Genomic DNA, 54,599 nt, shown 5'->3' with positions numbered 1-54,599 from the left:
GGTGGTCAGCGTCAGGGGGGAGTTCCACGGCGTGATGGCACCCACCACGCCCAGCGGTTCCCGGAGCGTGTAGTTCAGGATGGCCGGCGTAGACGCGGGGATGGTGTCGCCCTGGATCTTGTCGGCCAGCCCGGCATAGTAGTAGTAATACTCGGGCATGGACGCAAGCTGCGCCCGCATCTCCCGGAGGAGCTTGCCGTTGTCCTGGCTTTCCATTCGGGCGAGCTCATCGGCATGCTCACCAACGAGGTCACCGAGACGGCGGAGCAGGTGCCCGCGCTTGGTCTGGCTGAGGTTCCGCCAGCTGGGATTTTCGAAGGCTGCGGACGCCGCCGAGACGGCACGTTCGACGTCGGCTGCGTTACCCCGCGCGGCCTGGTACAGCACGTCCAGGGTCGCGGGGTTGGTGCTGTCGAAGTATTCACCGGATGACGGCGGAACAAATTCTCCGTTGATGAAGTGCTCGTAGCGGCGATCAGTGGACATGTGAGTGCTCCTTGATGAAAGCGGTAAGCGTGTTTGCGAGCTCTTGGGGACGTTCCACCGGCATCATGTGGCGGGTGCCGCCGATGACGGACTTGGTGCAGCCGGGGATCGCCGCGGCCAGCCGGGCGCTCATCTCAGGCGTCGATCCCGGGTCCAGCTCGCCGGTCACGGCATGGGAAGGAACGGTGATCAGGGGGAGTTCGGCAGCGATTTCCGCGTCTGCGGTGGCGAACACGCGGTAGCAGGCCAGGAAGGACTTCGGATCATTACCCAGCAGGATTTCCCGCGTCGCTTCGACCAGCTCCGCCGGGACGGCGGACCCTTCCGGATACCAGCGGCGGATTGACGCCTCCACTGTTGCCGGAAAATCAGATTCCGCCGAGGCCAACCGGACCATGACAGCGGCGTGCTCCTCGGAGGTGCGTGCGCACACCGAGGCGACCGACACCAGGCTGGCAACCAGGTCAGGCCTGAACCTGGCCAGGTGCTGGGCCACGAGGGCACCAAGCGAGAACCCCACCAGGTGCGTATTCGGCTCGAGTTGTTCGGCGACGTCCGCCGCGAGCTGGGCAAGCGTCAGTCCTTCGGGAGCCTGCGGCCGGCGTCCGTGCCCCAGGAGTTCAAGGATCTGGACGTCGTATTCCGGCTCAAGGAACTCGCGAAGGGGCCCCCACATCGACCCGTCAAGGCCGACGCCGTGGATGAGAGCTATACGTTCGCGGCTCACGGCGGCTGGCACCTACTTCGTTTCGGTGGCGAACGCTGCCAGGCGCTGCTGCGGCCGTCCCTGGGCAGCCGCGGCGAGGGCGATCACGATTTCGTCGGCGTGCGGTGCGTCGTTGATCCTCACCTCGATGCTCTGGTGGTGGGAGCGGATGGTGGCGTCGGTGATGTGCTTGAGCGGGATGTCGAAGACAACACCGGCCGGGCCGCGCTTTTCCACTGCCGGCAAGAGCGTGGTGGCGTTGGCGGCGTCGCGGAAGTGGTTTCCGAAGGCCAGGGTGTGGATGAGCCCGGAACCGTGCTCAATTTCGCCGTTCAGCCCCACGATGGCGGCCTTGCCGTATGCCTCTGCCGGGGACCCGAGGGCTTCGAGTACGCGGGGGGCCAGCAGCGCGCCGATGTCGGAGGCGTTGCCGTCGATGCCGGTGGAGAGGTCCTCTACGAAGCCCTGGCCTGCCCACGGATTCTTGACGATGGCTGCGACGACGGCGACCCGTGCGGCCGGGCTGACCTCCCGGCCTCCTTCGATGAGGACGTCTTCGGTCAGGGTGACGATCTTACGGATGCTCATGAAACAAGTTCTCCTAGTGTGTCTGCTTTGACGATGGGGTCGGTGAGTCGGTCACCGATGCGGGAGTGCGGGCGTGGTCCGGTGGATGCACCGAGGACGACGACGATCTCACCCGGGCGGGGTGCGTCACCGATGCGTGTGGTGATGGTTTGGTAGTGGGTCCGTGTTGCTGCCGCGCTCTTGTGCCAGAGGGGCACGACGAGCGAGGCGCCGGCGTCGGCCCGGTCATCGGCGAAGCAGATGATGGACTCACCCTCGAAGTACTCGCGGACGAGGTTGCCGAAGAACGGTGTGTGGATGAGCGCAGCGCCGTGCTCGATTTCACCGTCGGTGCCCACAATCGCAGCCTTGCCGAAGGCCTGGATTGCGTCCACTCCGCCGAGGTTGGCCGCAAGCACGTCGGTGAGTTTGCGCGCCAGCACCGGGGCCAGCTGGACCACTTCGTCGTTGAGGTCATCGGTCGCGTTGCCACCCAGCCAGGGGTTGGTGACCACGGCCGCGGCCGTTGCGCGGATTGCCGGAACGGCGGGGGAGGTGTCGTTTTCGAGCAGGATCTCCTCGGCGTAGTACACGATCTTGCGGATGCCGAACCCTTGGTCGCTCATCATTGGGGTCCTTCAATCATGGAGAAGCGCATGGCTTCCTTTCGTGGTGGTCGGTTCAGCTCCGGCGGTCCTGCGCCGGATCGGTCAGAGCCTCTCGCGATGAGGCGTGAACGTGGTTCCTCATGGCGGATTCGGCCCCGAAGGGGTCTTTATGCTCGATCATGTCCAGGACGGCGCGGTGTTCCCGGGTGGAGGCTTCGAGCCTGCCCGGATGCTCAACCGTGCGCAGGACCAGCCGCTGGTAGGCGAGCTGGTTCATGAGCCGCTCGTAGTGCTCAACAAGCTTGTGGTTATCCGAGCCTCGAACGATCGTCCAGTGGAACTCGTGCACGAGCCGGGCATAGGCATCGGTGTCGTGGGTGAGCGCAGCCATTTCGGACTCCTCGAGGTTCCGCCGCAGGACGGACAGCTCCTTCACCTCCCCGCGGCGGGCCAGCAGGGACGCCGCGAGACCCTCGAGGGACTCCTTGAGTTGGAACAGCTCGATGATCTCCCTGCGGGTGGGCTCCCGCACGAAGGTGCCAACCTTCGGGCGGATCTCCACCAGTCCTTCGTGCTGGAGCTGCTTAAGTGCTTCACGGATCGGGGTCCGGCTCACGTCGAACTCCTGGGCGAGGAACGCCTCCGGGACCACTGCGCCCGGGGGGAAGTCGCCTCCCAGGACGAGGCGGCGGATCCGATCCAGGAGCCCGTCCCGGTCAGCTGCTTCCCTGACTACTTCCAGATCATCTTGCATACATGAAAGCCTATGTTGCATGCATCAGAAGCGTCAACAGTTTGCGTGCTCTTTTCTAAAAGTCTTGATTTTTAGGGTATTTCGGCGGATCTCTATATTCCTCTTGACCTGACGTTGTGAGCTGGATTACCGTCATTGGTATGCAACAGACCTTGGAACCGCTCATCACATCGGCTTGGCTCGCGGCCTGGGACAAGGGAGACCTTGATGCCCTGGATGGCCTCGTGGCCGCCGGCTACACGCGTACCAGCAAGGCGACGGGTGCAACTGTCGACCTCGCTGGCCTCAAGTCAGAGATCGCCGCGGTACGGGAAGCTTTCCCCGACCTGCGCACCACGGTCGATGACGTCGTCGAAGGGGACGGCACCGTCGCCGTCTTCTGGACCTCCACCGGCACGCACACCCATGAATACCTTGGGGTTCCGGCAACCGGACTCACCGTTCAGACCCGGGGTTCGAACATCCTGGTCCTCGAAGACGGCAGGATCGTCAGGGAATCAGTGACCTGGGACGGCAGCGAACTGCTCGCCGGCCTCGGGATCCGGCCCCTGCGCGGCATCGCCGCACCCGCCGTTTCCGACGGCGACGACTTCCCGGAACTGAACCCGGACCTGATGAAGGCCTTCAACCGGCAGTTCATCACCGGAGTTACCGTCGTGACCACCAAGGAAGGCGAAACCCCCAAGGGGCTGGCAGCCAACTCCTACTGTTCGGTCTCGCTCGAACCGCCGCTGGTGCTGGTGTGCGTCCAGAAGACCTCCAGCACCTACCCTGCGCTCTTCTCCTCGAGCCACCTCGGCATCAACATCCTGGGGACCGAGCAGCTGGACACGGTGAAGGTTTTCGCCTCGAAGGCCGCGGACAAGTTCGCCGAACTCGATTGGCATGAAGGGCCCAAGGGAAGCCCGCTCCTTGACGGCTCTGCCGCGTCCCTCGAAGCCGAAATCCAGGAACGTTTCCAGGCCAAGACCCACACGGTCTTCATCTGCCGGGTCCGCCACGCGGAAACCAGCAGCACGGCACCGATGGTCTACAAGTCCGGTCAGTTCTTCGACGGCGCCGAACTCGCCCAACTGTAAAGTTCCGGCGCGGCTGACCACCCTCCGACAGGAAACCAGCCGCGCCGACCCAATCTGCTCTCAAGCAGCGCACCTAGGTGCGCATCCCACATTAGGACAAAAATGAGCCCAGACACCATGAGCGCCGCCGAAAACAGCGTCGCCGAAGACCGCGGCTACCGCGACAGCCTCACCAAAATCGAGCCCTACGGCATCGAGCACATCCCCGACGTCGAACGCCACGGAAAGCCCCGCTCCCAGTTCTTCCTCTGGTTCGCCGCGGGAATGAACTTCCCCATCGTCGTCCTCGGCTTTAGCGCCACCTACTTCGGCCTTCCCTTCTGGGCTGCGGTCCTGGCGATCGTCCTCGCCGGCGTGACCTCCTCGGCGGGAATGGGATACCTGTCGGCCATGGGAGTCCGGCTGGGCGTACCCCAGCAGATGCAGGGCCGGGGACCGCTAGGTTTCATCGGCAATCTGTTCCCGGTGGCCTACGTTAACGTGTTCGCCGGCATCGGCTGGGCCGCCGTGACCGTCATCCTCGGCGGCCAGGCCATCGCACTGCTCACCGATATTCCGTTCTGGGTCTCATCCCTGATCCTCATGGTCATCCAGCTCGGCGTGGCCGTCATCGGCTACAACCTGATCCACTTCCTGCAGCGCATCCTGTCGTTCGTTTTGGTTGTCGGCTTCGTCTTCATCACCATCGTGGCAGCGGCCAACGGCAAAGTCGTCAACACCCCCAATGAGTCCGCCCCGGGCTTTGATGGCATCGGCGGATGGATCATCTTCTTCGGTTGGTTCTTCTCCTTCATCGTGGCCTGGATGCCGTTCGCGTCCGACTACTCCCGTTACCTGCCCAACACCCCCGGCAACCGCCGGGGCGCCGGCTGGGCCACCATGTCCGGGAACTTCGTCACCCTCGTCTGGATGGGAATCCTGGGCACCCTCCTCGGATCGACCACCACCGCGTCCGACAGCATCGGTGCGCTCAAGGAGCTCATGGGCCCCTGGGCCGCCGTCGGCCTCGGCGTCGTCGCCCTGTCCTCCTTCACGCAGAACTTCCTGAACGTCTACGGCGGTGCCATCTCCATCCAGACCATGGGCGTCCCCGTTAAGCGCCACACTGCTGTCGTGTTCATCTGCGTGGCCTCCTACTTCGTGGCTTTGTGGGGCCAGACCGGGTTCAACAGCGGCTTCACCGCCTTCCTCAACCTGACTGCCTACTGCATCGCCCCGTACGTGGCCGTCCTCGTGTGCGACTACCTCTTCGGAGGCAGGCGCACCGAGCGGGGCCTGCGCGAACTGTTCGACAAGGGCCGGAAGTTCGAATGGGGCTTCGTGGCCTGGGCTGCCGGCGTCGCACTCTCCTCCCCGTTCTGGATGTCCTCGATCTACACCGGCCCCATCGCCGCGGCCTTCCCGCAGATCGGTGACCTCTCCTACTACGTGGGTGCCGCCGTTGCAGCGGGCGTCTACTTCGCCACCCACCGGCGCCAGCGTCTCTCCGGACAGGAAATGCTCGACCGCAGCCCCGCTGCCCAGACCCTGTGAAGCAGGCAGGCCCCGGCTCCCGGCCGGACGGCGCCACGCTGGTGGTGATCGACATGCAGCGCGCGTTCCGCGACGAGGGCCAGTGGCAGGTGCCCCGCTACCGCGAGATCGTGCCGGTGATCAGCCAGCTGCAGCAGGCTCTCGGCTCCGGTAGCGTGTTCACCCGGTTCATCCGGGACGAAGCGGAAACGGGAGCCTGGGCCGCCTACTACCGGCGCTGGGATGGGATGCGGTTCCCGTCCGGCTCCGAGGCCTGGGACATCACTCTGGATGTCCCAGGCGAGGCGATCGTGCTCGATGCCCCGACATTCTCGAAGTGGGGACCGGATCTCGCGGCGCTGGTGCCGGAAGGCGCGGAAATGGTGCTCGTCGGGGTAGCGACGGACTGCTGTGTCCTGTCCACTGCCCTCGGCGCCGTCGACGCCGGCCGCTTCGTTACCGTCGTTTCCGATGCCTGCGCCGCGGTGAGCGACGAAGCCCAGCAGCAGACCCTGGCCCTCCTAAAACTGCTCTCGCCCATGTGCGAAGTGGTCACCAGCGAGGAACTCCTCGCCCGGTGAGCACCGCAACACTGCAAGGGCCGAGGGCTGACTGCATCACGGCCCGCCCGCCCCGCCCCGTGGTGGCCGTAGTGGTTGAGTGGCGCGGACGGATTGCACTCTTCAAACGGAGCCAGTCCGTCGGACACGAGGGTGGCCTCTGGCACTGCATCACCGGGTACCTCGAGCCGGGCGTCTCTCCCCGGCAGCAGGCATTGGTTGAGCTTGAAGATGAGGCGGGACTGACGCTCCAGGACCTGGCCGGCTTTGAGTCCAGGGATCCGCTGTTGATTTCCGACGACGGCGGCAACCCCTGGGTGGTGCACACGTTCACCGCGGTCAGCAAACGGCGCCGGCTGGTGATCAACGACGAGCACGACACATACCGCTGGACCGTTCCCTCCAAGATCAGCCGCTTCTCCAACCGGGTTCCGTGGCTGGACAACGTCCTCCAGGGAACATTGCCGGACGCATCCCGGGAAACCGAACATGACCTATGCATAGTAAGGAGCCCGATGTGGCTGAAGGATACATTGTGACCACCGAACACGAGACCGGACTGCTGGCGTCAGTGCCTACCGGGCTGCTGATCAATGGCGAATGGCGTGACGCTTCCGGCGGAGGCACGTTCGACGTCGAGGACCCGGCCACCGGCAAGGTCCTGGCAACGCTGGCCTCGGCCACCAGCGAGGACGCTCTCGCCGCGCTTGACGCAGCGGACGCCGTCCAGGCGTCCTGGGCGCGGACCGCTCCGCGTGAAAGAGCCGAGACCCTGCGCCGTGCCTTCGAACTGGTGACCCAACGCGCCGAGGACTTCGCCCTGCTGATGACCCTCGAGATGGGCAAACCGCTGGCCGAGGCGCGGGGCGAGGTTGCGTACGCGGCCGAGTTCCTGCGCTGGTTTTCGGAAGAGGCGGTGCGTGATTACGGCCGCTACCTGACCACCCCAGAGGGCAAGAACAAGATCCTGGTGCAGCACAAGCCGGTGGGGCCGTGCCTGCTGATCACGCCGTGGAACTTCCCGCTGGCGATGGCCACCCGCAAGGTTGCACCCGCAGTGGCGGCCGGATGCACCATGGTGCTTAAAGCGGCAAAGCTCACGCCGCTGACGTCACAGCTTTTCGCGCAGGTGATGATGGAAGCGGGCCTGCCGGCCGGTGTGCTGAACGTCGTCTCGTCGTCGTCGGCTTCGTCCATCTCCGGGCCGCTGCTGAAGGATGCCCGGCTGCGGAAGATTTCCTTTACGGGCTCGACGCCGGTGGGCAAGCAGTTGATCGCCGAGGCGTCCCAGAACGTGCTGCGCACGTCCATGGAGCTCGGCGGCAACGCGCCCTTCATCGTGTTCGAGGACGCCAATCTGGACAAGGCAGTGCAAGGGGCGATGGCGGCGAAGATGCGGAACATGGGCGAGGCCTGCACCGCCGCCAACCGGTTCCTCGTGCACGAGTCGGTGGCGGAGGAGTTCACGGCCAAGTTCGCCGAGGCGATGAAAGCACTTCGCCCCGGCCGTGGCACCGAGGATGGAGTCACAGTGGGCCCGCTGATCGATGGCGGCGCGCGCAAGGACGTGCACGCCCTGGTGGAGGATGCCGTGACCGCCGGTGCAACGGTGGTCACCGGCGGCGCGCCTGTGGATGGCCCCGGCTACTTCTACCAGCCCACCGTCCTGGCCGGCGTTTCCAACACCGCGGAGATCCTTCGGACCGAGATCTTCGGTCCGGTCGCCCCGATCACCACTTTCAGCACCGAGGAACAGGCCATCGCCATGGCCAATTCCACCGAGTACGGCCTGGCCGCCTACCTCTACTCGTCTGACTTCAACCGTCTCGTGCGTGTGTCCGAGCAGATTGAGTTCGGCATGGTCGGCTTCAACGCTGGCGTCATTTCCAATGCCGCGGCGCCCTTCGGCGGGGTGAAACAATCCGGCTTGGGGCGTGAAGGCGGGTCCGAAGGCATCGCCGAATACACCACCACGCAGTACCTCGGCATCGCTGACCCCTACGCCTAGATCTGAGCGGGCCCTAGGAAGTGCCTCCTACACCAGCGGCCACGGGTATCGCATGCCGGTATGGTCCACCGGCAGCACCGGCTCTAGCAGCAGGCGCCGGACGCGGCGCTGCAGTGCGGTGACCTCCGAGCCGTCGAGGAGTTCCGCCACCTCCACGGGCACGGCCTCGGCAAGCGGAGCGATGTCCTCGAGCAGGGCCTCGGGGACGGGGTCGCCCGCGAAGTCCCAGATTACTGTGCGCAGTTTGAAGATTGCCGAGAAGCACAGCCCGTGGTCGATGCCCCACACCCGCCCGTCGTCGCCACGCAGCACGTGACCGCTTTTGCGGTCCGTGTTGTTGGCGACGTAATCGAACAGTGCGATCCGCGCCAGGTCGCTGTGCGTCTCCGGGGCATCGGCGTACAGGGTGAAGTAATGCTCGCTGAAGTCGCAGTCGATGAACCACTGCAGCGACCCGATCCCCAACGGCGCTTCATCCCGGATCACCGTCGTCGGCACGATGCCCCAGCCAAGGGACTCGCTGAGCAGGTACGCCGCGCGTTCCCGGCGATACAGTCCGGGCTCGAAATCTGACAGCGGCCGCTCGCCGGCTTCCGGCTTGTAGACCGCAAAGCCGGAGTCGTCCCCGCCGGAAATCTCTACGAGGAACGTCTCGTTGCTGCTGCGCGGGATGCGTCCGATCAGCTCGACCTGCCCTTCTGCGAGAAGTGTCAGCTCGCGTCCGCACGCAGCCATGTCACGCCCTCAGCCCGCTCAGCGGCTCCGAATTCGAATTCACCATGTGCACGGCAGGCGCCTGACCGTCCGCGTATGAGATGGCAGAGACCGACCCCGGGCTGATGACAATCCGCTGGAAATGGTCAAGATCCGTGCCCAGGGCGTGGGCCACTGCCGCCTTGATCGGGTCGGCGTGCGAAAAACAGACGACGACGCCCCCGGCGTGCGCTGTCCCCAGTCCCTCGAGCGCGCTGACGATCCGCGCCTGCATCTCCGTGAAGCTCTCACCGCTGGGAAAGCGGAAGGCCGAGGGGTTGTGCTGCACCGTCTGCCATTCCGGCAGGCCGGACAGCTCGGCGAGGGCGACGCCGGTCCACTCGCCGAAGTCGCATTCGATCAGGCCGGGCTCCCGGCGCACCGCCAGTCCAACAGCGACGGCCGTGGGCTCCGCCGTCTCGCAGGTGCGCTCCAGCGGCGAGGAGTAGACGGCGTCGACTTTGAGGCCCGCGAGCCGCTCCGCCACCCGCTCGGCCTGGGCCCGGCCACGGTCGGAAAGATGCAGTCCCGGCGCCCGGCCCGGCAGCACCATGCCCGTGGTGGGCGTCTCCCCGTGGCGCACCAGAAGCAGCAGGGTGCTTTCCGGTTTCGACGGCGGTGATGGCGCCGACGGTGTTTCTGCAATCACAGCAATAAGCGTAGCGGGGGAGCCGCGGAGCGGGAATTGGAGGGAATCTCTCGATTCCCCGCACAGTCGAGGACTACGGTAGAGGGGTGAGTGATCGTCCAGATATCTTCACCGTTGGCGAACTGCGTGCATCCGGCCACGTCCACAAGGACCTGCGCCACGAAATCCGCGACAATCTGATCGCGGCGCTCGCGGCGGGCCGTGATCCGTGGCCCGGGCTGTACGGGTTCAGCCGGACCGTCCTGCCCCAGCTTGAGCGTGCCCTGATCGCCGGCCACGACGTCGTCCTGCTCGGCGAACGCGGGCAGGGCAAGACCCGGCTGCTCCGCACCCTGGCCGGGCTGCTGGACGAGTGGTCGCCGGTGATCGAGGACTCGGAACTCAACGAGCACCCGTACGAACCGATCACCGAGCAGTCCCGCGCCCGTGCCCTCACCGAGGGGGACCGGATGCGGGTGGCCTGGCGCCACCGCTCAGAGCGGTACGTCGAAAAGCTCGCGACGCCGGACACTTCCGTGGCCGACCTCATCGGCGACGTCGACCCGATGCGGGTTGCCGAGGGCCGCCGGCTCGGGGACCCGGAAACCATCCACTACGGCCTGGTCCCGCGCTCCAACCGCGGGATCATAGCCATCAACGAGCTGCCCGACCTCGCCGAGCGCATCCAGGTCTCGATGCTCAACGTGATGGAGGAGCGCGACATCCAGATCCGTGGGTACGTGCTGCGGCTGCCGCTGGACGTACTCGTCGTCGCGTCCGCCAACCCCGAGGACTACACCAACCGCGGCCGGATCATCACGCCCCTGAAGGACCGCTTCGGCGCGGAGATCCGCACGCACTACCCGATCGAGCTGGACGACGAAGTTTCCGTCATCCGGCAGGAGGGGAAGCTGGTGGCCGACGTCCCGCCCGTCATCCTCGAGATCCTGGCCCGCTATACCCGGGCGCTCCGGCAGTCCCGGGCCATCAACCAGACCTCCGGCGTTTCCGCCCGCTTCGGCATCGCGGGCGCCGAAACCGTCGCGGCAGCGGCCCTGCGCCGGGCCAGCGTGCGCGGTGAGGACGAGGCCGTCGCGCGGATCATCGACCTGGAGACCGCCGTGGAAGTCCTCACCGGCAAGATCGAGTTTGAGTCGGGCGAGGAGGGGCGTGAACAGGGCATCCTCGACCACCTGCTGCGCACAGCCACGGCTGAAGCCGTGCGGGCGCATTTCAAGGGGATCGAGATGGGCCCGCTCGTGGCCGCCCTCGACGGCCACACCACAGTGACCACCGGGGACCAGGTCACGGCGCGGGAGTTCCTGCAGAACCTCCCGTCCCTCAACGGATCCGGAAACGGATCAAGTCTCTACGACAAAATCAGTGAGCGCCTGGGCGCGAAAAATGACGGTCAGCGCGCCGCCGCCGTCGAACTTGCGCTGGAAGGCCTGTACCTCGCCCGGCGGATCTCCAAGGAGTCCGACGACGAGGCAACGGTTTACGGCTAAGTACAGTTTCTGCTCGGTACAGGAGGCATCATGACCCTGCACAACCGGTCCAGGTACGGCCGGTACGCCGGAGGTCCGGATCCGCTGGCCCCGCCGGTGGACCTGGCGGAGGCGCTGGAGGCCATCGCCGAGGACGTCATGGAAGGCTACTCGCCCCGGCATGCCCTGCAGGAGTTCCTCCGGCGCGGCGGCCGGAACCGCGACGGGCTCGACAACCTGGCCCGCCGCGTCCAGCAACGGCGGAGTGAACTGCTGGGCCGCCATAAGCTGGACGGCACCCTCAGCGAGGTCAGGAAGTTGCTGGACACCGCGGTGCTGGAGGAGCGCAAGCAGCTGGCCCGCGACGCCATGATGGACAACAACGACCGCGCCTTCCGCGAGATGCAGCTGCAGAACCTGCCCCAGTCCACGGCAGCAGCGGTCAACGAGCTCGCGTCCTACGACTGGCAGTCGAGCAGCGCCCGGGAAGCCTTCGAAAGGATCAAGGACCTGCTCGGCCGTGAAGTCCTAGACCAGCGGTTTGCCGGCATGAAGCAGGCGCTCGAGAACGCCACCGACGAGGACCGCGAAGCCGTGAGCGAGATGCTGCGCGACCTCAACGGGCTGCTCGGCAAGCACCGCCACGGCGAGGACACCGACGCCGATTTCCGGGAGTTCATGGCCAAGCACGGCCACTACTTTCCGGAGAATCCGCAGTCCGTTGAGGAGCTGGTGGACGCCCTCGCCAAGCGTGCCGCCGCGGCCCAGCGGATGCTGCAATCGATGTCCCCGGAGCAGCGCGAGGAGCTGATGCGGCTGTCCGCCCAGGCCTTCGGCTCGGCCGACCTCATGGCACAGCTCAACCAGCTCGACGACAGCCTGCGCTCCCTGCGGCCCGGTGAGGACTGGAGCGGCTCCGAACGGTTCGGCGGCCAGGAGGGACTTGGGCTGGGTGACGGCACCGGTGTGCTGCAGGACATCGCCGAACTCGATGAGCTGTCCGAACAGCTCTCCCAGCACTACAACGGATCCACCCTCGACGACCTGGACCTGGACGCCCTGGCCCGCCAGCTCGGGCAGAACGCCGCCGTGACGGCGCGCACCCTTGCTGACATCGAGCGCGCGATGCAGGACGGCGGATACCTGCGGCGCGGGGCCGACGGCGACCTCCGGCTGTCGCCCCAGGCCATGCGGCGGCTTGGGAAGTCGCTGCTGCGGGACACCGCCAAGCAGCTGTCGGGCCGGCAGGGGCGCCGGGACACGCGCGTCGCCGGGGCTGCCGGCGAGCAGACCGGCTCCAGCCGGCAGTGGGAGTTCGGCGACGCCGAGCCGTGGGACGTCACCAGCACCATAACCAATGCCATCCGGCGCACCACGGCCGGCGGCGGTGATCCGGGCGGCGGACTGCGCCTGGCGGTGGGGGACATCGAGGTGTCGGAAACGGAGGCCCGCACCCAGGCCGCCGTCGTCCTGCTCGCGGACGTGTCGTTCTCGATGGCGGCCGAGGGGCGGTGGGTGCCCATGAAGCGCACGGCGCTTGCCCTGCACCACCTCGTATCCACCCGGTTCCGCGGGGACCGGCTGCAGCTGATCACGTTCGGCCGCTACGCGCAGTCGATGGACATCGGCGAGCTCACGGCCCTGCCGGCGTTTCGCGAGCAGGGCACCAACCTGCACCACGGCCTGCTGCTGGCTGGCCGGTTCTTCCGGCAGCACCCGTCCATGCAGCCCGTCCTGCTCGTGGTGACCGACGGCGAGCCCACAGCCCATTTGCTGGGCGACGGTGAGTCGTGGTTCTGCTGGCCGCCGGATCCGGAGACCATCCGCGTCACGGTCGCCGAGCTGGACCGGCTTGGGCGTGCGGGCACGCAGGCCACGTTCTTCCGGCTCGGCGACGACCCGGGCCTTGAACGGTTCGTCCGGCGGCTGGCCCGGCGGGTCGACGGCCGGGTGGTGGCCCCGGATACCGGCGATCTCGGCGCCGCAGTTGTGGGGGAGTACCTCCGTGCCCACTTCCGCGGCCGTGCTTACGACGACGACTGGGCCGCCGGGATTTAGCCCCCGCTTTGGGATTTAGCTCAGGCGGCTGCCAGCACAGGGGCGGCGACCGGGAGGGTTACCAGTTTCGGCGCTGCGATCTTCGGCGCCAGGATGCTGAACCGGTAGTTGCGCTGCAGCGGATCAACCTGCACCGGAAGGTGGTGGGAGCGGGCGCAGCCGCGGAGTTCCTCCATGGCCTGGGGTTCCACCTCGGCCAGGGTCATATCCAGTTCCAGTGCCAGCCCCGGGACCAGCGCGTCGGCGCGCTTCATCACGTCGTACAGGCCCTGGATGCTTTGGACAGTCACGTGACCCTGGGTCTTGACCTGGGCCTTGGCGCCGTCGAGGTCAACGCTGACCAGCACCCGCAGCTTCTCGTTCACTAATTTTCTCCCCAATTTAGAAAGGGCCACCACGCTGTGGCCCCGGACAACCATAGACGAATGTGACGTGGCTAACAAGTCAGGGGTGGAGTTGCTACGTCACCGCCGTGGCGTTGGCCGGCGACCCCGTCGCTCCGGTGATGTTCAGCGGTTTGACGGTGACGAGCGCGTCCCAGGTGCCGCTGGCCTTCATGTGCCGGCTGAGCGGGCCGAGCTGCCAGAGTTCGCCGAGCGGCAGGCCGAGTTTGGCAAGCAACTGCTGGTGCATCATGCCGTGGTCGTTGGATGCCGTGTCCTTGAAGGGACTGGAGGGGACGGGCGGCAGACATTCGACGGCGAAATTGTCCGCGGCGAGCACTGCGAGCTGGTTGGCCCACGCCCAGGCGACGAACTCGGCCGATTGCTCGACGCCGCTGGCCCGTCGGCTGTCGCGCTGGCGGAGCTTGTCCCCGGCGGGGAGCGCGAGGAACCATTCGCACCACCCCGTGTGCAGCATGAGGATGTCGCCGGGCCGGAGGGCAAGGGACTGCGCCTCGACGGCCGCCTGAACCAAGTTGAGGCCAAGAGGTTGCCCGGCCGCATGGTCGATGGGCGTGCCCTGTTCCCGGCAGTATCCATCGAGATCCACCAGCACACCCCGGCCGACGATGGGCTGCTCCGCCCACACCTGGACGCCGAGAGCAGCGGTTCCTTCCCGGATTTCGTCATCGGGCGTGCCGTTGTAGAAGCCGACGTCGTCAGCCCTGCGGTGCCGGAGGCCGTCGATCTGGCTGGAGCCCTGCAGGTAGTACCCGTCGAGGAAGTCGTCCCTGTGGGCGGGGTGCGCCGAGTAGATCGTGTGCCGGGGAGCCCGCCGTTTCAGGGACATCCCGGGGTCGAAGGCGTCGGCGGGGTAGTCGAGGCCGAAGACCGTTCCGGTCCTGACGCAGCCGGCGGCATCCCGGACGGAACCGGGCTGGATGAAGGACGGGGTGCCGCGCCCGGCGTCGGGAAACAGGCCCCAGGAGGTGCCCGAAAGCTGCCCTTCCCGTTCCAGGAGTGCCTCGTAGGAGGGGTAGGCTGTGCCGGAGTCCGTGGACGTCATGGTGTGCGGGCTTCCTGCTGCGGGTTGTTCTGCTGCGCGGGGGTCTTGTAGCTGAGCAGGAATCCGGCGATGGCACAGACGGATGCGGCGATGCACGCCGGGCCCTTGACGGCCTCGTTGAGGACCGCCAGCCAGTCACCCTGCCCGGTGATCAGGGCGAGGGCCTGCCCGGCCACGAAAACGATTCCGGCGATGAGGAGTACCGCGAGGCTGATCACGAAGATGGCGTTGATGGTGTTACGTAACTTGTGCATTTCCACGCTTCCTTAGATCGGCAGGACGCCGACGGCGATCAGCACGCCGATGGCCAGCAGCGGCAGGGCGTAGAGGACGAACAGGCGGGCAAACGTTTTGTACGGATCAACATCGGCGATGCCGCACGCGACGTAAAGCGGAGCGCCGCCGGGCGGCACGGCCGCCTCGCAGGAGGAGAAGACCAGCACAGCGACGGCCGCCGTGGTGGCCGGAACGCCGGCGGCCACCAGCGTGGCCACGCCCACGGTTCCGACGGCGGCCATGGTCGCCGTGGCGGACAGAGGTGCGGCCACGGCGATGACAATGAGTCCGATCAGGATGGCCAGCAGCCACAGCGGCAGGTTGAACTGGTTCAGCAGCGCCGTCATCTGCTTCGGCAGTCCGGTGGCGGCCAGGGCGTTGGCACCGGCAAACGCGAAGACCACGGTGACGCCGACGACGCCGAAGCGCGGCGCGGACTGCTGCAGGAAGTCCCAGTAGGCCTTCCTGCCCCGCGGCAGCCGCTTCCGTCCCAGCATGAGGCCCGTGATGATCAGCACCACGGGGATCCAGACGATGACGCTGACGGACTTGGCCACGTCCGAGCCCGTCCAGTCGGAAAGGGCTTTGGCGATTGCACCAGAGGTGAGGATCAGCGGGACGGCCACCACGGCGAACAGGATCATGGTGGCCCAGCCCTGGGCGAACGCCCGGCGGACGGGCGTCCGGTGCGCCGCATCGAGGGGCGCCATGTCGCTCCTGCGGATCAGCACGTAGGTGACGATCAGGCGGTGCAGGAAGCACCAGAGTCCGCCGAGCAGCAGGGGAAGGACGAGGTCGTTGACCTTTAGCAGCGGGCCGACGGTGGAGGATCCCACGAGGACGAACATCGAGGCGCTGAACGGGAAGGTGATGCCCATGCCTGCGTTGCCTGCCACGAGCGTTGCCGCAGACGGCTTGTCGAGGCGGGACTTTTCCATCCACGGGATGGTCACCGATCCCACGGTCGCGGCGATCGCGGCCTGGTTGTGGACCACGCCGCCCAGGCCGGCCGACGCGACCGTGGAGACCCACGCCGGGCCGCCTTTGACCCCGCCGATCAGGGAGTTCAGCAGGTCGATCAGCCGGTCCAGCACGCCGGTCCGCTCCAGCAGGTAACCCATGAAGACGAACGCCATGGTGGCATAGACGATCTCATCGCTAATGGCGCCGTAGAACGCGTCCCAGCCGACCTGGGCGGCGGCCCCGGTGAACGGAAGGACAACGAGGAACCCGAGGAGCATCGCTTCGCCGACGCTGCGTTTGATGACCGTTGTCCAGAGCAGGATGACAGCCAGATAGGCTCCCAGTGCCCAGATGCCGATCATCGGGCTGCTCCTTCGGGGTGTTCGATTGCTTCCGGGTTCATCGTTGATTCCCTGTTCATTGATTCTGCCTCATGCGCGGTCAGCGCAGGGCCGCCTCCGGTGCCGGTGCTGCCGCGATCCGCGTCAGGGCGGCCGCCGACGCTTCCGTCATTTCTGCGGGGACGCCGAGCTCGGCAAGGTAATTGGCGGTGTCCTGCATTTCCCGGGACCGGCGCACGGCGTGCTTGGACGTTCCCGCGAGAAACCGGTCGATGACGGCCTGGCCGTCGCCTGCGAGCTGCCGGGCGATCTGCTCCCGGATCCAGCTTTCCAGTCCGGCTGCCTGGCCGGCGGTGACCGCTTCCACCACCACCGATGCCATGCCCTTCATCAGGACGCTTCGCAGCAGCTTGTGGGACATGGCCGCCCCCGGCCCGCCGTCGGCGATTTCGACGTCGACACCCAGGGGCGCCAGCAGCTGCGCCACCGCAGCAGATCCGGGACCGCTGACCATGAGCGGCGTTTTGGCGCCTAGGGCGGCGACGGGTCCAAGGATCGCGACGTCGGCAAAGCTCGCCTGGGTGGGCAGCTGGCCGAGCTCCTGCATCACGGCCGGGGATGACGACGTGAAGTCCGCATAGGTGCTGCCTGCCGGGAGCACCGGCAGGCACTCTGTGGCGACGCTGCGGGCAGCGGCCGCGCCGGTGAGCACTAGGACGATTTCTGCGCCCTCACAGGCTTCAGCGGCGGTGGCTGCCCGTGTTGTTCCGGCCGGGGTGTTCGGGGCCACGGGGTCAAAGCCGGTGACCTGGTGGCCGGCCGCCGCGAGTGCTTCCGCGTAGGCCGCACCTGCTTCGCCCAGGCCGATGATGGTGCACTTTGTCATGGGAGGTGTTTCCTTACTTACTGGCCGCGGGCGGCGACGATCGACGCCCGGCGGTTGGTTTCGTCGGCGAAGACCGCTTCGGCGGCCTCCGCCACGGCCTCGGCCTGCTCCCGGGGGATGATCACGACGCCGTCGGAGTCGCCGATGATGATGTCGCCGGGCAGGACAGGAACGCCGCCGAAGGCGACGGGGCCGCCGAGCCGGTGCGGCCCGTTCTTGTAAGGGCCCGCCGGCGTGACTGCCCGGGCGAAGACCGGCATGCCGATCTCGCCGAGGGCCTCGGCATCGCGTGCCGCACCGTCAAGGGCGAAGCCGGCGATGCCGAGGTTGATGGCGCGCTCGCCAATCAGCTCACCGAGGAGGGCGCGGGACTCGTCACCGCCACCCGCAACAACGATGACGTCCCCGGGCTGCGCCAGTTTCAGCGCTTCGTGGATGCCCTGGTTGTCCCCCGGGCGGGTCCACACGGTGAAGGCGGGTCCGGCGATTTTCGCGCCTGGCCAGACTGCCTGGATCGCGGAATCTGCCACACCAAGACGGTCCACCGCGTCTCCGATGTTCGCGGCGGGCAGCTTGGCCAGCCGGTTGATGAGTTCCTGGTCCGGGCGGGTGAAGGAGGTGTCTTGAAGGGCGGGGGTGGTCATGGCGGTGTCTTCCCTGGTGGTGTTGGTGTGAGCTGGAACGGGCGGTGTGTGTGGACTAGTCCTTCTTCTGGACCTTTGGCAGGACCTTCTTGAAGTCGGCTTCCTGTCCGGCCCAGAACGTCTCGTAGTCCTTGCCGGAGAGGTAGCTGGTCTGCAGGCCGAGGTCGTTCATCTTCTTGACGACCTCGGGGTCCTCGATGGCCTTCTGGAGGGCAGCTTCGAGCTTCTTGGCGACGGCGTCCGGCAGGCCGGCGGGGGCGGAGTAGCCGCGGGCAGTGCCGGCTTCGACGTTGTAACCGCTTTCCTTGAACGTGGGAACGTCCGGCAGCGACGGGGAGCGCTCGGCGGTCATGATGCCCAGGACGCGGGCTTTGTTCTGCTTGGTCAGGTCGGTGACGTCACTGACGTTGGCCACCAGAATGTCGACGTGCTTGCCGAGGAATGCCGTGGTGGCCTGGGAGGCACCTTCGGAGAAATGGACCGGTGCGAATTCGGCGCCGGTGGTTTCCTGAATCTGGGCCAGCGCGAAGTGTTCGCCGGTCTGCAGCCCCGTGGTGCTGGCGGTCATGGATTTGGGCTTGGCCTTGGCCGCGTCCAGAAGTTCTTTCAGCGTCTTAAAGGGGCTGTCGGGCTGAACGGCGATGACGGCTGGGTCAATGACCTGGCGGCCCAGCGGCTGGAAGCTGCTGCGCGTGTATTTCGCGCCGCGGGCCGGGTCCAGCGGAGATACGACGACGGACGGGGAACCGGTGGCGCCTATGGTGTAGCCGTCGGGCTTGGCGCTGGTCAGCTGGGTGTAGCCGATCTGGCCGCCGGCGCCGGGCTTGTTGATGACCTCGACGTTGGTGCCGAGTTCTTTCTCCAGGACGGGCTGGACCAGGCGGGCTGCGGTGTCCACGGCTCCACCCGAGGAGAAAGCGACGACGAGGTCGATGGACTTGCCCTTCTTGGGGAAGTCCTCCCCGGTTGCGGAGGTTGCGCCGGCGTTGGCACCGCATCCGGTGAGGGCGAGCAGGGCAGCTGCAGCAATGGCTGCGGTTACTTTCTTGCGAGACATGTGTCTTCTCCTTCGAAGAGGTTGTTTGTCGGTTGAGGGGCAGTGCGGGTTGGGGTCTAGGTTTCGGGGTCGTCCGTCAGGGCCTTGGGCTTGCGGAGCTTCAGCAGCGGGCTGCAGATGATCAGGAGCCCCAGTGCAATGAGCACGGCCGAGATGGGGCGGTTGAGGAAGATGCTGAAGTCGCCCTGGGAGATTTCCAGTGATTCGCGCAGCGACCGTTCCATCAGCGGGCCCAGGACCAGGGTGAGGACCATGGGGGCAAGCGGGATCTCCAGGTGCCGAAGGGCCAGGCCCAGCAGGCCGAAGCCGATCATCACGAAGACGTCGAAGACGCTGAAGTTGATGGTGTACGCGCCGATGACCATGAACAGCAGGATCAGCGCGGTCAGAATCGGAGCCGGGACCCGCAGGATCGAGGTCCAGAGACCCACCAGGGGGACGTTGAGCAGTACCAGCAGGAGGTTGCCGATGAAGAGGCTGGCGATGATCGCCCAGGCGATCTCAGAGTGCTCGGTGAACAGCGTGGGTCCCGGCGTCAGTCCCTGCTGGAGGAAGGCGCCCATGAGGACGGCGATGGTCGGCGATGCCGGGATGCCAAGGGTGAACAGGGGGATGAGCGCGGCGTTGGCGTGGGCATTGTTGGCCGTCTCCGGCCCGGCAACACCTTCGACGGCACCCTTGCCCAGTTCGTTGCGGTACTTGGAGAACTTCTTCTCGGCGCCGTAGGAGAGCAAGGACGCGACCGATCCGGTCATGCCGGGGATCAGGCCGAGGCCGAAGCCGATGCCGGTTCCGCGGGCCATGGAAGGTGCGCTCCGGCGCCATTCCTTCCCGGTGGGTAGGAGGGACCTGAATCCGGGGGCGTGCACCACGGTCGACTCGCCCTTGCGGTAGGACAGGATCTCGGACAGGCCGAAGACGCCGACGATGACCGCCACGAAGCTCACGCCGTCCAGGAGCCGGTCCATGCCGAAGGTGAAGCGGGGTGCACCGGCGACAGGGTCGATGCCGACCATGGAGATTAGGAGGCCCAGGGCTCCGGAGATCAGGGCCTTGACCATCGATTTGCCGGCCAGTGCCACGAGCAGGGAGATGCCGACGACCATGAGGGCGAAGAACTCCGGGGGACCGACGAGCAGGCCGAGTTCGCCCAGGGGCTTGGCGGCGGCGACGAGGCCAAGGGTGGCGATGGTGCCGCCGACGAAGGAGCCGATGGCGGCGATGGTCAGGGCAGCGCCGGCCTTGCCCATCTTTGTCATCGCGTGGCCGTCGATGGTGGTGATGGCCGATGCTGCTTCACCCGGGGTGTTCAGCAGCACGCTGGTGATGGTTCCCCCGTAGGCCGTGCCGTAGAAGATGGCACAGAGCATGATGATCGAGCCGGTGGGGTCCATGTTCAGCGTGAGCGGGATGAGCAGGGCGACGCCGGCCACCGGGCCGATGCCCGGCAGGACGCCGATCACGGTGCCCAGCAGGCAGCCCAGGAACGCGAAGATGAGGTTCTGCCAGGTCAGGGCGGCCGCGAAGCCGTTCAGCAGTTCGTTGAGGGTGTCCATGTCTAGAGTCCGATCAGGTTCAGGACGGGAATGGAGGAGACAGGCAGGGCCACGTTCAGTCCGTAGTTGAAGGCGTAGAAGGCTCCGACGCTTCCGGCCAGGGCGGTGAGCAGGGCGGACAGCCAGCTCCGCTTCCCCCGGATCTTCAGGTGGTACATCAGGAAGAGGAACATGCTCAGCTGGAAGCCGAGCAGGTCCAGCAGCGCTGCCAGCAGCAGAAGGCTGACGACGACGGCGAGCACGAGTCCGCCGTCGGCCTTCTCACCTGCCGCGCTGGGGCGCTTGAGCTCCTGAAGCAGCCACAGGACTGACATCAAGGCGAGCACCGCGCCCATGGCGAATGGGAAAAGCCCGGGGCCGGGACCCAGCGAGGTCCAGAGACCGAGGCCCACCGAGCTGACAAGTACGTAGCCACCCAGTGCCCCGAAGGCGGCGATCCCGGCCAGAACGCTGCGCGCTGGCCTCGCCCGGGCGGGGGACTGGGTCATGGTCGACTCCGTTGTCATCAAAATGCCTTCCGATTGCTTTCATAGAATGAAAGTGTCTTACGTCAGAAGAAATAGTGACACGGCCCACAGGGACTGTCAAGCGGGCCGATGGGGACCAGAACTTACATAGAATGAAAGAATGACGGTCACCAATGCGCAGCCCGGCACTGCAGCGGACGACGGCGGCAAGCCCTCCAACATGCGCTCGCTGTCGCGGGCGCTGGAGGTGTTTGCGGAACTGCAGCGGGCGGACCGCCCCCAGCGGCTCAGCGATCTGGCGCGGAACTGCGGCATGAGCCTGCCCACCACGCTGCGTATCCTGCGCGTGCTGCAGGATTTCGGCATGGTCAGCCAGACCGACAAGACCTACCGGATCGGCCCGGCCGTGCTGCCGGCGGCGCGCAGCTACATCGAGAACGACCCCCTGGTGACCGCATCCCGTCCGGTGCTCCAGCAGGTGGCAGCGCAGACCGGCATGACCGCGTCCCTCTACACCCGGCTGGGTTTTGAGCGCATCCTGGTGGTCCGCGTCGACGGTGATGCCCCGCTGCGGTACGACATGCCGCTGGGGAAACGGCTTCCCCTGACCGTCGGCGCTGCCGGCAAAATCCTGCTGGCCGGCGCGCCGGACGAGCGTCTCCAGGAGGTGGTGAAGGGGGCGGTGGCGGCCGGGCACGAAGCGTCCACCTTCAGCCTGGCCGAGCTCAAGGCCCGTCTGCCCGAGCCGGGAACGGACTATGCCTACTCGGCCGATGAGCGCGCCACCGGAGTGCTCTCGGTGGCAATGGCGATCAACAGGTCCGGGCTGCCGAGCGAATCCGTCGCCCTGACCAGCCCGGTGGAAGCTGCCACCGAGAAGGGGCTCACGGCAGGGGTGCCGGAACTTCGCCGCGCGGCGGCCCGGCTCGCCGAACTGCTGGAGGGCACTGTCTACTAGCGCAGGAAAGGCGGGAGTCTGAATGGCAGGAATGCCGCCGGCCACGGTGGAGGTGAGTGCCGCCGTCGTCCATGCCCTCATTCGCGACCAGCGGCCCGACCTTGCCGGCCGACCGCTGGTGCGGGTGGCCAACGGCTGGGACAACGCGACCTTCCGGCTGGGTGACGATCTGGCGGTCCGGCTGCCCCGCCGGGACGAGGCCGTGCCGTTGATCCTCCACGAGCAGCGGCACCTTCCCGGGATCGCCCGCCGGTCCCCGGTTCCGGTTCCTGAGCCTGTCCATGCCGGCCAGGCGACGTCGAACTTTCCCTGGCCGTGGAGCATTGTCCGGTGGGTCCCCGGCGCCGCCGCGGTGGACGCCGGACCGGCGGACCGGGCGGCGGCTGTTGATGGCCTTGCTGCCTTTCTCAGGTCGCTTCACGTGCCCGCCGCCGCAGGGGTTCCGGTGAATCCTGTCCGTGGGGTACCGCTGATGGACCGGAACGCGGTGGTGCTGGAAAGGCTCGGGGACCGGGAGCGCTACCCGCAGTCGTCAGAGCTGAGGGCGATGTGGGCGGAGGCACGTGGGGCTCCCATCTGGGACGGCCCGGCGATGATGCTCCACGGGGACCTGCATCCGGCCAACATCCTGCTGGCGGCCGACGGGTCCGTGGCCGGCGTGATCGACTTCGGCGATGTGGGGGCTGGGGATCCGGCCGTCGACCTTGCGGTGGGATGGTTGATGTTCGACGCCGGCACCCGCCAGCGCTTCATCGGCGCCTTTGGCTCCTCCATGGACCGCGCCACCTGGACGCGGGCGCGCGGCTGGGCACTCGTCCTGTCCACGGCCATGCTCAGCAACTCCGACGATAACCCGCCGATGTTCTCGGTGGGGGAGTTCGGACTCCGGCAGGTCCTGGCGGGCTGAGGTCCAAGGCATGGGGGCCGTGAAGCGCGCACCTGAATTTGGCCACTTCATAACGACTTGATAAGGGTGCTTATTATCTTCAGTCGGGGTCAATAGACTTTGTTCATGGAACCGCTGGTGTCGATCTTGTTGGTGTTTGCGGTGGCGCTGCTGTGGCTCGCTGTTCCGGTGCTGCTGCTCTCGAGGATCAACCGGGATCAGCGTCGGGCCTGGCGGCAGCAGAGGAAGGCGCTGCGCATGAAGGAGCGCGGTAGCCATAAGAGCCACGTCCCAAAGCGGGCTGTTCTGGCCCGAAAGCGTGGACTCAAGCTTTCGAGGCGTCGCTCCGAGTCGAAGCCGCCCGCGCGCCCGTCCGCCAGCTGATATGCGTACCACTGCTCGGGCGGCGGTAGGGTGGGGCGCATGGAGATGCGCCTTGAAGTTGTGCAAGTGCCGGTCGCTGATGTGGACGCGGCGAAGTCGTTCTACGTGGAGAAGCTGGGCTTCGTCCTGGACCACGATGTGGAGCACATCCCCGGCATGAGGGTGGTGCAGCTGACGCCCCCCGGATCCGCTGCCTCGATCGTCATCGGGACGGGCATGACCAGCATGGCCCCCGGGAGCCTGGAAGGGCTGCAGCTCGTGGTCCCCGACATTGAGGCTGTCCGCGCCGAACTGCAGGAGCGCGGCGCCGGCATCAGTGACGTCCAGGACATGGGCGGGGTGCTCTTCGCATTCCTTAGTGACCCGGACGGCAACCGCTGGGTCATCCAGGGCGCGACGCCTCCCGAGGTCAAGAGCACGCACCTGGACCCCGCGGTCGGCAACGGAACCTAATGCCCTGACCGGCTTTCATCTTCGCCGGGTACACCTTGCGCCGGCCGAAGGTCGTCGAGCAGCCGTTGCACATGCTCGGGCTGCTCGATGTTGGCGAAGTGGCCGCAACGCGCGATGGTCTCCAGCCGGACGTGGGGGACGACGCTGGCCAGCCGGGAAAGGTCCGACGGCGGCGTGAACACATCGCTGTTCCCGCGCGTGGCCAGCACCGGACAGCGGATGGCGCGCCACTGGCCAAAGTCGTAGTGAGCGATGGCCCGGGCGGCTGCGGCGAAGCTGGCGGGGCGGGCATCGAACGCAAGCCCGCGGATTACGTGGCGGGGGACGGCCGGCGGGTCGGCGAATAACGGTGACGTCAGCAGCCCCATCACCGGTGTGGCGCCGACAGCCCGTATCAATGCCGGCCCTGACGGGCCGAGGGCTGCCATGGAGCGCATGGCCAGCAGCATGCCAGCAAACGCGGGGAACCCGGACAGGCCGCGCAACCGACGCCGGGCCACCCCGGACACGGCGAACGTGGTGGCCGAAATGGCTGCAACGCCGGCAGCCCGCTCCGGCAAATTCGCGGCAATGTGCAGTGCCAGGAAGCCTCCCATGGAATGGCCCACCAGGTGCCAGCGCCGGTAGCCGAGCGAATCCAGTATTTCGACGACGGCGCGCCCCATGGATTCAATGCTGAGGTGGTCCAGCCGGGCACCAGCCGTGGAATCACCCCATCCGGGCAGGTCAATGAGCACGCGGTCAACGTCCGGCGCCCGGTCCACCAAGGGCTGGAACGTGGTCCAGGATCCAGCGGCGCCGTGCAGGTAAACCTCGGCCGTAGCCGGATCACCGGTTCCGGACCCGCTTCCCGTGCCCTGCTGAACACGAACGGTGGCGGGACCCAACTCGGTGGCAATAACGAGCCGCCGCAGCGGAGGCACTCCTGTTCGGGCGGTGTCCTGCTGAATACTAATGGTCATCTGCTGCTCCTGGGACTCTGAAAAGTATTCGGACCCCGGGGAGGAGCGGATGGGAAGCCCTATCCACCCTTAACCACGCGGCGTTAGGATGCCGTGTGACTTTCACCCATGGATACGCGGCCAACGGCGACCTGCGCATGTACTACGAGGTCCACGGCAGCGCTACAACCGGCACAAGGCCGCTGCTCCTCATCCCCGGCGGCGGCTCCAGCATCCAGACGAACTTCGCCAGCATCATCCCGCTGCTGTCCGCCCAGCGGCAGGTAATCGCCGTCGACGAGGAAGGCCACGGCCGCACCCTGCCGACCGACCGGCCGCTCACCGCCGAGAACTCCGCCGGCGACGTCGTTGCGGTCCTCGACCAGTTGCAGCTGGACTCGGTGGACGTGCTTGGCTTCAGCGCCGGCGGCCACACCGCCCTCGCGCTGGCGATGCAGCACCCCGCGCGGGTGCGCCGTCTCGTCGCCGCCTCCACGTTCTTCAGCCGGGACGCGGTGCCCGACGAATTCTGGGACGGCATGAAGACTGCCACCCTGGACAACATGCCAGCCGCCTACAAGGACGCGGACCGCAGCCTCAATCCCGAACCCGGGCACCTCGAGCGGCTGTTCGAGCTGGACCGGCAGCGCATTGTCGGCTTCCCGGGCTGGTCCGAGCAGGACCTCGGCCGGATCACAGCGCCAACCCTGGTGCTCTGCGCCGACCAGGACGTGATGGGCCCGGACCACGCCGTGCGGATGTCCCGCGCCATCCCCGGTGCCCGCCTGCTGGTCGTGCCCGGCGGCCACGGCGACTACCTCGGCGAACTCGCCGCCAGTGACGGCGATCTGCAGGCCATGCACGTGACGCTCCCGCACCTGCTGCGCTTCCTGGATGCATAGGGAACCCGGCTATTTCCGGATGGTATGTCCAAGCTCGGTCAGAAGTCTGGCCACGGCGTCCTCCGCAGTTGGCGGCGGACCGAAGACTTCCTGCTGGCGGGTGGTGTCGGCAACGTACCGGCCGGTCTGGAACCAGTCGATCATGGCGCTCATGTCCCTGGCCAGGGGAACGGCAGCCCCGAGGACGTTGCCGGCCGCGCGCAGGACGCCTGCCGGGACGGAACGGACGCGAACCCGCCCGCCCAGAAGCCGGCCGCTGATATCCGCAATCTGGTGCATGGACACCGGGCGGTCCCAGCCGATATCGATTCGCGATCCGGGGGCGACGTCCGCATCGACGGCGGCTGCGAGGTAGGCGGCCAGATCGGACGTCAGCACGAACGTCATGGGAACCTCGCTGGAACCGAACCAGGTCAGCCGGCGCTTCGTGAACGGGTCGCCGCCGAACCGGGTGACCTGGTCCAGGAAGGCGCCGGGACGGAGCGCCGCGAATGGCACCTGCTGTTCCTCGAGCCGGTCCTCGGCGAGCCTCTTGTGCCAGAAGTGGGGGACTCCGGGCGTCTGGTCGCACGTCAGGATGCTGGTGAGCACGAACCTGCGAACGCCGGCAAGGGCTGCGGCGTCGGCGAGGTTGGCGTTGCCGGTGAGGTCAATATCGGCAGTGTCGCCCTTGCTGTGCCGTGTGTATCCGGCTGCGGTGGTGATTACGGCATCGGCCCCCTGCAGCGCGGAAACCACCTTGCCGCCGAGCATGCCGGTGCCGCCCACGACGAGTACAGGACCTTCGTCGCTCATCGTGTTTTCCTCACTGCTCGGTGGACTGGTGGATCGCTGTTGCCATGCCCCCCACTATTGGGACTCCGGAGGCGGCGGTCAATGGCCCTGCCCGGTAACTAGTAGGCTTCTTCCGGTTGGCTTCACGCCGCGCATTATTGGGGAATCTGCTGGGGGAAAATTTCATGAAGTACCGCTGGGCCGCGTTCACCGCCGTGGTTGGAGCATTCCTGTACCTGGGGACGGCGGCCGCCATGGCATCGCCCGAGGAAGCCATCTACATCTACGGCACACCCGTGAGGCTGGCCATTGCTGCAGACGGCACGGCCTACCTCGGCAATTACGGCCAGGGTGGTGGTGTCTTCGTGGTTCCCGCCGGTGAGACCAGGGCTACCCGCACTATTAGCACGGGAGGCCACCCCACCACCGGACTCTCGCTCGGCCCGGACGGCACGCTCTACGTGGCCACGGCGGGGGACGCCGACCAGGGCGCCGTCGCCGTCATCCCGGCCGGGGACGCAGCCATGGCACGGACCATTCCGGTATCCGCCGGGCTTCACCCGCTTGCCGCCGGACCAGACGGAACTGTGTACGTGGCCGACCCCGCGGGGAACACCGTCTCCGTCGTTGCACCGAACGGGACTGCAGTGGACCGGACCATCAAGGTGGGAGCGGGCCCGGCGGAAATCGCGGTGACCAAGGACGGAACCGCGTTCGTGACCAACCAGACCGCCGGGACGGTCTCCGTGATCCCGGCCGGGGCGGACACGGTTTCAAAGACCATCGAACTGGTCTCGGACACCGGGACGTCCCAGGAACCGCACGGGATCGCGGCCAGCCCCGACGGGACCGTTTATGTAGCCAACATCAAGTCCAATGACATCGCCGTCATCAAGCCCGGCGCCGGCACCGTGGCTGAGCGGATCTCCGTCGAGGGCGGGCCGCAGGACGTAGCCGTCGCACCGGACGGCTCGCTGTACGTGACGAGCCTGCTGACAGGGAAGCTCTCCGTCATCGGTCCCCAAGCCAAAGAAGTGGGGGGCTCCATCCCCACCGACGGCGGCCCCGGTCACCTGGCGGTGGCCCCCGACGGCTCCGTCGTCGTGATCAGCCCGGGAACGTCGCCGGGCGGCGGCGCGGTAGTCCGGTACTCCGCGGGAGCACTGGCAGCAACGCCGCTTGCGTCCGGGGCGCCGACGGCGGCAGTACCGGCCGCAACCCCGGCCCCGGAAGCGGCCCCGGAACCAGCCGCCGGTTCCTGGAACGCCCTGCCCGCCGTGGCCGGCGGGGTGGCGGCAGTCGTCGTCGGCGTCGCCGTTTGGATTCTGGTGAACGGCCGACGCCGGAAGGCCGGCCTGGCCGCCGGCGCCAGCCAGGCGGGGTAGCGGGCTGTAACATCGTTCACATCCGTAGTTGAAAGGGGAGCAGTGCGCGCAACGGTCAAGGACGTCGCGCGCCGTGCCGGGGTTTCCCCCAAGACCGTGTCGAACGTCATGAACGGCGTGGTGCCGGTCAGCGGATCCACCCGGCTCAAGGTGGAGCAGGCCATCCTCGAACTCGACTACGTGCCCAACCTCTCCGCCCGCGGCCTGCGCAACGGCAGGTCGGGAGTCATCGCCCTGGCCCTGCCGGACCTGGCCACACCCTACTCCGCGGAGATCGCGCACCACGTGGTGGAGGTTGCCCACGAACAGGGCTGGAGCGTCCAGATCGAGGAAACCGGCTCCGATCCCCGGCGCGAATACGAACTGATGTCCCGGGCACGGTCCAACCTCATCGACGGCCTGATCCTCAACCCCGTGGTGCTTGACGAGAGCGCCGTCAAAGTGGGCGTCTCCCTGCCGCCGGTGGTCCTGCTGGGGGAGGTCTCCCAGCAGCTGGCCGACCGCGTGTGGGTGGACAGTGTTGCCGCAGCCCGCGACATGACCCTCGCGCTCGCCCGGACGGGCCGGCGCCGCATCGCCGTGCTCGGAACCGCCGAGGTCCGGCACTCGGCAGCGGCAGTTCTGCGCACCCGCGGCTACCAGGCCGCGCTGGATGGGCTCGGCATTGATCTTGATGACTCGCTGCTGATCCCCTGCGAGAAGTGGACGCCCCAGACGGCTGCCCACGCGCTCGCCACCTACCTTGATTCGAACCCGCTCCCGGATGCGCTGTTCTGCTTCACCGACTCCATGGCCATCGGCGCTCTCAGCGTGCTGTGGAAACTCGGCATCAAGGTTCCGGAGGACATCGCCGTGGCCGGCTTCGACGACATCGCCGACGGGCAATATGCCGTGCCGTCGCTGACTACCGTTTCCTTCGACAAGCGCCTGATGGCCAGGGAGGCCCTGCGCCTCCTCACCGAGCGGATGGCGGACCGCGCCGGTGAGCAGCGGGTGGTCACCGTCGACTACAGCATCGTGCAGCGGAACAGCACCGCGTCTTGAACCTGGGCGCCGACTAAGCGAGACCGCAACCTCAGATTGTTGGCGCTAACAATTTTCCCTTGTGCCCCGTTTTACAACGATGTAATGTGAGGTCTGCGTCACACGCCAGCCTCCACCAGACCCGCGATGCAGCGAACCGGCACGGCTGGCACAGTGCCACAAGGATTACTTTCAGCGGACCCATCCAAAGGAGTGACGGGTGAAGCAGTTTGATTTTCTCGCCGGGAAGCAGACGTCCGGCAAGCAGGTGTCCCGCCGGCAGTTGTTGGCAGGAACGGCAGCCCTGGGCAGCGTGTTTGCCGCAGCCGGCCTCACGGGCTGCGGCGGAACCGCCTCGGCGGCATCCGTTCGGGACATTGCGTTCTGGCACCTGCTGTCCGGCGGCGACGGCATCAAGATGCAGGCCATGATCAGCGCGGCGAACGGGGCCAACCCCGGCTTTAAAGTCCATCCGACCGTCCTGGCCTGGGGCCCGCCGTACTACACCAAGCTCGCCATGGCGTCGGCGGGCGGAAGGCCGCCGGAACTGGCCATCATGCACGCCAGCCGGGTCCCCGGCTACGCGCCGGGCGGACTCATCGACCCGTGGGACATGTCCCTGCTGGCGGAGCACGGTGTAACGGCCGAGAGCTTCGCGCCGAGGATCTGGGACAAGAGCCAGCACGACGGCCAGGTGTTCTCCATCGCCCTGGATTCCCACCCGTTCGTCATGTTCTACAACACCGACATCGCCGGCAAGGCGGGAGTGCTTGGCGCCAACGGCCAGCTGCAGGTAGTGAGCTCCCCGCAGGACTTCCTCGCCATGGCCCGCGAGATGCAGAAGGTGACGCAGGCGCACGGCCTGTCCTTCGGCTACCTGGGCAGCGGATCGCAGATGTGGCGCCTCTTCTACACGCTCTACAAGCAGCACGGTGCGGACATGGAACTCACGCCGGGCCAGCCGATGAAGGCCGACCGGGATGCCGCCGTCGAGTCTTTGGAGTTCATGGCTTCGCTGTTCGATGACACCGTCGCCGCAAAGAGCGGGGACATCGGCACGGGCATCGCCGAATTTGCCCGCGGAGGTTCTGGGATGCTGTTCAGCGGCGTCTGGGAACTTCCCACCTTCAAGAAGGCGGAGCTGCCCGTCGACGCCGCCACCATTCCCACGCTCTACGGGACGCCGGCGTCGTACGCGGACTCGCATTCCTTCGTCCTGCCGCGGCAATTGAATGTCGACGACGGGAAGCGGCGTGACGTGTACAAGTTCGTCAGCGACATCCTCAAGGGGTCGCTGTCCTGGGCCGAAGCCGGCCACATCCCGGCCTACCAGCCCATTGTGCAGTCGCAGGCTTACCGGGACCTCACGCCCCAGATCCACTACGCCAACGCCGCGGACATCATCGCCTACGATCCCGAGGCCTGGTTCAGTGGCTCGGGATCGGACTGGCAGACGTACTTCGCGGAAAACGTGCAGAACGTACTCCTCGGCCGCGACAAGGCCGCCGACGGCTGGGACGCCTTTGTGCGGCGCACCAACACCCTTCTTTCCCGGCCCAACCCGGTCTGAGGCCACTGAGCTTCCTAAAGCACTGAGCGACAAAGGAGTCCCCGATGAGTTCCTTAGCAACATCCCAAGGCGCCGAGCAGACGGTGCAGTCCATGCCCGGCCAGCCCCGCAGAAACCCGTCCCCTAACAACAAGTCCGGTTCAGAAACCTCCAATCCCCGCCGGACCCGGGACAACCTCAACGGCTGGGGCTTTGCCGCCCCGTTCCTGGCGTTCTTCCTGGTGTTCCTCGTCTGGCCCCTGCTGTACGGCCTGTACATGAGCCTCACCGGGAAGTCACTGACGGGAGCTAACGACAGCCTGATCGGCCTGGCCAACTACGCCGAAGCCCTGGCCGACGCCGACATGTGGCATTCCCTCGGCAACACGCTCTACTTCACGGTGATCAGCACGGTCCCCCTGGTGCTCGTTGCCCTCGCCATGGCCGCACTGGTCAACGTCGGGCTGCCGGCGCAGTGGCTGTGGCGGCTCTCCTACTTCGCCCCGTACCTGCTCGCCTCCACAGTGGTGTCCCTCTTCTTCTCCTGGATGTACAACCCGCAGCTGGGCCTCATCAACGACTCCCTCGCTAAAATCGGGCTTCCCAAGGTGGCCTGGCTGAACGACCCGAACGTGGCCATGTGGTCCATCGTCATCGCCACGCTGTGGTGGACGGTGGGCTTCAACTTCCTGCTGTACCTGGCCGCCATGCAGAACATTCCCGCCCAGCACTACGAGGCCGCGTCCTTGGACGGGGCCGGCGCCTGGCGGCAGTTCTTCTCCATCACCCTGCCGCAGCTGACGCCCACCACTGTGATGATCGTGCTCCTGCAGATCCTGGCCTCACTGAAAATCTTCGACCAGGTGTACCAGATGACGGCAGGCGGCCCCGCCGGTTCCACCCGGCCGGTGGTGCAGTACATCTTTGAAACCGGGTTCACCGGCTACCGGCTGGGCTACTCCGCAGCCATCTCGTATATCTTCTTCGGGCTGATCGTGGCCGTCTCGGTCATGCAGTTCTTCATCACTCGCCGCAGGAGTGCATAACCATGGCAACCCAGACGCTCACCCGCCCCGCCCTTCGCAACGCCTCCGCCCCAAGGTTCCGGCAGCCCCGCAAGAAAATGACCGTTGGCAGGGCCGCCGTGCTGGCGGTCGCCGCGCTCCTGGCCGTCCTGTGGATTGTCCCGTTCGCCTGGGCAACCGTTACCGCCTTCAAGAGCGAGACGGACGCCGCGGCGCCGAAAGTAAGCTGGATCCCGCCGTCGGGCTTTACCGCCGACGCGTTCATCAAGGTGTTCCAGGACGGCAACATCCCGCTCTGGACCTGGAACTCGCTCTACACCTCCGCCGCCATCACCGTGATCACGCTGGCCATCTCCGCGCTGGTGGCCTATGCCCTGTCCCGCATCGACTTCCGCGGCAAAAAGGTCCTGATGACGGTGATCATCGCCTCCATCATCATCCCGCCGCCGGTGCTGATTATCCCGCTGTTCTACCAGATGGTGGCGCTGCACATGATCGACACGTCGTGGGCCATCATCCTCCCGCAGGTCATCCACCCCGCCATGGTGTTCGTGCTCAAGAAGTTCTTCGACCAGATCCCGCGTGAGCTTGAGGAGGCCGCGGTGATGGACGGCGCCAGCCGGATGCGGATCTTCACCCAGATCATCCTGCCGCTCTCACGCCCCATCCTGGCGGCCGTCGCGATCTTCGTTTTCATCAGCGCGTGGAACAACTTCCTCTGGCCCTTCATCTCCACCAACGACGGGTCCATCCTGACCCTGCCGGTGGGGCTGCAGACGATCAAGAGCGCCTACGGCATCCAGTACGCGCAGAACATGGCCTCCGCGCTGCTCGCGGCACTGCCGCTCATCCTGGTTTTCCTGTTCTTCCAGCGCCAGATCATCAAGGGCGTTGCGACGACGGGACTCGCCGGAACCTGATCCGGCACCTTCGCTGTCACCTGATTTCAACAAATTCGAATCACAACCAAGGAGATACCCCACATGTCCCGCGCAAGGATCACCCTCGACCGCGACTTCACCATCGGGGAAGTTCCCCGCCGCCTCTTCGGCTCCTTCGTTGAGCACATGGGCCGCTGCGTCTACACCGGCATCTACGAGCCCGGCCACCCGGAGGCCGACGAGAACGGCTTCCGCCAGGACGTGCTCAAGCTCGTCAAGGAGCTCGGCGCCACCGTCATCCGCTACCCCGGCGGTAATTTCGTGTCCGGCTACAACTGGGAGGACGGCATCGGCCCGCGGGAAGACCGGCCCCGCCGGCTTGACGGCGCCTGGCACACTCTCGAGACCAACGCCTTCGGCCTGCACGAGTTCGTGGACTGGTCCCGGCAGGCCGGTACCGAAATCATGGAGGCCATCAACCTGGGCACCAGGGGAGTGGACGCGGCCCGCGAGATCGTGGAGTACGCCAACCACCCCGGCGGCACCTACCTGTCCGACCTGCGCGCCAGGAACGGGCACAAGGATCCGTTCAACATCAAGCTGTGGTGCCTCGGCAACGAGATGGACGGGCCGTGGCAGATTGGCCACAAGACCGCCGAGGAGTACGGCCGGCTGGCGCAGGAGGCGGCCAAGGCGATGCGGTTCGTGGACCCGGACATCGAGCTGGTGGCCTGCGGCAGCTCCAATTCCGGAATGCCAACCTTTGGGGCCTGGGAGCAGACGGTGCTGACCCACGCGTATGAGGAGGTGGATTACGTCTCGCTGCACGCCTATTACCAGGAGCACGACGGCGACGTCGGCAGCTTCCTCGCCAGCGCCGTCGATACCGACTACTTCATCGAGTCGGTGATCGCCACGGCCGACGCCGTCCGCGCGAAGGGCAAGCACAAGAAGCACATCAATCTGTCCTTCGACGAATGGAACGTCTGGTACCAGCGCGGACTGGACACCCAGGACCAGCCGCACAACGTCTCCAAGGCGGGCTGGCGCGAGCACCCCCGCGTCATCGAGGACAAGTACAACGTGACGGACGCCGTCGTGGTCGGCACCCTGCTCAACTCGCTGCTCCGCCACGGCGACCGGGTGAAGATCGCCAACCAGGCGCAGTTGGTCAACGTGATCGCGCCGATCTTCAGCGAGGAAAACGGACCTGCCTGGCGGCAGACCATCTTCCACCCGTTCGCCCGGATGGCCGAACTGGCGAAGGGCCAGATCCTGCGCCTGTCCGTTGACTCGGACAAGTACGAAAATGCCCGTTTCGGCGGCACCGACCTCGTCGACGTCAGTGCGACGTGGAACGAGGAAACAGGCCGGGTGGCGCTGTTCTTCGCGAACCGCGGCCTGGAGGAGGCGGCCGACGTCGAGGTGGCTCTGCGCGGCTTTGACGCCCGCCAGGTGCTCAGGGCCGAGGTCCTGGAAATCCCGGAGGGCGGCGACCGCTTCACGATCAACAGCCAGGGCAGCCCGGACCGCGTGGGCCTCAAGCCGCTCGAAGGTGCGAAGGCGAGCGGTTCCGAGCTCCGGTTGAGCCTGCCCGCGCTGTCCTGGGCCGTCGTCGAACTGGACGTGGTCAAAAACTGATCCCTGCGGTCAGGGGCGGGCGGCCTTCGGGCTGCCCGCCCTTGACGCCCGTTCCACTCATTGAAATCGCCGGAGGCAGAACAGGCCGGACCGGGCCACGCTTACTCACGTGAACATGATCGATATGGAACCGCGCTGCCGAATCATCCTGGACAACGACTGGGCAGGCGACCCGGACGGACTGATCGGACTGGCCCATCACGCGTTGTCTCCCGCCAACGAGATCATCGCGGTGACGAGCTCGCTGACAAACCCCATGTTCGGGCCGCCCGAAGGCATGGCCAAGGGCGGGTCGGACCTCGCGGAGGACTTGCTCCGCGTTTTGAAGCTCCCGGAGCTGGCAACCGTTCACGCCGGTTCCGACGCCCCGTTCACCGGGCAACGCCGGGACACAGCTGCCGCGCGGGCCATCATCGACGCAGTTCGCACCGGGGCCGTCGGAGAAGTGCCCCTCATTCTCGTGTGTGCCGGCCCCCTCGCGAACGTTGCTGACGCCCTCCTGCTGGAACCGGAAATCGCGGCCTCGTTCACCCTCGCGTGGGTCGGCGGGTCCGCTGCGGACGAGGATGAATACAATTACTACACGGATCCAGCGGCGGCCCGGTTTGTGCTGGAGAATCAACGACTCGCCGTATGGCAGTTTCCGGTGGAAACCTACCGCCAGGTTGTCATTTCTGTTGCCGAACTCGACTACTCGCTCAAGGCGGCGGGAGCGGGCGGTGCCTGGCTGTGGGAACGGTTCAACAGCCTGGAGGTCCCAGACTTCGTCAAATTCGGTCCGCTGTGGTGCCTGGGAGACAGTGCGCCGCTCGTCGTCACCGGGCTTGACGACATTACGTGCAGGTTCGAGGAAACGGGCGGTTCGCCCTCCGGAAGGACCTACACAAGCGTGGATTCACGCCTGATCATTGCCGACTTCTTTGCGCGGCTGCAGTTGCACAGTCAGGCCGGATAAACGGCGATGGCCGTGGCTTTGATGACGAAGTAGACGGTCATCCCGGATGTGAGTTCGAGGTCTGCCGAGGCTGCCGGGGTGATGTCCGCGGACAGCCCATCGGCGTGGATGCGGATCTGGTCGCCGTGGGGTTCCAGGTCCGTGATGGTGACGGCGAACGAGTTCCGTGGGCTGCCGTGTTCAGCGCTCAGGAAGACCGAGACCGCCGTCGGCGAAAAGACGGCGACGCCGTCCTGGCCGGGCACGGCACCGTCCTCGGGGTGCGCGGTGATGTCCAGTCCGCCGTCGGATGTGAGCCCGTGGCCTGTGATGGTGCCGGGGAGGAGGTTCATGCCCGCCAAGCCGGCGGCGAACTTGCTGCGCGGTTTCTCCAGGACCGCCCGGGTGGGGCCTTCCTCGGTGATCCGCCCGCCCTCGATCACGATTGCCCGATCGGCGAGCATGAGCGCATCCAGGACATCGTGCGTGATGATGATGGCCCGGCGGTTGGCGAGGACCCGCTTGAGGAGCCTGCGCAGCATGGGTGCGGCATGGATGTCGAGGGCCGCCATGGGTTCGTCGAGCAGCAGCAGTTCGGGGTCAGTGGCCAGGGCACGGGCGATGGCGACGCGCTGTGCCTGACCGCCCGAGAGCTGGCCGGGCCGCCGGTCAGCGAACTCCGCGGCCTCCACTTCGGCCAGCCAGTGGCGCGCCGTCTGCAGCGCACTGGCCCGGTTCGCGCCGGCCGCCCGAGGTCCGAAGGCGACGTTCTCCAGCACGGTCATGTGCGGAAACAGCAGCGGCTCCTGCGCGAGCAGCGCTGTTCCCCGAGCGTGCGGCGGCAGGAAGTGGCGGTTCCCGTCGTCGAGCATGAACAGCGTTTTCTGTCCGAGCACTGCATGTCCGCTGTCCGGGCGGAGGAGCCCGGCGATGATCCCCAGCAGTGTCGACTTGCCGGCTCCGTTGGGGCCTAGCACGGCGACGGTTTCCGCGGGCCCGAGCGTGAGCCCGACGTCGAAGTTGCGCGCGTGCAGCGTGGCGTCAAGTGAGAAGGTCATGCTGGTCCCGCCTCTGCCGGCTGCGCCCGGGGGCGCCGGTAGGAAAGCCCGACGACGGCGACGGCCACCGCGACCAGCACCAGTGAGAGCGCGACGGCGGCGTCGGCATCGGTTTCGCGCTGCAGGTAGATCTCCAGCGGCAGGGTGCGCGTGACCCCCTGCAGGCTGCCGGCGAACGTCAGGGTGGCGCCGAACTCCCCAAGGCAGCGCGCGAAGGACAGCACGGCGCCGGAAGCCAGCCCCGGCAGCACCAGCGGGATACTGACCCGGCGCAGCACCGTGGTGGGGCGCGCGCCAAGCGTCGCCGCGACCGCCTCGTATTTGGTGCCGGCGGTGCGCAGGGCGCCCTCGAGGCTGACCACCAGGAACGGCAGCGCCACGAACGTCTGGGCAAGAACGACGGCGGTAGTGGAGAAGGCGATCTGGATCCCCGCCAGCTCCAGGCTCCGCCCGAGCAGGCCCTGCCGGCCAAACGTGTAGAGCAGGGCGATGCCGCCGACGACCGGCGGCAAGACCAGGGGGAGCAGCACGAAGGCCCGGAGCAGCCGCTGGCCCGGGAAGCTGGCACGGGCCAGGACGAGGGCCAGCGGCACGCCAAGAACGATGCACAGCACCGTACTCGTCGCCGAGGTCCGCAGGCTCAGGCCCAGAGCGGTGAGTGACGCCTCCGACGTAATGAGCGGGATGAACTGCCCCCAGTTCACCTTGGCCACCATGGCGGCCAGCGGCAGCAGGACAAACAGAGCCCCTGCTGCCGCGAGGGCGAACACCCACGGCGGGACACCGGTGTATCCGGTGTCCCGCCTGTTCACTTTGCGGACCGTCCAAGCCTTGCTACGGCGTGCCGAAACCGGCGTCACTGAGGACCTTCTTGCCTTCGCTGCCGGTGACCATGGCGATGAAGGCCCTGGCCAGTTCCTTGTTCTTGCTGCTGCCCACGGTGGCGATCGGGTAGGTGTTCACGGCCTGGTCCGACTCGCTGAACGTGATGCCCTTGACCTTGTCGCCTGCGTTCCTGACGTCGGTGACGTAGACCAAGCCGGCGTCGGCTTCCCCGGAGGTGACCTTGCCCAGGACATCGGTGACGGAGGATTCCTCACTGACAGGTTTCAGGGTGGTCCCAGTGGCCTTCTCCACCGTCTCTGTGGCGGAGCCGCAGGGCACCTGCGGTGCGCAGACAACCACCTTGACGCCCGGCTTTGCCAGGTCGGCGAAGGAACTGATCGACGCCGGGTTGGCCTGCGGAACCGCGATCTCCAGGACGTTGGTGGCGAAGTTGCTCGCCGTTCCGTCGATGAGCTCCGCGTCGGAGAGCTGGGCCATGTTCTTGGCGTCGGCGGAGGCGAACACGTCGGCCGGAGCACCCTGGCTGATCTGGGTGGCCAGGTCCGAGGACCCGGCAAAGTTGAGCGTGACCCGGGTGCCCGGGTTCGCGGCTTTGAATTCGGAGGCGATCCTGGTGAAGGTCGCCTTCAGCGACGCGGCGGCAAACACGGTCACGGTGCGGGTGCCGCTCGCGTTATTGGGAGCAGTGCAGCCAGACAGCCCGGCGGCAAGGGTACCGGCGGCCAGCAGGGCGCTGACGCGCACGCGGTTGATGCTCATATGATGCTCTTTCCCTGGGGTGTTTCGATGATGACTGTGGTGGCCTTGACCACGGCGGTGGCCACGGAGCCGAGTTCGAGGCCGAGCTCCCGAACTGCTTCGCTGCTCATCAGGGAGACGACGCGGAACGGGCCGCACTGCAGCTCCACCTGGGCCATGACCTTGTCCGCGGTGATCCCGGTGACGAGGCCAACGAACCGGTTGCGGGCAGAGCTGCCCACGCGGGTGGGGTCTTCGGGCAGCTGCGCCTGGTCGCGGGCGAGGTGCGCGAGTTCAAGACCCTCAACGGCCAGCCGGCCGGAGGCGTCCTTCGCCGCGGTCAGGGTCCCGTTCTCGGTCCAGCGGCGGACGGTGTCGTCGCTGACGCCCAGGAAGCGCGCTGCTTCGGAGATGCGTATTTTCGGCATGACACCATATTCCACTATTTGCGGTGATTACTGGAGTGTTTTGCCGCAAATCCGAATACGACCTTCGATTTTGCTCGTCGGGTACCCGAGTGGGATTGCCGTCCAACCTAAGGGGAGATGCACGGCTACGCCATGATCGAAGTCCTCCGCTCCGGCGGGTTCCCCCGAACCCAAGGCGGGACGCTATATCCGTTGCTGAGGCGCCTGGAGGAGCAGGGGCTGGTCAGCCATGAATGGCAGCACGACACAGCGGGGCCGGGCCGCAAGCAATTCGCCATTACGGACGAAGGCCGCGCGGAACTGACGCGGGCGGCGGATGCGTGGCGGCAGATGGATGAAGCACTCAGCAGGATTCGGACCAGCAGACAGGACAACCCATGACCTACGAGCGCGACCTGGCCTTTAACCTTCGGATACGTGGCATCTCTGAGCGCGAGATCGCCGAAACGCTGGAAGAGGTGTGCGCCCACGAGGCGGCCACCGGCACGCCGGCAAAGGACGAGTTCGGGGCTGCGAAGGAGTACGCCAGGCAGTTCCCGAAAGGGAAGAGCCGGTCACGCGGAACGGTCGTTACCACCGTGGCCGTGGCAGCGTCCCTGGTGTACGTGCTGGACGTCGTGGTCACGCCGTTCCTGGGCGTCGATATCCGGGAAACCGTGGGGCCCATGACCCTGCTGCCGGCGCTCGCCGTATCCCTGGGAGGCGTCCTGGCCGGATTTCTTACCGATTGCCTCCGCCCGGTGCCGTCGTCCTCCCAAACCTGAGCCGTCCTCCCAAACCTGAGCCGTCCTCCACACCTGACGTGATGGCGGGATTCGAACCCGCGTATACGGTTTTGCAGACCGCTCCCTGTACCCACCAGGCCGCCGTCGGCCGCGTCCTCGGCGACCAAAAGGACACCCTCCCTGGCCCGTGACGCGGCATCGAGCAGCAGTTCCAGGCGGTCGGGCGCAGGCTCCGGGGCGCCGGGAAGATGGTGCCCAAAGCCCTCGTAAGTGGACTGTTTTGTTACGTCCCGCTTCGGCCGGTGAACCTACGTTTCCATGCGCGTCAGTTCGTTGCGGCCGGGGTTTGGAAGCGGGCAGCGAGGTGCTTGATTGGGTGTACACGCTTCGAAAGGACTCGCCATGACGGAACTCTCAGACCTCAGCCCGCGCCGGATCCGCAACGTGCTGGGCCACTTCGCAACGGGCCTGACCGTGATCACCGCCGCCACTGAGAACGGCCCTGCCGGGTTTACCTGCCAGTCCTTCGCGTCCCTCTCGCTGGAACCGGCGCTGGTGACTTTCAGCCCGGCACGGACCTCCAGCACCTGGCCGCTGCTGCGGCAGGCGGGCCGCTTCACCATCAACATCCTCCCCGCCGACCACCAGCACCTCGCGGCCCAGTTCGCGCGGTCCGGTGCAGACAAGTTCGCCGGCGTTGACCACTCGCCGTCGCCCCTCGGCAACCCCGTCCTCGACGGCGCCCTGGCCTGGGTGGACTGCGAGCTCCACCAGGAGTACGACGGCGGCGACCACACCATCGTGGTGGCCGCGGTCCACGCGCTGAGCGCCCGCTCCGACGTCGATCCCCTCCTCTTCTTCAAGGGCGACTACGTCTCCGTGCAGCCACGGGCCAAGATCCTGGAGGGTGTCGCATGACGCGGGGCGGTGTGGCGAGGGTGAAGGCAACGTCACGGCGGCGCGGCCGCCGGCACGCGCAGCCGGAAACCAGCGACGAAATGTGGCAGCCTGCGGAGGACTGGGAGGCCATCGAGGTGGGGGCCACGGTTGAAGTCACGCTTCCCGCCGGGCACTCCTACACCGGCCGCGTCGACTCCAAGACGCGGGACTCCGGCCTGGTGTGGATCATCAGTTCCGCCGGGCAGGGCCGCCAGATGTACGGCAACCGCGACGGAGTGCGGCTCCGGTATCGGGATTGACTGTGGCTGTGCTTCCTCCGCGGGCCGCGGGCCGCGGGCTACCGGCTTTCGAACCGCTCCCTTCGGCGGCGATGGGCCTGCTCGACCAGTTCAATCATCCACGGACGGTGCCCCTGGAGGAACGTCATTCCGTCGGGCAGTCCCTGGACCGAGGGGATGGAATTGGCAATGTCGATGGTGATGCGGCCGCCGCCCAGAGGTGCGTTGGTGATGTGCAGATCCCCAAAGGACTCCGGAAGAACGGGATCCATCCATACCCCGCCGGCGGAAACCACCGGGTCGTAGCGCATCAGGCTCGTCACCAGCTGGATCGGTGCGGTGGCCGCCCAGGCCTGAGGCGAGCACGCCGTCGGATACGGGACCGGGGCGGTGAGCTGTTCCCGGCTGAAACCGCAGAACAGCTCCGGGAGCCGGCCGTCGGAGTACTCGGCAGCATCCATCATGCCGGTGGCGATCCGCTGCGCCTCATCAACGAAGCCATAGCGGAGGAGCCCGGCCGCGACAATGGCGTTGTCGTGCGGCCACACAGATCCGTTGTGGTAGCTGGCGGGGTTGTAGGCACCCATGTCGCTGGCCAGGGTGCGCACACCCCAGCCGCTGAACATCTCGGGGGACATTAGCCGTTCGGCCACCTGAGGTGCCTTGTCCTCGTCAATGAGGCCCTGCAACATGCAGTGGCCCATGTTCGACGCGCACGCGTCCACCTGCCTTTTCTTCCCGTCCAGGGCAATGGCGTAGTACCCGCGTTCAGGGATCCAGAACTGCTCGTTGAACTGTTTCTTCAGCCGGGCCGCGCGGTCGGCGAGCTCATTCCCAAAAGCCGTGTCCCCGGCGTCGTACGCCAGCCAGGCACGCGAAAGGTAAGCGACGTACACGTAGGCCTGGACCTCGCAGAGTGCGATCGGCGGCTCGGCCAGTTTGCCGTTGGCGAAGTTGATTCCATCCCAGGAGTCCTTCCAGCCCTGGTTGATCAGCCCCTGGTCATTGAGGCGCTCGTACTCCACGAAGCCGTCGCCGTCCTTGTCCCCGTATTTCATGATCCACTCGAGCGCGCGGTCCGCATGAGGGAGCAACGCGGCGATAGTATCCGCGGCGAAGCCCCAGCGGCTGACCGCCCCGAGCACCATCAGGAACAGGGGTGTGGCATCGACGCTGCCGTAGTAGTTCGACTTGCCGCCCAGGGACAGCCCGCTGGAAACGTCCAGCCGGACCTCATGGAGGATCTTGCCCGGTTCTTCCTCGGTCATGGGGTCCACCACGGATCCCTGGCGGTCCGCCAAAGTTTGCAGGGTGCCCAGCGCCAGGGACGGGTCCACTGGCATCGCCATGACTGAAGCCCAGAGCGAGTCCCTGCCAAACAAGGTCATGAACCAGGGCGCCCCGGCGGCCACCACGACACGTTCAGGGTGGTCGGGGTCCTCAATCCGAAGGGCGCCCAGATCGTCGTAGCTGCGGCGCAACGTCCGTTCAACAGACCGGTTGCCCATCTGCAGGACCGGAATCTTCGCCACCCATTCCCGCCGGCGGACGTCCCGGGGCGACAAGCCATCCCCTTCGGAATGGACGAAGGCCGTCACCGAATCTGTCCCCTCGATGCTGGGAAGCACGGTCAGGACCGCGCTCCAGTGTCCATGCGCCGGAACTGAGGCCCGGTACGTCACGGTATCCGTCGAAATGTCCGCACCCGGGGCCTGGACCACCACGCCCTTCCGGACATCCTGCCACGCCGCACGAATGGTGAGGGCACCGCCGTCGGACTGCCGGCTTTCGTCCCAGCGCCGCTGGATCCGTGCCTCTTTCACCTCGAAGAGGTCCGCAAAATCCGCTTCGATCCTCAACGCGATGACGCATTGGGCCGGTTCGAGGGAGTAGTTCCGGACGGTGACCTGCTCCTGGATCCCGGCCCCCACTTCCCGGAGCCGCTCCACGATCAGGGGACTGTCGGCGTAGCCGTCCGAGCGGGGAACCCGTCCCACAAACAGCGCGCGGTACGGCTCCTTCGTCTCGGCCGCCAGCGGCTCCAGCGCCAATCCATCAACCGTCAGGTTCCAGCCCGAAAGGATGCGGGCGTCCTGCACAAAGAGGCCATGCGGATGATCGGCGCTGATGTCGCCGTTCGGCAAGGAAATGCAGAAGGACGATCCCTCGACCAGAGTGACCGTCCCGGCCCCCAACGGGCCCGCCGCCGTATCAGCATTCCATCCAGCCATTGCGCCACCTCCGAGCAACCAGCAACAGCGTGCAGTTCGACGCTACGCTTGCCCGCTCCGCCTAGCTAGGGCTTGACGCGCTCGACGCCGGGTGCACACTTATGCCGGGATCGCGCCGGATCCGGCCTGGACGCCCCACGTCATCTTCCGGATGGTTTCGGGCTGCAAACCGCTGAGCGCGGCGAGCTCATAGTCATCCAGAACTCCCCGCCGTCGTGCTGCTGCCAAAAGGTTCAGGCGGCGGTCTTCCAGAGCAATTTTGGACTCTTCAAGTTCCGCCAGTTCCGACTTGAGCTGGCGGATCGAGGCAAGGTGTTGCTCCGCCGGCATCCCCGACGGGAGCAGGTCCTCGGACGACAGGCCAACGGTGCGGACGGCCCAGCGGGAGAGCTCTGCGGCTTCGGCGAGGCGCGTGCCCTTCATGCCGTCGCAGAGCGCCTGGGCGATCTGCTGATTCAGCCTTACGGAGAGGGCGCGCATGCTGGTGGCATTGAAGGAAATCCGCTGCCGGCTGTCCCGGAGCAGCTCGCGCGTCTTGTCTGCCTGCACGGCGGTCGTATCGGCTTTCGCGGTCCCCCGGTAGCGGTAGTAGCCGTCGCCGCGGTCATCACGGTGCAGAATAGCCAACAGCACTCCTCGGATCGGATTGACGACTTACCTAGAAGGCTAGGCAGAACGGAGCAAGGGGCGGAAATACCTATAGTGCGTGGAGCCATAACCAAAAAGTTTGGGTTGCGTGCTTGGCAGAAGGACGACGGCGGTCCATAAGAGACGCTTATCCGTCCACGCAGATTAGGTCTTATCCAGACCGGCCGGGATTCCCTAGTGTCGAAGGAACGAATATCGCTTCGTCCTGACTCCCTAGGAAGAGACCATGTCTGAATTTGAACCTGCATCGCGAGTGTCCCGCATCAAGCAATCTGCCAGCGTGGCCGCAGCGGCCCGCGTGCGTGAGCTGAAGGCAGAAGGGCGCCGGATCCTGGACCTGACAGTCGGTGAGCCGGACTTCGATACCCCTGAGCACATCAAAGCCGCAGCGGTTGAGGCGATCAGCAAGGGGGAGACGAAGTACACCTCGGTCACCGGTACGCCGGCACTGCAGAAGGCGATCCTCCAGACCATCGAGCTGCGCAGCGGCATCCACTACACCCCGGCTGAGATCACCATCGGCGGTGGCGCCAAGCAGGTGATCTTCACGGCGTTCATGGCTTCGCTGGACGCCGGCGACGAGGTTGTGGTTCCTGCCCCGTACTGGGTGTCCTACCCGGACATGGTGCTCGCGAACGAGGGCACCCCGGTGGTTGTCACATGTGGCGAGGAGTCGGGCTTCAAGCTGACCCCCGAGGCCCTGGCCGGGGCGCTGAACGAACGGACCAAGTGGGTCATCCTGAACACCCCGTCAAACCCCACAGGCGCCGTTTACTCCACGTCGGAACTGCGGGCCCTGGCGGATGTCCTCGCGAACTTCCCACAGGTTTATGTCCTGACGGACGAGATCTACGACCAGATCTACTTCGGCTCCGGCTGGATTCAGAGCCTTGTGGAGGTTGCTCCGGAACTCAAGGACCGCATCCTTGCCGTCAACGGTGTTTCGAAGGCCTACGCCATGACCGGCTGGCGGCTGGGTTATGCCGCCGGGCCGGCGCCGCTGATCGCGGCGATCAACAAGCTCCAGTCGCAGATCTCCTCCTGCCCGTCCTCGGTGAGCCAGGCGGCCAGCGCCGCCGCGCTCACCGGCGACCAGACCTTCGTCCGGGAGAGCGTGGAGGTCTACCGCAGCCGCCGCGATGCAGCGGTAGCGGCGCTGAACGCCGTCGACGGCCTTTCATGCGCGACGCCGGAAGGCGCCTTTTACGCGTACGTCAACTGCGGCGGTGCCATCGGCAAGACCACCCCGGAAGGGAAGGTCATCGGCAACGACGAGGACTTCACGCTCTACCTTCTGGAGGCGGCCTCCGTCGCCGTCATCCAGGGCTCGGCCTACGGACTGGGCCCGTACTTCCGCATCTCCTACGCCACCAGCCTCGAAGTCATTGAAGAGTCCATCGCAGCCATCGACAAGGCCGTCCGGGCCCTCAGCTAACCCGCCAATCGGGCGCTCAGCTACCCCACCAAATGAAGGAAAATTCCGTGATCCACGTAAAGACCACCATCGAACGACCCGCCGCCGACGCCGTCCGCCGCCTGGCGCGGTTCTCCTCAGCCACAATCCACGAGGCACAGGGCCGCAAGGGAGCGCTCAGCTCCAGGATCAAGCCGATCGACCGCAGCATGTCCTTCTGCGGCCCTGCCACCACTGTCCGCTGCGCGCCGCGGGACAACCTCATGCTGCAGGTGGCCATCCACTACGCCGAGGCTGGAGACGTTGTCCTGGCCGCGGCCGGGGAGTACGAGGAAGCCGGCACGTTCGGCGACGTCCTCGGCAATGCCATGAAGGCCAAGGGCCTCGCGGGCCTGGTGACGGACTCCGGTGTCCGCGACACCCAGGACCTCATCGAACTGGGCCTGCCAGTGTTCTCCGGCAGTGTCTCCATTAAGGGCACAGTTAAGGAAACCATCGGCCCGATCAACCACCCGGTGGTTTTCGGTGACGAGATCATCTACCCGGGCGACGTCCTGCGCGGCGACGCCGACGGTGTTGTTGTGGTCCGGAAGGACGAGATCGAGGAAGTCATCCGCCTCTCCCAGGAACGTGACGACGCTGAGCGCGAGCTCATCGGCCTCTATAAGGCCGGCGGAACCACCATCGAGCTGTGCAACCTCACCGAGGTGCTGAAGTCCAAGGGCCTGCTCGTCGAGCAGGCTTAGTCGCGGAGCGGCCGTGGGGCAGCGGGCCCGGAGCTTCTGAAGGCCAAGGGTCTGGGCCGCGAGCACGCGTAGTCGCGTAGCGACGGCGGCCCGGGAGGCTCCGGTGCCTTGACGCGCCCGTGCCAGAAGGCGCCGCCATCGCCTCAGGCGGGACAGCCTTCTGTCCCGCCTGAGGCGTATCTATTTAACGCTCCCGGGGCTGCGTGGCCGCCCCGGCCCCCGCCCGTTAGGGCGATGGGCCACGCTTTTCGGATCGGCGCGTTTCGCGCACCCCGGTTCCGGTCAGTCCTGTTCCGGGTAGCGGGGGTGCCGTGGATCGGTAGGTGTGGCCGGTGGGTGTGGTGAGTTCGATGGTGTGCCGCGGTCCGGGTCTGGGGTGGGCTTTCCAGCCGGGGTGTTCTTTGGTGTGGTTGCATGCCTCGCAGAGGCCGGCACCGTTCGCCAGGCTCGTTGGACCGTCGCCGTGCCAGGGGACGATGTGGTCAAAGTGGCGGATGGGGGCGTCGCAGTAGGGGGTGCGGCAGGTGTCGTCCCGGATTTGGATGAAGCGACGCAGTGGTGCAGGGAAGAGGCGCCGCCGCGAGTCCATGGCCACGAGGTCGCCGGTCCCGGGGGCGGTGTAGAGCCGCCTGATCCAGATCTTCAGTTCCTTCAGAGGATCCGTCTTGAGGAGGTCGCGTGCCCAAGCGCCGGGGACGATGCCGTAGCCGGGTATCCGGGCGGGTTCGGTGTCGCCTTGGAGGAGGGTGCGGTCGGTCATGACGAGGTTGATCTCGACGCCGGTGATGCCGCCGGGGGTGCCAGTGATCCGCTCGACCAGGGTGTCGGACATGGCCTGGTTCCGGGACCGCGGATCTCCCGCGGAGCGGAGGGAATCGGCCTGCCGTGTCAGGGCCGCATACACCGCGACTCCCTGGTGGGCGGGCAGCAGCGCCGTGAAATACGTCATGCAGTCCGGGGCCGGGCGCAGGCTCACGGACCGCTCCGAGGCGGCATGGCTCGCCCGCTGGGTCACCGAGCGCGGATCCCTGCGGGTGGCGGCGGCCCGGGTTGCGGCGATGACGGTCCGGGTCCCGGCGCCTTTGAAGGTTCCGGTGTCGGCGGCGAGTTCCTCGTCGACCGCGGACCGGTCGTCGACACTCAGGCAGGCTGTCTCCTTCACGACGTACATGGCGCGCTCTTCATTCAGCTGCCCGGTGTCCAGGGCGGCCAGGCTGTGGGGCATCTCGGTAACCAGGGCCTTAGACATGCCGAGCAGCCGGCCGCCCCGGTTCGGGGACTCGCCACGGGCCAGCGCGATCTGCTCAGCGGCGCCCATGCTGTGGTCCTTGGGGCGTTTCTTGCCCAGATCCTCCTCCGCAGCCAGGGGGCCAGGGCTGGCCTGCTCAAGGCCGTCCTGCGCCGCATCATCGACGTGTTCCTCGCGGTGCCGGATCTCGAAGGACACAGCAAGCCGCGCCTGTTGCCCGGCAGCCCAGCACTTGAAGTCCTCGTAGCCGCGTATCTGGTCAATCAGCCCGGCACTGTCGGCGGTGAGGTCTGCTGCCGGGAGAAACCAACCCGTCGCTGTCGTACGGTCCTGGGCAAAGGAACCGGCCGCAATGTACCGGGACGAAGCGGCGCTGGACGGAACGCCGTCGCCAAAAGGGCCGCCGTCAAAGGCGCCGTCGTCTAAGAGGTCCTCGTCGAAAGGACGGTCGGCAAGCAGGGCCTCGGGAAACGGGTCCTCAGGAAACGATGCCGGGAACGCGGCGTCGAGGTCATCGTCATACGGCAGCCCGTCGTCCGAGAACTCGGCGAATGGAAGACCGCCGTCTGCGAACCCGGCCTCGGGAAACGCGCCAAGAGGAAAAACGGCTTCTGGGAAAAGGGCGTCAGGAACCGCGGCAGCCTGCAGAACGCCGCAGTGCCGCGCTCCTGCTTTCAGTGCTGAATTCCCGATGCCTTCCATGAACACAGTCTGCCAAGGGGGTGCGACATTAAAGGGCCGATCGGGCACCACATGAGGGCGGGATCCAAAAACTTTTTTCAGCTCCAGCTGAGACGGAAACTGCGTAGCAGCTCGCGGCCTTCCCAGCCCTGAGAACGCCCTGAATGCTACGTAGTTGGGTGCGGGGGGCGAGGGCTGCTAGACGCGATGGGGGACCGGGTAAGCCGGGGCGCCGAAGACAGCGTCCTCCAAGTGCCAGACCGTCGACCCGCCTCCGCTGACCGGCATGATGCTGCCCTCGAAAACGAAGATGGGCGCTGCGGACCGGTCCTCTGGCCGCCAGAAACCGTTGGTCGGGCAATGCGACCCGGTTTTGGCCATAAGCCCCAGGCTCGGGTCGGAAGTTCTCCTGGCGGTGCTGATCTTTTTCATGGCTGGCTCCCCGTTAAATTGTCTGCGGAATATCATTCACCGCAATTTCTTGGCTTGCCACCAATACTAGAATCCCGGGCACTCGGTTACTAAGACAAATGATGAGTGCCCTAATAAGCCAAACCTATGAGCGGCCGTACTTATCGTTGAGCATTTCCTGGAGCATTTCCTTCAGCACCAGGAGCACCGCCGATGCCGCCTCCGAGAGGGGGTCGTGATCGGGCGTGCACAGCGCGATCTTGCACTGCAGCGCCGGGTCCACAATCCGCAGGACATGGAAGTCCTCCTCGTGGAACAGGGCGTCCGCAGCCGACTTAGGCAGAATGGTGGCCCCAAGGTCGGCACGCAGCAGCCGGGCCAGCGAGGGCACTGACTCCACCTCGCCCACGAGTTGGAGCTTCAGTCCCTTGCTGTCGAATCCGGCCTCCACGGCCTGGCGCAGCGTGTGGATCTTCTCAGGAAGGAAGAGCCCCAGCCGGGCCACTTCCTCCAGCGTGATCTCGCCGTTCTCCGCGTTAACACCCGGTCTGGCGGCGTTGACCACCAGGTGCAGGTCCTCCACGATCATCGTGGTGAAAAGGACGCCGCGGATGGGGCCGGGCTCGTAAATGAGCGCCATGTCGAGCCGGCCGTTCTTAATGGCCTCGCTCAGGACTCCGCCGTAGATTTCCGTGACGTGCAGGACGATGTCCGGGTACCGGCGGGCCACTTCGCTGATGATCTGCGGGGTCAGGCTCGATGCCATGCTGTAGGGCGCAATGGCAATCGACACGCGGCCGGACGGCGCCGCCCCCGACTTGGCAACGTCCACTCGGGCCTGCGCGACGAGCCGCAGGATGGACTGGGCGTGGCGGTACAGCGTGTGCCCGGCAGCCGTGGGCTGCACGCCCTGCTTGCTGCGGATCAGCAGTCGCTGCTTCAGTTCTGTCTCCAGCGCTGAAACCTGCTGGCTCAGGGCCGGCTGGGCCACGTGCAACGCAGCCGCGGCCTTGGTGATGCTCCCCGAGTCCACGATCTGTACGAAGTACGCCAGCTTCCTGGTATCCACGGCCGCCCTCTCTCTTTGCGGCGTCCTGAACCCGCAAGGTCATAACGGGATGCTATGGAGGGACACGCAATAGGTCTTTGTGTGATCCACATCGCTGACACTAGGTTGAACCCAGAACGCCATTTCATTCAGGGTACATTCTATCCCCTCGGGTGACATGCAATTTCCCGATGGGGCCAGATGCATTTTGCATAGGAATAGATTTTATCGGAATAGCCGACTCGTTTTACATTCCCGAAATAAACGCTCCATATGTTCAATGCAACGAGGGCGGGCCGGCACGGGCCGAACCCTCCCTAGTGGGAAGGAAACGCTCATGGGCTCCACCGCGGCGGCGGTCATAACCGGCACCTATCCCGTGACACCGATTACGTCTTTGTGTGAGCCAAATCCCGGTGTCAGACTTTTTTGCAGAAGCCGGTAGCCCGGCAGCACCGACCTGGGAACCCCTCGCAGGGCCAGTTCGGACACACCTCATCACCAGCGCAGCTGATCCCTTTGCCCCAGCGGGCAGGGCCGCTGCTAACCACCCCAGGAACGCAGATAATGGGACTCACAGTTGATCTCGTCGCAGATCTCGGAGAAGGCTTTGGCGCCTACTCGATGGGCGACGACGCTGCCCTGCTCGAGGTGGTTTCCAGTGCCAACATCGCCTGCGGCTTCCACGCCGGTGACCCGGACATCATGCACGCCACGGTCGCTGAATGCGTCCGCCGCGGCGTCAGCATCGGGGCGCACCCGAGCTTCCCGGACCTGCGCGGTTTTGGCCGGCGCGCCATGGACCTGACAGCGGACGAGGTCCGCAACGACGTCCTGTACCAGTTCGGTGCGCTGAACGCCTTCGCCGCTTACCACGGCACCACCGTTGCCCACATTGCACCGCACGGCCGCCTGGGCAACCTCGTTGCCACCCGCCGCGATTACGCAGCGGCGGTGGCCGATGCCGCCGCCCGCCTGAACCCCGGCCTCATCGTCCTGGCGCAGGACGGTGAACTCGCCGACGCCGCTGCTGAACGGCAGGTCCCTGTAGGCATCGTCGGCATCGCCGACCGCGCCTATGAGGCCGACGGCACCCTGGTGCCCCGCGGCCGGCCCGGCGCCGTGATCCACGATCCTGCCGCCATCGTGGAGCGAACCGTGCGGATGGTCTGTGAGGGGCTCATTGAGACCGTCGCCGGCACAGACCTGCCTATTGTTGCCGACACCGTCCTCCTGCACGGTGACACGCCCGGCGCCGTGCAGCTGGCCCGCCAGGTCCGCGCCGAACTGGAGAACGCCGGCGTGACCATCGCCCCGCTCGCCCAGGTTCTTGCCGCCAAAGAGGCCAAAGGGAAGGTCGCCTGACATGGCTGCCACCCCAAATCCGACTCCGGTGGAGATCTTCGAGTCCGGGGATTCGGCCCTGCGGGTTGTCGCCTCCTCCGCTGACACGGAGGCCAACTGGAGCACCGTCCATTCCCTCGCACAGTGGCTTGAAACTGCAGGGGCCGACGGCGTACACGGCGCAGTGCCGACGTACGACTCGCTGCTCGTGGAATTTGATCCCGGTGTCACCTCCGCGCGCCAGGTACGGGCCTTTGTCCTCCTTGGTCTGCGCCAGCTTGAGCACGTCGGTGCACCCGCCCGCACGCCCCGCGAATTCAGCGTCCCGGTGGTCTACGGCGGCGAATACGGCCCGGACCTGGAGCGCGTTGCCGAGCACGAGCAGCTCTCCGTGGAGGAGATCATCGCCCTGCACACGGCCAAGTCCTACGTCATCCGTTGCCTGGGCGCCCCTGCGGGTTCGCCCATGATGGACGGCCCCGATTTTCCGCTCCCCGTTCCGCGGCTGAAGGATCCCCGGCTGTCCGTCCCGGCAGGTGCCGTCGCCGTCGCGGGCCGGCAGGCCGTCATCGCCCCGGCGGTGGCACCTGGCGGATGGTGCGTCATCGGACAGACCCCGCTGACGGTCCTTGACGCCGCCAGTGAACCGCTGGTTCCCTACCTGCCCGGCGACCTCCTGAGGTTCCGCCAGATCCAGCCGGAAGAGTTCGCGGACTACGCGGGCCGGAAACTGGAGGCAGCGCGATGAGCGGGTCACTGATCATCCAGCAGCCCGGAAACTCCGTGGTCACGGACCTGGGCCGCTTCCGCGGACCCCGGTTCGGGCTGCCCGTCAACGGGGCCCTCGACCAGTTCTCGGCACGGGCGGCGAACATCCTCGCCGCCAACGCCGACAACGCCCCGCTGCTGGAAATAACCGCCCTCGACTTCCGGATGCAGGCCAGCACGGACCTCCTTATTGCCGTCACCGGCGCACCGCTGACCCTCACGGTCGGCGGGCGCGAATGCCCGCAGTGGGAACCGGTGTCCGTCCGTGCCGGGGAAACCGTGGCGGTGCGCCGCATCACCGGCGGCCTCCGCTCCTACCTTGCCGTCCACGGTTCGGTCGAGGCGCCGGCGCTGCTGGGAAGCTGCGCCCCCGATACGGTCATCGGCTTCGGCCTTCGGCTCTCCGAGGGTACCGAGCTGACGACCTCCAGGAGCGTCGGACCCATCCGGCAGCCATACTTTGACCTTCCGCTGTTCCGGCTGGGGCTGACCCGGCCCGAGTTCAGCAGCCGGGCGGTCATCGACGTCACGGACGGTCCGGACGTTGAAGAATTCGGCGACACAGCAGAGCTGCTGTTCAACACCGAATACACCGTCAGCGCCCGGAGCAACCACATCGGGCTGCGGCTCGGCGGGGCGCTTCCGGAACGCCAATCGTCAGCAGAAGTGCTGTCGCGTGGCGTTCCGGTGGGGGCCATCGAGGTTCCCTCCAGGGAAGAGCTGCTGGTGCTGCACCGGGGACGCGGCGTCACCGCAGGGTACCCCGTCCTGGCAGTGGTCACCAGCCGTTCGCTCGACACCCTCGCCCAGGCCCGGCCCGGGCACACCATTATCTTCCGCAAGACCACCGTCCCCGAAGCCACAGCAAAGCATCGGGCCGCAATAAGGGAACTGGAAAACCTCCGTTCCCGAGTCAGCACAATCTTCGCCCTCCTTGGCATCGGAAAAGATCCCGGATGGCCGGAACTTATACCGGCAGCCGGCAGCTAAGGATCACCGATGACCTCCCCTCGAACCAAGTCCAAGTTAGGAATGAAAATGTCTACACCAACGCGTGCGACTGCACCGCAGCACGACCGCCTCGATGCGAGGCAGACCCGGAAAGTCGTCACGGCCGGGTGCGTCGGAATCTTTGTGGAGCTCTACGACAACGGCATTTTCGCCTTCATGGCCGGAACGCTTGCCCTCGTCTTCCTGGCACCCGGCAACCCGGACAACGCCCTGCTGTTCGTCTTCGCCGGCTACGCCGTCTCCTTCTTCGTCCGCCCCCTCGGCGCCGTGGTCTGCGGCATCCTGGGAGACAAGATCGGACGCCAAAAGCTCCTGGTCTTCGTCATCCTGCTGATCAGCATCGCCACCGCCGGCATCGGGCTCCTGCCCGCCTACTCGGCCATCGGCATCGCGGCCCCAGTGCTGCTGGTATTGCTTCGTCTGCTTCAGGGCTTCTCCGTCGGCGGTGAGGCTGCCGGCGCCATGACCTTCCTCGCCGAGCACGCCCCCGAAGGCAAGCGCGGCATCATCACCTCGTACGCCCAGATCGCTTCCTTCGCCGCTCTGCTCACTGGCACCCTGGTTGCCTTCTCCATGTCGCCCTGGCTTACCGCAGCAGCGATCGACGGCGGCGGCTTCGGCGCCTTCGCATGGCGCATCCCGTTCCTGGTCGCCATCCCCATGGGCGTCATCGGCTGGTACATCCGCAAGGCCATCGCGGACACCCCCAACTTCGTGAAACTGAAGGAGGAAGGCGGCCTGTCCAAGAACCCCCTCAAGGAAGCCTTCGCCTCCGCCGAACACCGCCGCGCCATGCTCCTGGCCCTGTTCATCCCGCTCATGAACGGCTCCGGCTACTACGTTCTCTTCTCCTACATGCCCACGTTCCTCAAGGGCAAGCAGCTCAACTTCACCATCGGTGAGGCCCTGCTGGTCACAGCGTGCAGCCTCGTGGTCATCTGCATCGCCATCCCGTTCATGGGGGCCCTTTCTGACCGCATCGGCCGCAAGAAGGTCATCGCAGGCTCGGCAATCGCCATGGCTGTCCTGGGCATCCCCTCCTACGCACTCATCGCCACCGGCAACATGGCACTGGCCATCCTGGGCGCCTGCATCATGGCCATTGTGTTCGCCGGTCACACCGCAGTGATCCACATCCTGATCGTGGAACTGTTCCCCACCCGCGTCCGGTACTCGGCCTACGGCCTGGGCTACAACATCTCCTCGGCACTCTTCGGCGGAACCGCCCCACTGCTGATGACCTGGCTGATCTCGTCCACGGGCAACGTCTACATGCCCGCCTTCTACGCCGTCATCACGGCGCTGGGCACGCTGGCGGCCGTCAGCACCGTCAAGGACCGCGCGCACCTTCCGCTGCGCGACGCCTAACACTTACTACTGCACAACCAGGAGACTTACATGCCGTTTTCAGACTACTCAACCGCCCTCGTCACCGGCGCCTCAACCGGGATGGGTGCCGCGATCGCCGAGCGCCTGGCCAAGCGCGGACTCACCGTCCACGCCGTGGCCCGCAACGAGGAACGCCTGAACGACCTCGCCGACAAGACCGGCGCCATTCCCCACGTCGTGGACCTGACCGACACCGCAGCCCTGACGGCCGCCGTCGGAAATCTCGAAGTCGACGTCCTGGTGAACTGCGCCGGAGTGTCCCGGCCGGGCAACATCCTGGACTCCTCGGAGGACGACATCGACGAGCTCATTGACGTCAATCTCCGCGGTCTGCTCCAGCTCACCCGCCTTGTCCTGCCGGGCATGGTGGAACGCGACCGCGGCCACGTCATCAACATCAGTTCCATCGCCGGCCTCTACAACTTCTACGGCCACACGGTCTACCATGCCACCAAGGCAGCCGTGCACCAGGTCTCGCGCCAGCTGCGCAACGACACCGTGGGCAAGCGCATCCGTGTCACCGAGATCTGCCCCGGACGCGTCGAGACCGAGATTTTCGGCCGCAACATGGGCGGCACGCCCGAGGCCATGGAAGAGGCCTGGAAGACGTACTACGAGGGCTACGAATCCCTGACCACCGACGACATCGTCAACGCCATGGACTATGCCATCGAAACCCCGCGCCACGTGAACGTGGGCATGATGGAACTCATGCCCACCTTCCAGGTCCCCGGCGGGCTCACGTTCGACCGGCGCCAAGCCTAAAGTTGCCAAGGGTGGGGCCCAGCCCACAACTGGCCCCATCCAATTCACCACCCCAGATCCAAAGAATCGATAGGTTTCCGATGCAACCAGTACGCACCGTCAGCTTCCCCGACCGGCAACTGCTCGCCGATCTCTCACCCCTTCCCGAGGGACTGAGGGGCGTTGTCTGGGACATGAAGTCGGAACCCGAGGACGCGGCGCTGGGAGAGATCGACGGCGTCATCCTTCCTTACATCAACGCCGGCGCGGTTCTGGGATCGCTCGCCCAGGTGGACGAACTGAAGTTCGTCCAGACACAGTCCACCGGATACGACGGCGTCATTGAGGCCGCCGGTCCGGCGGCCGGCGTCGCCAACGCCTCCGGCGTGCATGCGGCGGCGACGGCGGAACTTGCGATGGGGCTGATCCTCGCCAAACTGCGCGGCATCGACCAGGCCGTCCGCGACCAGCAGTACGGCCTCTGGCGGCCGGAACGGCGCCAGTCCCTCGCGGACCGCCGGGTGCTGCTGGTGGGCGTCGGCGGGATCGGGCACGAAATTGCCCGCCGGCTCGAGCCCTTCGAGGTCACGGTCACCAGGGTGGGAAGCTCGGCGCGGACCGACGAAACCGGAGAGGTCCACGCCTCGGCGGACCTGGCCGCACTCGCCGCTACCCACGACATCCTGGTCACGGTGCTGCCGCTGAACGACCACACGCATCACCTGATCGGTGAGAAGGTCCTCGCCGCCCTGCCGGACGGCGCCCTCGTGGTGAACGTGGGGCGCGGCCCGGTGGTGGACACGGCAGCGCTGACCAAGGAAGTCCTGTCCGGCCGCCTGCAGTGCGCCCTCGACGTCGTCGATCCCGAACCGCTGCCGCAGGACCACCCGCTGTGGTCCACGCCCAACGCCCTCATCACACCCCACGTCGGCGGCAACGCGTCCGCGTTCCAGCCGCGGATCCTGAAGCTCCTGCGGCAGCAGCTCGAAGCACTGGCCGCGGGACAGACCCCCGCCAACCTGGTTCAGAAGGGCCCCTTCGCATGACTTCGCTTTTTGATTTGACCGGGCGGGTTGCGTTGGTGACGGGTTCGAGCCGGGGGATTGGTCATGCGTTGGCTCGGGCTTTGGCCGATGCGGGTGCGACGGTGGTGTTGAACGGGGTGAATGCTGAGCGGTTGAAGGCTGCTGAGGTGGTGATGGCGGCTGAGTACGCGCCGGGCCGGGTGCACAGTGTGGCCTTTGATGTTACGGATGACGCTGCGGCCGCGGCGGGTGTGGCGTGGGTTGAGGAGCAGGTGGGGCCGTTGGAGATCCTGGTGAATAACGCCGGGATCCAGCACCGGGTGCCGATGCTGGAGC

At 66.4% G+C, this 54,599-nt stretch carries 59 protein-coding genes (1 of these 59 running past the window's edge); 32 read left to right on the top strand and 27 right to left on the bottom strand.

All coding sequences use genetic code 11. The features are described from left to right. The 5 genes in view from CXZ05_RS20180 to CXZ05_RS20160 are tightly spaced (at most 52 nt apart) and all read right to left on the bottom strand, a layout consistent with a single transcriptional unit that may run on beyond the window. A protein-coding gene (locus CXZ05_RS20180; RefSeq protein WP_102974237.1) for an aldehyde dehydrogenase crosses the window boundary here: on the bottom strand, positions 1–486 show its start. It extends 1,002 nt beyond the left edge of the window; only the first 486 of its 1,488 coding nucleotides appear in the window; its start codon is at positions 484–486; the stop codon falls past the left edge of the window. After that, on the bottom strand, positions 476–1,213 hold the full coding sequence (locus tag CXZ05_RS20175; RefSeq protein ID WP_102974258.1) for an alpha/beta fold hydrolase: 738 nt from the start codon (positions 1,211–1,213) through the stop codon (positions 476–478). The genes CXZ05_RS20180 and CXZ05_RS20175 overlap by 11 nt, the downstream gene beginning before the upstream one ends. A 12-nt stretch (positions 1,214–1,225) precedes the next feature. Further along, positions 1,226–1,780 carry an amino acid synthesis family protein gene (locus CXZ05_RS20170; RefSeq protein WP_102974236.1) on the bottom strand — a complete coding sequence of 185 codons (555 nt, stop codon included), beginning with the start codon at positions 1,778–1,780 and terminating at the stop codon, positions 1,226–1,228. Then, positions 1,777–2,388: an amino acid synthesis family protein gene (locus tag CXZ05_RS20165; protein WP_219726571.1), complete on the bottom strand. Its 612-nt coding sequence runs from the start codon at positions 2,386–2,388 to the stop codon at positions 1,777–1,779. The genes CXZ05_RS20170 and CXZ05_RS20165 overlap by 4 nt, the downstream gene beginning before the upstream one ends. A 52-nt stretch (positions 2,389–2,440) precedes the next feature. Next, positions 2,441–3,121: a GntR family transcriptional regulator gene (locus CXZ05_RS20160; protein WP_102974235.1), complete on the bottom strand. Its 681-nt coding sequence runs from the start codon at positions 3,119–3,121 to the stop codon at positions 2,441–2,443. A 140-nt stretch (positions 3,122–3,261) separates the two neighbouring features. Here CXZ05_RS20160 and CXZ05_RS20155 point away from each other — a divergent pair, with 140 nt between their 5' ends. From CXZ05_RS20155 to CXZ05_RS20135, 5 genes are all read left to right on the top strand, one after another. Continuing rightward, positions 3,262–4,200 (top strand): flavin reductase, encoded by a 939-nt coding sequence (locus CXZ05_RS20155; protein ID WP_102974234.1) that lies wholly within the window; start codon positions 3,262–3,264, stop codon positions 4,198–4,200. A gap of 102 nt (positions 4,201–4,302) precedes the next feature. Continuing rightward, complete coding sequence (locus tag CXZ05_RS20150) at positions 4,303–5,733, top strand: cytosine permease (RefSeq protein WP_102974233.1); 1,431 nt, start codon at positions 4,303–4,305, stop codon at positions 5,731–5,733. Beyond that, positions 5,730–6,293, top strand: coding sequence for a cysteine hydrolase family protein (locus tag CXZ05_RS20145; protein ID WP_219726570.1), 564 nt, complete (start codon positions 5,730–5,732; stop codon positions 6,291–6,293). The genes CXZ05_RS20150 and CXZ05_RS20145 overlap by 4 nt, the downstream gene beginning before the upstream one ends. After that, entirely contained in the window at positions 6,290–6,811 is a 522-nt protein-coding gene (locus CXZ05_RS20140) for an NUDIX domain-containing protein (RefSeq protein ID WP_180987475.1), read from the top strand. The genes CXZ05_RS20145 and CXZ05_RS20140 overlap by 4 nt, the downstream gene beginning before the upstream one ends. Further along, complete coding sequence (locus CXZ05_RS20135) at positions 6,769–8,280, top strand: NAD-dependent succinate-semialdehyde dehydrogenase (protein WP_102974232.1); 1,512 nt, start codon at positions 6,769–6,771, stop codon at positions 8,278–8,280. The genes CXZ05_RS20140 and CXZ05_RS20135 overlap by 43 nt, the downstream gene beginning before the upstream one ends. A 27-nt stretch (positions 8,281–8,307) precedes the next feature. On the opposite strand, the gene CXZ05_RS20130 is transcribed toward CXZ05_RS20135, so the two are convergent. Next, positions 8,308–9,015 (bottom strand): SCO1664 family protein, encoded by a 708-nt coding sequence (locus CXZ05_RS20130; protein ID WP_102974231.1) that lies wholly within the window; start codon positions 9,013–9,015, stop codon positions 8,308–8,310. A 1-nt stretch (position 9,016) separates the two neighbouring features. Further along, positions 9,017–9,679, bottom strand: a complete 663-nt coding sequence (locus CXZ05_RS20125; RefSeq protein WP_102974254.1) for an MSMEG_4193 family putative phosphomutase — start codon at positions 9,677–9,679, stop codon at positions 9,017–9,019. A gap of 89 nt (positions 9,680–9,768) precedes the next feature. Here CXZ05_RS20125 and CXZ05_RS20120 point away from each other — a divergent pair, with 89 nt between their 5' ends. Continuing rightward, on the top strand, positions 9,769–11,169 hold the full coding sequence (locus tag CXZ05_RS20120) for a sigma 54-interacting transcriptional regulator (RefSeq protein WP_102974230.1): 1,401 nt from the start codon (positions 9,769–9,771) through the stop codon (positions 11,167–11,169). Between the two features lie 30 nt (positions 11,170–11,199). Then, the gene (locus CXZ05_RS20115; RefSeq protein WP_102974229.1) at positions 11,200–13,206 is read left to right on the top strand and encodes a VWA domain-containing protein; all 2,007 of its coding nucleotides are present in this window, start codon (positions 11,200–11,202) and stop codon (positions 13,204–13,206) included. A 20-nt stretch (positions 13,207–13,226) separates the two neighbouring features. On the opposite strand, the gene CXZ05_RS20110 is transcribed toward CXZ05_RS20115, so the two are convergent. The 9 genes from CXZ05_RS20110 to CXZ05_RS20070 all read right to left on the bottom strand — a co-directional run bounded on the left by CXZ05_RS20110 (position 13,227) and on the right by CXZ05_RS20070 (position 20,884). Then, entirely contained in the window at positions 13,227–13,571 is a 345-nt protein-coding gene (locus CXZ05_RS20110) for a hypothetical protein (protein ID WP_102974228.1), read from the bottom strand. A 94-nt stretch (positions 13,572–13,665) separates the two neighbouring features. Beyond that, entirely contained in the window at positions 13,666–14,655 is a 990-nt protein-coding gene (locus CXZ05_RS20105; RefSeq protein WP_102974227.1) for a cyclase family protein, read from the bottom strand. After that, positions 14,652–14,909, bottom strand: a complete 258-nt coding sequence (locus CXZ05_RS20100) for a hypothetical protein (RefSeq protein ID WP_102974226.1) — start codon at positions 14,907–14,909, stop codon at positions 14,652–14,654. The genes CXZ05_RS20105 and CXZ05_RS20100 overlap by 4 nt, the downstream gene beginning before the upstream one ends. 12 nt (positions 14,910–14,921) lie before the next feature. Beyond that, a complete protein-coding gene (locus CXZ05_RS20095; RefSeq protein WP_102974225.1) occupies positions 14,922–16,256 on the bottom strand; it encodes a TRAP transporter large permease subunit in 1,335 nt (444 codons plus the stop codon). A 79-nt stretch (positions 16,257–16,335) separates the two neighbouring features. Continuing rightward, the gene (locus tag CXZ05_RS20090; protein WP_102974224.1) at positions 16,336–17,121 is read right to left on the bottom strand and encodes an NAD(P)-dependent oxidoreductase; all 786 of its coding nucleotides are present in this window, start codon (positions 17,119–17,121) and stop codon (positions 16,336–16,338) included. 17 nt (positions 17,122–17,138) lie between these two features. Further along, a complete protein-coding gene (locus CXZ05_RS20085; RefSeq protein ID WP_102974223.1) occupies positions 17,139–17,765 on the bottom strand; it encodes an RraA family protein in 627 nt (208 codons plus the stop codon). 55 nt (positions 17,766–17,820) lie between these two features. Continuing rightward, the gene (locus CXZ05_RS20080; RefSeq protein WP_102974222.1) at positions 17,821–18,822 is read right to left on the bottom strand and encodes a tripartite tricarboxylate transporter substrate binding protein; all 1,002 of its coding nucleotides are present in this window, start codon (positions 18,820–18,822) and stop codon (positions 17,821–17,823) included. Between the two features lie 56 nt (positions 18,823–18,878). After that, positions 18,879–20,378, bottom strand: a complete 1,500-nt coding sequence (locus tag CXZ05_RS20075; protein ID WP_102974221.1) for a tripartite tricarboxylate transporter permease — start codon at positions 20,376–20,378, stop codon at positions 18,879–18,881. A 2-nt stretch (positions 20,379–20,380) separates the two neighbouring features. Further along, positions 20,381–20,884: a tripartite tricarboxylate transporter TctB family protein gene (locus CXZ05_RS20070; RefSeq protein ID WP_180987474.1), complete on the bottom strand. Its 504-nt coding sequence runs from the start codon at positions 20,882–20,884 to the stop codon at positions 20,381–20,383. Between the two features lie 121 nt (positions 20,885–21,005). On the opposite strand from CXZ05_RS20070, the gene CXZ05_RS20065 reads away from it, so the two are divergent. From CXZ05_RS20065 to CXZ05_RS20050, 4 genes are all read left to right on the top strand, one after another. After that, positions 21,006–21,803 carry an IclR family transcriptional regulator gene (locus CXZ05_RS20065; RefSeq protein ID WP_102974219.1) on the top strand — a complete coding sequence of 266 codons (798 nt, stop codon included), beginning with the start codon at positions 21,006–21,008 and terminating at the stop codon, positions 21,801–21,803. 22 nt (positions 21,804–21,825) lie between these two features. Next, complete coding sequence (locus tag CXZ05_RS20060) at positions 21,826–22,710, top strand: aminoglycoside phosphotransferase family protein (protein ID WP_102974218.1); 885 nt, start codon at positions 21,826–21,828, stop codon at positions 22,708–22,710. Between the two features lie 105 nt (positions 22,711–22,815). Further along, positions 22,816–23,073, top strand: a complete 258-nt coding sequence (locus CXZ05_RS20055) for a hypothetical protein (RefSeq protein ID WP_146033125.1) — start codon at positions 22,816–22,818, stop codon at positions 23,071–23,073. Between the two features lie 39 nt (positions 23,074–23,112). Further along, a complete protein-coding gene (locus CXZ05_RS20050; RefSeq protein WP_102974216.1) occupies positions 23,113–23,526 on the top strand; it encodes a VOC family protein in 414 nt (137 codons plus the stop codon). Here the strand turns inward: CXZ05_RS20050 and CXZ05_RS20045 are convergent. Then, on the bottom strand, positions 23,523–24,488 hold the full coding sequence (locus CXZ05_RS20045; RefSeq protein WP_102974215.1) for an alpha/beta fold hydrolase: 966 nt from the start codon (positions 24,486–24,488) through the stop codon (positions 23,523–23,525). The genes CXZ05_RS20050 and CXZ05_RS20045 overlap by 4 nt on opposite strands. A gap of 95 nt (positions 24,489–24,583) precedes the next feature. Here CXZ05_RS20045 and CXZ05_RS20040 point away from each other — a divergent pair, with 95 nt between their 5' ends. Then, positions 24,584–25,369 carry an alpha/beta fold hydrolase gene (locus CXZ05_RS20040; RefSeq protein WP_258006656.1) on the top strand — a complete coding sequence of 262 codons (786 nt, stop codon included), beginning with the start codon at positions 24,584–24,586 and terminating at the stop codon, positions 25,367–25,369. A gap of 9 nt (positions 25,370–25,378) precedes the next feature. Here the strand turns inward: CXZ05_RS20040 and CXZ05_RS20035 are convergent, their stop codons facing one another. Then, on the bottom strand, positions 25,379–26,164 hold the full coding sequence (locus CXZ05_RS20035) for an NmrA family NAD(P)-binding protein (protein WP_102974214.1): 786 nt from the start codon (positions 26,162–26,164) through the stop codon (positions 25,379–25,381). A gap of 164 nt (positions 26,165–26,328) precedes the next feature. Between CXZ05_RS20035 and CXZ05_RS20030 the strand changes: the two genes are divergently transcribed. The 7 genes from CXZ05_RS20030 (at position 26,329) to CXZ05_RS20000 (ending at position 34,602) form a co-directional block, all read left to right on the top strand. Continuing rightward, positions 26,329–27,528 (top strand): hypothetical protein, encoded by a 1,200-nt coding sequence (locus CXZ05_RS20030; RefSeq protein ID WP_102974213.1) that lies wholly within the window; start codon positions 26,329–26,331, stop codon positions 27,526–27,528. Between the two features lie 42 nt (positions 27,529–27,570). Further along, positions 27,571–28,572 carry a LacI family DNA-binding transcriptional regulator gene (locus CXZ05_RS20025; RefSeq protein ID WP_102974212.1) on the top strand — a complete coding sequence of 334 codons (1,002 nt, stop codon included), beginning with the start codon at positions 27,571–27,573 and terminating at the stop codon, positions 28,570–28,572. Positions 28,573–28,771: 199 nt separating this feature from the next. Continuing rightward, the gene (locus tag CXZ05_RS20020; RefSeq protein ID WP_102974211.1) at positions 28,772–30,121 is read left to right on the top strand and encodes an extracellular solute-binding protein; all 1,350 of its coding nucleotides are present in this window, start codon (positions 28,772–28,774) and stop codon (positions 30,119–30,121) included. Between the two features lie 44 nt (positions 30,122–30,165). Then, complete coding sequence (locus tag CXZ05_RS20015; RefSeq protein WP_258006655.1) at positions 30,166–31,146, top strand: carbohydrate ABC transporter permease; 981 nt, start codon at positions 30,166–30,168, stop codon at positions 31,144–31,146. 2 nt (positions 31,147–31,148) lie between these two features. Further along, the gene (locus CXZ05_RS20010; protein ID WP_102974210.1) at positions 31,149–32,045 is read left to right on the top strand and encodes a carbohydrate ABC transporter permease; all 897 of its coding nucleotides are present in this window, start codon (positions 31,149–31,151) and stop codon (positions 32,043–32,045) included. Positions 32,046–32,108: 63 nt separating this feature from the next. Further along, positions 32,109–33,647, top strand: coding sequence for an alpha-N-arabinofuranosidase (locus tag CXZ05_RS20005; RefSeq protein WP_102974209.1), 1,539 nt, complete (start codon positions 32,109–32,111; stop codon positions 33,645–33,647). Positions 33,648–33,762: 115 nt separating this feature from the next. Next, positions 33,763–34,602 carry a nucleoside hydrolase gene (locus CXZ05_RS20000; protein WP_258006660.1) on the top strand — a complete coding sequence of 280 codons (840 nt, stop codon included), beginning with the start codon at positions 33,763–33,765 and terminating at the stop codon, positions 34,600–34,602. Here the strand turns inward: CXZ05_RS20000 and CXZ05_RS19995 are convergent. From CXZ05_RS19995 to CXZ05_RS19980, 4 genes are read right to left on the bottom strand one after another with little or no spacing between them, the layout of a single operon-like run. Continuing rightward, positions 34,590–35,639, bottom strand: a complete 1,050-nt coding sequence (locus CXZ05_RS19995) for a sulfate/molybdate ABC transporter ATP-binding protein (RefSeq protein ID WP_102974207.1) — start codon at positions 35,637–35,639, stop codon at positions 34,590–34,592. The two genes, CXZ05_RS20000 and CXZ05_RS19995, sit on opposite strands and share 13 nt — an antisense overlap. After that, a complete protein-coding gene (locus tag CXZ05_RS19990; protein WP_102974252.1) occupies positions 35,636–36,451 on the bottom strand; it encodes an ABC transporter permease in 816 nt (271 codons plus the stop codon). Before CXZ05_RS19990 ends, CXZ05_RS19995 begins: the two co-directional genes overlap by 4 nt. A gap of 22 nt (positions 36,452–36,473) precedes the next feature. Then, a complete protein-coding gene (modA, locus tag CXZ05_RS19985; RefSeq protein WP_102974206.1) occupies positions 36,474–37,244 on the bottom strand; it encodes a molybdate ABC transporter substrate-binding protein in 771 nt (256 codons plus the stop codon). Then, positions 37,241–37,651 carry a molybdopterin-binding protein gene (locus tag CXZ05_RS19980; protein ID WP_102974205.1) on the bottom strand — a complete coding sequence of 137 codons (411 nt, stop codon included), beginning with the start codon at positions 37,649–37,651 and terminating at the stop codon, positions 37,241–37,243. Before CXZ05_RS19980 ends, modA begins: the two co-directional genes overlap by 4 nt. Before the next feature lie 117 nt (positions 37,652–37,768). On the opposite strand from CXZ05_RS19980, the gene CXZ05_RS19975 reads away from it, so the two are divergent. The 4 genes from CXZ05_RS19975 to CXZ05_RS19950 all read left to right on the top strand — a co-directional run bounded on the left by CXZ05_RS19975 (position 37,769) and on the right by CXZ05_RS19950 (position 39,575). Then, positions 37,769–38,032, top strand: a complete 264-nt coding sequence (locus CXZ05_RS19975) for a PadR family transcriptional regulator (protein ID WP_102974204.1) — start codon at positions 37,769–37,771, stop codon at positions 38,030–38,032. After that, the gene (locus CXZ05_RS19970) at positions 38,029–38,415 is read left to right on the top strand and encodes a hypothetical protein (protein WP_102974203.1); all 387 of its coding nucleotides are present in this window, start codon (positions 38,029–38,031) and stop codon (positions 38,413–38,415) included. The genes CXZ05_RS19975 and CXZ05_RS19970 overlap by 4 nt, the downstream gene beginning before the upstream one ends. Positions 38,416–38,778: 363 nt before the next feature. Further along, positions 38,779–39,294 (top strand): flavin reductase family protein, encoded by a 516-nt coding sequence (locus CXZ05_RS19955; protein ID WP_102974202.1) that lies wholly within the window; start codon positions 38,779–38,781, stop codon positions 39,292–39,294. Continuing rightward, positions 39,291–39,575: a hypothetical protein gene (locus CXZ05_RS19950; RefSeq protein ID WP_102974201.1), complete on the top strand. Its 285-nt coding sequence runs from the start codon at positions 39,291–39,293 to the stop codon at positions 39,573–39,575. Before CXZ05_RS19955 ends, CXZ05_RS19950 begins: the two co-directional genes overlap by 4 nt. A 38-nt stretch (positions 39,576–39,613) precedes the next feature. Here CXZ05_RS19950 and CXZ05_RS19945 read toward each other — a convergent pair whose 3' ends face one another. Both CXZ05_RS19945 and CXZ05_RS19940 read right to left on the bottom strand, forming a co-directional pair. Further along, positions 39,614–41,785 (bottom strand): glycogen debranching N-terminal domain-containing protein, encoded by a 2,172-nt coding sequence (locus CXZ05_RS19945; protein ID WP_102974200.1) that lies wholly within the window; start codon positions 41,783–41,785, stop codon positions 39,614–39,616. A gap of 99 nt (positions 41,786–41,884) precedes the next feature. After that, positions 41,885–42,418, bottom strand: a complete 534-nt coding sequence (locus CXZ05_RS19940; RefSeq protein WP_258006654.1) for a hypothetical protein — start codon at positions 42,416–42,418, stop codon at positions 41,885–41,887. 241 nt (positions 42,419–42,659) lie between these two features. Between CXZ05_RS19940 and CXZ05_RS19935 the strand changes: the two genes are divergently transcribed. Together CXZ05_RS19935 and CXZ05_RS19930 are read left to right on the top strand one after the other, a co-directional pair. Further along, a complete protein-coding gene (locus CXZ05_RS19935) occupies positions 42,660–43,868 on the top strand; it encodes an aspartate transaminase (protein WP_102974198.1) in 1,209 nt (402 codons plus the stop codon). Positions 43,869–43,915: 47 nt separating this feature from the next. Beyond that, complete coding sequence (locus tag CXZ05_RS19930; protein WP_102974197.1) at positions 43,916–44,593, top strand: 4-carboxy-4-hydroxy-2-oxoadipate aldolase/oxaloacetate decarboxylase; 678 nt, start codon at positions 43,916–43,918, stop codon at positions 44,591–44,593. A 226-nt stretch (positions 44,594–44,819) separates the two neighbouring features. On the opposite strand, the gene CXZ05_RS19925 is transcribed toward CXZ05_RS19930, so the two are convergent. The 3 genes from CXZ05_RS19925 to nac all read right to left on the bottom strand — a co-directional run bounded on the left by CXZ05_RS19925 (position 44,820) and on the right by nac (position 48,003). Beyond that, positions 44,820–46,544, bottom strand: a complete 1,725-nt coding sequence (locus CXZ05_RS19925; RefSeq protein WP_102974251.1) for an HNH endonuclease signature motif containing protein — start codon at positions 46,542–46,544, stop codon at positions 44,820–44,822. A gap of 177 nt (positions 46,545–46,721) precedes the next feature. Next, positions 46,722–46,955 (bottom strand): hypothetical protein, encoded by a 234-nt coding sequence (locus tag CXZ05_RS19920; protein WP_102974250.1) that lies wholly within the window; start codon positions 46,953–46,955, stop codon positions 46,722–46,724. A gap of 124 nt (positions 46,956–47,079) precedes the next feature. Further along, a complete protein-coding gene (nac, locus tag CXZ05_RS19915) occupies positions 47,080–48,003 on the bottom strand; it encodes a nitrogen assimilation transcriptional regulator NAC (RefSeq protein WP_102974196.1) in 924 nt (307 codons plus the stop codon). Positions 48,004–48,549: 546 nt separating this feature from the next. Between nac and CXZ05_RS19910 the strand changes: the two genes are divergently transcribed. The 7 genes from CXZ05_RS19910 to CXZ05_RS19880 all read left to right on the top strand — a co-directional run. Continuing rightward, positions 48,550–49,347 (top strand): LamB/YcsF family protein, encoded by a 798-nt coding sequence (locus tag CXZ05_RS19910; protein WP_102974195.1) that lies wholly within the window; start codon positions 48,550–48,552, stop codon positions 49,345–49,347. A 1-nt stretch (position 49,348) separates the two neighbouring features. Continuing rightward, entirely contained in the window at positions 49,349–50,074 is a 726-nt protein-coding gene (locus tag CXZ05_RS19905) for an allophanate hydrolase subunit 1 (RefSeq protein WP_102974194.1), read from the top strand. Then, the gene (locus tag CXZ05_RS19900; protein ID WP_102974193.1) at positions 50,071–51,084 is read left to right on the top strand and encodes a biotin-dependent carboxyltransferase family protein; all 1,014 of its coding nucleotides are present in this window, start codon (positions 50,071–50,073) and stop codon (positions 51,082–51,084) included. The genes CXZ05_RS19905 and CXZ05_RS19900 overlap by 4 nt, the downstream gene beginning before the upstream one ends. Positions 51,085–51,132: 48 nt before the next feature. Continuing rightward, a complete protein-coding gene (locus CXZ05_RS19895) occupies positions 51,133–52,473 on the top strand; it encodes an MFS transporter (RefSeq protein WP_102974192.1) in 1,341 nt (446 codons plus the stop codon). Between the two features lie 30 nt (positions 52,474–52,503). Then, positions 52,504–53,259, top strand: a complete 756-nt coding sequence (locus CXZ05_RS19890; RefSeq protein WP_102974191.1) for an SDR family oxidoreductase — start codon at positions 52,504–52,506, stop codon at positions 53,257–53,259. A gap of 80 nt (positions 53,260–53,339) precedes the next feature. Continuing rightward, complete coding sequence (locus tag CXZ05_RS19885; RefSeq protein ID WP_102974190.1) at positions 53,340–54,284, top strand: 2-hydroxyacid dehydrogenase; 945 nt, start codon at positions 53,340–53,342, stop codon at positions 54,282–54,284. Then, the coding region (locus CXZ05_RS19880; protein WP_146033124.1) for an SDR family NAD(P)-dependent oxidoreductase at positions 54,281–54,599 on the top strand (319 nt) is incomplete at its 3' end. The genes CXZ05_RS19885 and CXZ05_RS19880, both read left to right, overlap by 4 nt.

This window comes from Arthrobacter sp. AFG20 (genome assembly GCF_002892795.1).
GTDB lineage: Bacteria > Actinomycetota > Actinomycetes > Actinomycetales > Micrococcaceae > Arthrobacter.
This window is presented reverse-complemented; position numbering and strand designations above follow the sequence as displayed.

Excerpts from the sequence above, each read along its gene's own strand:
- CXZ05_RS20160 (WP_102974235.1), bottom strand. The coding sequence starts at position 3,121 with ATGCAAGATGATCTGGAAGTAGTCAGGGAAGCAGCTGACCGGGACGGG.
- CXZ05_RS19920 (WP_102974250.1), bottom strand. The coding sequence starts at position 46,955 with ATGAAAAAGATCAGCACCGCCAGGAGAACTTCCGACCCGAGCCTGGGG.
- CXZ05_RS19980 (WP_102974205.1), bottom strand. The coding sequence starts at position 37,651 with ATGCCGAAAATACGCATCTCCGAAGCAGCGCGCTTCCTGGGCGTCAGC.
- modA (WP_102974206.1), bottom strand. The coding sequence starts at position 37,244 with ATGAGCATCAACCGCGTGCGCGTCAGCGCCCTGCTGGCCGCCGGTACC.
- CXZ05_RS20045 (WP_102974215.1), bottom strand. The coding sequence starts at position 24,488 with ATGACCATTAGTATTCAGCAGGACACCGCCCGAACAGGAGTGCCTCCG.
- CXZ05_RS19895 (WP_102974192.1), top strand. The coding sequence starts at position 51,133 with ATGTCTACACCAACGCGTGCGACTGCACCGCAGCACGACCGCCTCGAT.
- CXZ05_RS19885 (WP_102974190.1), top strand. The coding sequence starts at position 53,340 with ATGCAACCAGTACGCACCGTCAGCTTCCCCGACCGGCAACTGCTCGCC.
- CXZ05_RS20130 (WP_102974231.1), bottom strand. The coding sequence starts at position 9,015 with ATGGCTGCGTGCGGACGCGAGCTGACACTTCTCGCAGAAGGGCAGGTC.
- CXZ05_RS19975 (WP_102974204.1), top strand. The coding sequence starts at position 37,769 with ATGCACGGCTACGCCATGATCGAAGTCCTCCGCTCCGGCGGGTTCCCC.
- CXZ05_RS20090 (WP_102974224.1), bottom strand. The coding sequence starts at position 17,121 with ATGACAAAGTGCACCATCATCGGCCTGGGCGAAGCAGGTGCGGCCTAC.
- CXZ05_RS19955 (WP_102974202.1), top strand. The coding sequence starts at position 38,779 with ATGACGGAACTCTCAGACCTCAGCCCGCGCCGGATCCGCAACGTGCTG.
- CXZ05_RS20105 (WP_102974227.1), bottom strand. The coding sequence starts at position 14,655 with ATGACGTCCACGGACTCCGGCACAGCCTACCCCTCCTACGAGGCACTC.
- CXZ05_RS20015 (WP_258006655.1), top strand. The coding sequence starts at position 30,166 with ATGAGTTCCTTAGCAACATCCCAAGGCGCCGAGCAGACGGTGCAGTCC.
- CXZ05_RS20095 (WP_102974225.1), bottom strand. The coding sequence starts at position 16,256 with ATGATCGGCATCTGGGCACTGGGAGCCTATCTGGCTGTCATCCTGCTC.
- CXZ05_RS20135 (WP_102974232.1), top strand. The coding sequence starts at position 6,769 with ATGCATAGTAAGGAGCCCGATGTGGCTGAAGGATACATTGTGACCACC.
- CXZ05_RS19995 (WP_102974207.1), bottom strand. The coding sequence starts at position 35,639 with ATGACCTTCTCACTTGACGCCACGCTGCACGCGCGCAACTTCGACGTC.
- CXZ05_RS20035 (WP_102974214.1), bottom strand. The coding sequence starts at position 26,164 with ATGAGCGACGAAGGTCCTGTACTCGTCGTGGGCGGCACCGGCATGCTC.
- CXZ05_RS20085 (WP_102974223.1), bottom strand. The coding sequence starts at position 17,765 with ATGACCACCCCCGCCCTTCAAGACACCTCCTTCACCCGCCCGGACCAG.
- CXZ05_RS19935 (WP_102974198.1), top strand. The coding sequence starts at position 42,660 with ATGTCTGAATTTGAACCTGCATCGCGAGTGTCCCGCATCAAGCAATCT.
- CXZ05_RS20000 (WP_258006660.1), top strand. The coding sequence starts at position 33,763 with ATGATCGATATGGAACCGCGCTGCCGAATCATCCTGGACAACGACTGG.
- CXZ05_RS20165 (WP_219726571.1), bottom strand. The coding sequence starts at position 2,388 with ATGATGAGCGACCAAGGGTTCGGCATCCGCAAGATCGTGTACTACGCC.
- CXZ05_RS19900 (WP_102974193.1), top strand. The coding sequence starts at position 50,071 with ATGAGCGGGTCACTGATCATCCAGCAGCCCGGAAACTCCGTGGTCACG.
- CXZ05_RS20150 (WP_102974233.1), top strand. The coding sequence starts at position 4,303 with ATGAGCCCAGACACCATGAGCGCCGCCGAAAACAGCGTCGCCGAAGAC.
- CXZ05_RS19890 (WP_102974191.1), top strand. The coding sequence starts at position 52,504 with ATGCCGTTTTCAGACTACTCAACCGCCCTCGTCACCGGCGCCTCAACC.
- CXZ05_RS20010 (WP_102974210.1), top strand. The coding sequence starts at position 31,149 with ATGGCAACCCAGACGCTCACCCGCCCCGCCCTTCGCAACGCCTCCGCC.
- CXZ05_RS20005 (WP_102974209.1), top strand. The coding sequence starts at position 32,109 with ATGTCCCGCGCAAGGATCACCCTCGACCGCGACTTCACCATCGGGGAA.
- CXZ05_RS20030 (WP_102974213.1), top strand. The coding sequence starts at position 26,329 with ATGAAGTACCGCTGGGCCGCGTTCACCGCCGTGGTTGGAGCATTCCTG.
- CXZ05_RS20115 (WP_102974229.1), top strand. The coding sequence starts at position 11,200 with ATGACCCTGCACAACCGGTCCAGGTACGGCCGGTACGCCGGAGGTCCG.
- CXZ05_RS20100 (WP_102974226.1), bottom strand. The coding sequence starts at position 14,909 with ATGCACAAGTTACGTAACACCATCAACGCCATCTTCGTGATCAGCCTC.
- CXZ05_RS20080 (WP_102974222.1), bottom strand. The coding sequence starts at position 18,822 with ATGTCTCGCAAGAAAGTAACCGCAGCCATTGCTGCAGCTGCCCTGCTC.
- CXZ05_RS20075 (WP_102974221.1), bottom strand. The coding sequence starts at position 20,378 with ATGGACACCCTCAACGAACTGCTGAACGGCTTCGCGGCCGCCCTGACC.
- CXZ05_RS20070 (WP_180987474.1), bottom strand. The coding sequence starts at position 20,884 with ATGACAACGGAGTCGACCATGACCCAGTCCCCCGCCCGGGCGAGGCCA.
- CXZ05_RS20065 (WP_102974219.1), top strand. The coding sequence starts at position 21,006 with ATGACGGTCACCAATGCGCAGCCCGGCACTGCAGCGGACGACGGCGGC.
- CXZ05_RS19905 (WP_102974194.1), top strand. The coding sequence starts at position 49,349 with ATGGCTGCCACCCCAAATCCGACTCCGGTGGAGATCTTCGAGTCCGGG.
- CXZ05_RS19970 (WP_102974203.1), top strand. The coding sequence starts at position 38,029 with ATGACCTACGAGCGCGACCTGGCCTTTAACCTTCGGATACGTGGCATC.
- CXZ05_RS20060 (WP_102974218.1), top strand. The coding sequence starts at position 21,826 with ATGGCAGGAATGCCGCCGGCCACGGTGGAGGTGAGTGCCGCCGTCGTC.
- CXZ05_RS19925 (WP_102974251.1), bottom strand. The coding sequence starts at position 46,544 with ATGGAAGGCATCGGGAATTCAGCACTGAAAGCAGGAGCGCGGCACTGC.
- CXZ05_RS19945 (WP_102974200.1), bottom strand. The coding sequence starts at position 41,785 with ATGGCTGGATGGAATGCTGATACGGCGGCGGGCCCGTTGGGGGCCGGG.
- CXZ05_RS20170 (WP_102974236.1), bottom strand. The coding sequence starts at position 1,780 with ATGAGCATCCGTAAGATCGTCACCCTGACCGAAGACGTCCTCATCGAA.
- CXZ05_RS20050 (WP_102974216.1), top strand. The coding sequence starts at position 23,113 with ATGGAGATGCGCCTTGAAGTTGTGCAAGTGCCGGTCGCTGATGTGGAC.
- CXZ05_RS20055 (WP_146033125.1), top strand. The coding sequence starts at position 22,816 with ATGGAACCGCTGGTGTCGATCTTGTTGGTGTTTGCGGTGGCGCTGCTG.
- CXZ05_RS19950 (WP_102974201.1), top strand. The coding sequence starts at position 39,291 with ATGACGCGGGGCGGTGTGGCGAGGGTGAAGGCAACGTCACGGCGGCGC.
- CXZ05_RS19910 (WP_102974195.1), top strand. The coding sequence starts at position 48,550 with ATGGGACTCACAGTTGATCTCGTCGCAGATCTCGGAGAAGGCTTTGGC.
- CXZ05_RS20155 (WP_102974234.1), top strand. The coding sequence starts at position 3,262 with ATGCAACAGACCTTGGAACCGCTCATCACATCGGCTTGGCTCGCGGCC.